Source organism: Bacteroides sp. BFG-637, from assembly GCF_024793605.1.
Lineage (GTDB): Bacteria > Bacteroidota > Bacteroidia > Bacteroidales > Bacteroidaceae > Bacteroides > Bacteroides vicugnae.
In genome coordinates this window covers 5,651,804-5,709,474 of sequence record NZ_JANUPD010000002.1, presented here as the reverse complement: position 1 = coordinate 5,709,474, position 57,671 = coordinate 5,651,804, and the positions used below count along the sequence as shown (strand labels likewise).

The 57,671-nt window shown below is 40.7% G+C and carries 48 protein-coding genes and 6 pseudogenes (2 of these 54 running past the window's edge); 48 read left to right on the top strand and 6 right to left on the bottom strand.

From position 1 onward, the window contains the following. The 15 genes from NXX38_RS22555 to NXX38_RS22490 all read left to right on the top strand — a co-directional run. Positions 1-2,544: the 3' portion of a TonB-dependent receptor gene (locus NXX38_RS22555; RefSeq protein WP_258981222.1), read on the top strand. Its footprint begins 324 nt before the window's first position; the window shows 2,544 of its 2,868 coding nt (coding positions 325-2,868); the start codon falls outside the window, past its left edge; its stop codon occupies positions 2,542-2,544. Between the two features lie 32 nt (positions 2,545-2,576). Beyond that, positions 2,577-4,130, top strand: coding sequence for a RagB/SusD family nutrient uptake outer membrane protein (locus NXX38_RS22550; protein WP_122135917.1), 1,554 nt, complete (start codon positions 2,577-2,579; stop codon positions 4,128-4,130). 34 nt (positions 4,131-4,164) lie between these two features. Then, positions 4,165-5,583: a DUF5121 domain-containing protein gene (locus NXX38_RS22545; RefSeq protein WP_258981219.1), complete on the top strand. Its 1,419-nt coding sequence runs from the start codon at positions 4,165-4,167 to the stop codon at positions 5,581-5,583. Between the two features lie 31 nt (positions 5,584-5,614). Continuing rightward, positions 5,615-5,941: a glycosyl hydrolase 2 galactose-binding domain-containing protein gene (locus NXX38_RS22540; RefSeq protein WP_258981217.1), complete on the top strand. Its 327-nt coding sequence runs from the start codon at positions 5,615-5,617 to the stop codon at positions 5,939-5,941. After that, positions 5,847-8,183, top strand: coding sequence for a glycoside hydrolase family 2 protein (locus NXX38_RS22535; protein ID WP_258981216.1), 2,337 nt, complete (start codon positions 5,847-5,849; stop codon positions 8,181-8,183). Before NXX38_RS22540 ends, NXX38_RS22535 begins: the two co-directional genes overlap by 95 nt. Positions 8,184-8,228: 45 nt before the next feature. After that, a complete protein-coding gene (locus tag NXX38_RS22530) occupies positions 8,229-10,322 on the top strand; it encodes a hypothetical protein (protein ID WP_258981214.1) in 2,094 nt (697 codons plus the stop codon). 73 nt (positions 10,323-10,395) lie between these two features. Continuing rightward, complete coding sequence (locus NXX38_RS22525) at positions 10,396-11,352, top strand: hypothetical protein (protein ID WP_148364921.1); 957 nt, start codon at positions 10,396-10,398, stop codon at positions 11,350-11,352. 72 nt (positions 11,353-11,424) lie between these two features. Continuing rightward, complete coding sequence (locus tag NXX38_RS26840) at positions 11,425-11,739, top strand: hypothetical protein (RefSeq protein WP_148364922.1); 315 nt, start codon at positions 11,425-11,427, stop codon at positions 11,737-11,739. A gap of 87 nt (positions 11,740-11,826) precedes the next feature. After that, positions 11,827-13,986, top strand: coding sequence for a TonB-dependent receptor (locus NXX38_RS22520; protein WP_258981210.1), 2,160 nt, complete (start codon positions 11,827-11,829; stop codon positions 13,984-13,986). Next, complete coding sequence (locus NXX38_RS22515) at positions 13,983-14,474, top strand: DUF4625 domain-containing protein (RefSeq protein WP_004309723.1); 492 nt, start codon at positions 13,983-13,985, stop codon at positions 14,472-14,474. The genes NXX38_RS22520 and NXX38_RS22515 overlap by 4 nt, the downstream gene beginning before the upstream one ends. Positions 14,475-14,630: 156 nt before the next feature. Then, positions 14,631-15,230 (top strand): cytochrome c nitrite reductase small subunit, encoded by a 600-nt coding sequence (gene nrfH / locus NXX38_RS22510; protein WP_148364925.1) that lies wholly within the window; start codon positions 14,631-14,633, stop codon positions 15,228-15,230. Between the two features lie 39 nt (positions 15,231-15,269). Beyond that, positions 15,270-16,751: an ammonia-forming cytochrome c nitrite reductase gene (gene nrfA / locus NXX38_RS22505; protein ID WP_004304071.1), complete on the top strand. Its 1,482-nt coding sequence runs from the start codon at positions 15,270-15,272 to the stop codon at positions 16,749-16,751. Between the two features lie 12 nt (positions 16,752-16,763). Next, complete coding sequence (locus NXX38_RS22500) at positions 16,764-17,999, top strand: cytochrome c biogenesis protein ResB (protein ID WP_148364927.1); 1,236 nt, start codon at positions 16,764-16,766, stop codon at positions 17,997-17,999. After that, positions 17,996-18,787, top strand: a complete 792-nt coding sequence (locus NXX38_RS22495; protein WP_074557958.1) for a cytochrome c biogenesis protein — start codon at positions 17,996-17,998, stop codon at positions 18,785-18,787. The genes NXX38_RS22500 and NXX38_RS22495 overlap by 4 nt, the downstream gene beginning before the upstream one ends. Positions 18,788-18,816: 29 nt before the next feature. After that, positions 18,817-20,097: an alginate export family protein gene (locus NXX38_RS22490; RefSeq protein WP_258981207.1), complete on the top strand. Its 1,281-nt coding sequence runs from the start codon at positions 18,817-18,819 to the stop codon at positions 20,095-20,097. A 151-nt stretch (positions 20,098-20,248) separates the two neighbouring features. Here the strand turns inward: NXX38_RS22490 and NXX38_RS22485 are convergent, their stop codons facing one another. Continuing rightward, complete coding sequence (locus NXX38_RS22485) at positions 20,249-20,938, bottom strand: Crp/Fnr family transcriptional regulator (RefSeq protein ID WP_258981205.1); 690 nt, start codon at positions 20,936-20,938, stop codon at positions 20,249-20,251. A gap of 244 nt (positions 20,939-21,182) precedes the next feature. Between NXX38_RS22485 and NXX38_RS22480 the strand changes: the two are divergent. The 18 genes and pseudogenes from NXX38_RS22480 to NXX38_RS22395 form a co-directional block, all read left to right on the top strand. After that, a pseudogene (locus NXX38_RS22480) lies at positions 21,183-21,614 on the top strand (site-specific integrase); the annotation flags it as partial. A 137-nt stretch (positions 21,615-21,751) separates the two neighbouring features. Then, positions 21,752-22,492 (top strand): TetR/AcrR family transcriptional regulator, encoded by a 741-nt coding sequence (locus NXX38_RS22475; RefSeq protein ID WP_143259632.1) that lies wholly within the window; start codon positions 21,752-21,754, stop codon positions 22,490-22,492. A 371-nt stretch (positions 22,493-22,863) separates the two neighbouring features. Beyond that, positions 22,864-23,928, top strand: a complete 1,065-nt coding sequence (locus NXX38_RS22470; protein WP_143259633.1) for a toxin-antitoxin system YwqK family antitoxin — start codon at positions 22,864-22,866, stop codon at positions 23,926-23,928. A gap of 120 nt (positions 23,929-24,048) precedes the next feature. Then, entirely contained in the window at positions 24,049-24,945 is an 897-nt protein-coding gene (locus NXX38_RS22465; protein ID WP_258981201.1) for a hypothetical protein, read from the top strand. Positions 24,946-25,703: 758 nt separating this feature from the next. Further along, on the top strand, positions 25,704-26,297 hold the full coding sequence (locus NXX38_RS22460) for a hypothetical protein (protein WP_258981199.1): 594 nt from the start codon (positions 25,704-25,706) through the stop codon (positions 26,295-26,297). A 129-nt stretch (positions 26,298-26,426) separates the two neighbouring features. Next, positions 26,427-26,723 (top strand): hypothetical protein, encoded by a 297-nt coding sequence (locus tag NXX38_RS22455; RefSeq protein WP_258981197.1) that lies wholly within the window; start codon positions 26,427-26,429, stop codon positions 26,721-26,723. A gap of 16 nt (positions 26,724-26,739) precedes the next feature. Then, positions 26,740-28,020: a hypothetical protein gene (locus NXX38_RS22450; RefSeq protein ID WP_258981196.1), complete on the top strand. Its 1,281-nt coding sequence runs from the start codon at positions 26,740-26,742 to the stop codon at positions 28,018-28,020. Positions 28,021-28,057: 37 nt separating this feature from the next. Beyond that, a complete protein-coding gene (locus tag NXX38_RS22445) occupies positions 28,058-28,546 on the top strand; it encodes a hypothetical protein (protein ID WP_229128681.1) in 489 nt (162 codons plus the stop codon). Between the two features lie 44 nt (positions 28,547-28,590). Beyond that, the gene (locus NXX38_RS22440; RefSeq protein ID WP_195650334.1) at positions 28,591-29,403 is read left to right on the top strand and encodes a hypothetical protein; all 813 of its coding nucleotides are present in this window, start codon (positions 28,591-28,593) and stop codon (positions 29,401-29,403) included. A gap of 100 nt (positions 29,404-29,503) precedes the next feature. Continuing rightward, on the top strand, positions 29,504-29,656 hold the full coding sequence (locus tag NXX38_RS22435) for a hypothetical protein (protein ID WP_195650365.1): 153 nt from the start codon (positions 29,504-29,506) through the stop codon (positions 29,654-29,656). Positions 29,657-29,690: 34 nt separating this feature from the next. Next, positions 29,691-30,734 (top strand): hypothetical protein, encoded by a 1,044-nt coding sequence (locus NXX38_RS22430; RefSeq protein ID WP_258981194.1) that lies wholly within the window; start codon positions 29,691-29,693, stop codon positions 30,732-30,734. 29 nt (positions 30,735-30,763) lie between these two features. Next, on the top strand, positions 30,764-31,204 hold the full coding sequence (locus NXX38_RS22425; protein WP_258981193.1) for a hypothetical protein: 441 nt from the start codon (positions 30,764-30,766) through the stop codon (positions 31,202-31,204). A gap of 58 nt (positions 31,205-31,262) precedes the next feature. Beyond that, entirely contained in the window at positions 31,263-32,219 is a 957-nt protein-coding gene (locus NXX38_RS22420) for a hypothetical protein (RefSeq protein WP_258981192.1), read from the top strand. A gap of 121 nt (positions 32,220-32,340) precedes the next feature. After that, positions 32,341-33,498, top strand: coding sequence for a hypothetical protein (locus NXX38_RS22415; RefSeq protein WP_258981191.1), 1,158 nt, complete (start codon positions 32,341-32,343; stop codon positions 33,496-33,498). Between the two features lie 9 nt (positions 33,499-33,507). Next, positions 33,508-33,717, top strand: a complete 210-nt coding sequence (locus tag NXX38_RS22410; protein WP_195650341.1) for a hypothetical protein — start codon at positions 33,508-33,510, stop codon at positions 33,715-33,717. A gap of 144 nt (positions 33,718-33,861) precedes the next feature. Next, entirely contained in the window at positions 33,862-34,401 is a 540-nt protein-coding gene (locus NXX38_RS22405) for a flavodoxin family protein (RefSeq protein WP_217721057.1), read from the top strand. Between the two features lie 148 nt (positions 34,402-34,549). Beyond that, positions 34,550-35,371, top strand: coding sequence for an MBL fold metallo-hydrolase (locus NXX38_RS22400; protein WP_195650342.1), 822 nt, complete (start codon positions 34,550-34,552; stop codon positions 35,369-35,371). Positions 35,372-35,388: 17 nt separating this feature from the next. Further along, a pseudogene (locus tag NXX38_RS22395) lies at positions 35,389-38,641 on the top strand (S41 family peptidase). Positions 38,642-38,750: 109 nt separating this feature from the next. Here NXX38_RS22395 and NXX38_RS22390 read toward each other — a convergent pair. Beyond that, complete coding sequence (locus NXX38_RS22390) at positions 38,751-39,422, bottom strand: YitT family protein (RefSeq protein WP_009000000.1); 672 nt, start codon at positions 39,420-39,422, stop codon at positions 38,751-38,753. 154 nt (positions 39,423-39,576) lie between these two features. Between NXX38_RS22390 and NXX38_RS22385 the strand changes: the two genes are divergently transcribed. Further along, complete coding sequence (locus NXX38_RS22385) at positions 39,577-40,482, top strand: AraC family transcriptional regulator (RefSeq protein WP_258981188.1); 906 nt, start codon at positions 39,577-39,579, stop codon at positions 40,480-40,482. A 67-nt stretch (positions 40,483-40,549) separates the two neighbouring features. Here the strand turns inward: NXX38_RS22385 and NXX38_RS22380 are convergent, their stop codons facing one another. Both NXX38_RS22380 and NXX38_RS22375 read right to left on the bottom strand, forming a co-directional pair. Beyond that, on the bottom strand, positions 40,550-42,307 hold the full coding sequence (locus tag NXX38_RS22380; RefSeq protein WP_258981187.1) for a 1-deoxy-D-xylulose-5-phosphate synthase: 1,758 nt from the start codon (positions 42,305-42,307) through the stop codon (positions 40,550-40,552). A gap of 142 nt (positions 42,308-42,449) precedes the next feature. Further along, a complete protein-coding gene (locus NXX38_RS22375) occupies positions 42,450-43,355 on the bottom strand; it encodes an AraC family transcriptional regulator (protein WP_195650346.1) in 906 nt (301 codons plus the stop codon). A 362-nt stretch (positions 43,356-43,717) separates the two neighbouring features. Between NXX38_RS22375 and NXX38_RS22370 the strand changes: the two genes are divergently transcribed. The 3 genes and pseudogenes from NXX38_RS22370 to NXX38_RS22360 all read left to right on the top strand — a co-directional run bounded on the left by NXX38_RS22370 (position 43,718) and on the right by NXX38_RS22360 (position 45,049). After that, positions 43,718-43,966, top strand: a complete 249-nt coding sequence (locus NXX38_RS22370; protein WP_195650347.1) for an aldo/keto reductase — start codon at positions 43,718-43,720, stop codon at positions 43,964-43,966. A gap of 43 nt (positions 43,967-44,009) precedes the next feature. Next, a complete protein-coding gene (locus NXX38_RS22365) occupies positions 44,010-44,543 on the top strand; it encodes a cyclophilin-like fold protein (RefSeq protein ID WP_258981186.1) in 534 nt (177 codons plus the stop codon). Positions 44,544-44,704: 161 nt separating this feature from the next. Then, positions 44,705-45,049: pseudogene (locus NXX38_RS22360) on the top strand (HigA family addiction module antitoxin). A gap of 187 nt (positions 45,050-45,236) precedes the next feature. Here the strand turns inward: NXX38_RS22360 and NXX38_RS22355 are convergent. Beyond that, a pseudogene (locus NXX38_RS22355) lies at positions 45,237-45,458 on the bottom strand (hypothetical protein); the annotation flags it as partial. A 487-nt stretch (positions 45,459-45,945) separates the two neighbouring features. On the opposite strand from NXX38_RS22355, the gene NXX38_RS22350 reads away from it, so the two are divergent. From NXX38_RS22350 to NXX38_RS22335, 4 genes and pseudogenes are all read left to right on the top strand, one after another. Further along, on the top strand, positions 45,946-46,977 hold the full coding sequence (locus NXX38_RS22350; RefSeq protein ID WP_195650350.1) for an alpha/beta hydrolase: 1,032 nt from the start codon (positions 45,946-45,948) through the stop codon (positions 46,975-46,977). A gap of 17 nt (positions 46,978-46,994) precedes the next feature. Next, complete coding sequence (locus tag NXX38_RS22345; protein WP_258981184.1) at positions 46,995-47,540, top strand: cyclophilin-like fold protein; 546 nt, start codon at positions 46,995-46,997, stop codon at positions 47,538-47,540. Between the two features lie 11 nt (positions 47,541-47,551). Next, the gene (locus NXX38_RS22340; RefSeq protein WP_258982021.1) at positions 47,552-48,415 is read left to right on the top strand and encodes a DUF3737 family protein; all 864 of its coding nucleotides are present in this window, start codon (positions 47,552-47,554) and stop codon (positions 48,413-48,415) included. 3 nt (positions 48,416-48,418) lie between these two features. After that, positions 48,419-49,578, top strand: a pseudogene (locus NXX38_RS22335) (MalY/PatB family protein). A 12-nt stretch (positions 49,579-49,590) separates the two neighbouring features. Here NXX38_RS22335 and NXX38_RS27015 read toward each other — a convergent pair. After that, positions 49,591-49,679: pseudogene (locus NXX38_RS27015) on the bottom strand (anaerobic ribonucleoside-triphosphate reductase activating protein); the annotation flags it as partial. Positions 49,680-49,871: 192 nt separating this feature from the next. Here NXX38_RS27015 and NXX38_RS22330 point away from each other — a divergent pair. From NXX38_RS22330 to NXX38_RS22300, 7 genes are all read left to right on the top strand, one after another. Further along, positions 49,872-51,008: an OmpA family protein gene (locus NXX38_RS22330; RefSeq protein ID WP_195650353.1), complete on the top strand. Its 1,137-nt coding sequence runs from the start codon at positions 49,872-49,874 to the stop codon at positions 51,006-51,008. A 201-nt stretch (positions 51,009-51,209) separates the two neighbouring features. Further along, complete coding sequence (locus tag NXX38_RS22325; RefSeq protein ID WP_258981182.1) at positions 51,210-52,283, top strand: STM4015 family protein; 1,074 nt, start codon at positions 51,210-51,212, stop codon at positions 52,281-52,283. A 3-nt stretch (positions 52,284-52,286) separates the two neighbouring features. Further along, positions 52,287-53,297, top strand: coding sequence for an STM4014 family protein (locus tag NXX38_RS22320; protein WP_258981181.1), 1,011 nt, complete (start codon positions 52,287-52,289; stop codon positions 53,295-53,297). Next, the gene (locus NXX38_RS22315) at positions 53,284-54,138 is read left to right on the top strand and encodes an STM4013/SEN3800 family hydrolase (protein WP_258981178.1); all 855 of its coding nucleotides are present in this window, start codon (positions 53,284-53,286) and stop codon (positions 54,136-54,138) included. Before NXX38_RS22320 ends, NXX38_RS22315 begins: the two co-directional genes overlap by 14 nt. Next, positions 54,135-55,412 (top strand): STM4012 family radical SAM protein, encoded by a 1,278-nt coding sequence (locus tag NXX38_RS22310; protein ID WP_258981176.1) that lies wholly within the window; start codon positions 54,135-54,137, stop codon positions 55,410-55,412. The genes NXX38_RS22315 and NXX38_RS22310 overlap by 4 nt, the downstream gene beginning before the upstream one ends. A 12-nt stretch (positions 55,413-55,424) precedes the next feature. Next, positions 55,425-56,990, top strand: coding sequence for an STM4011 family radical SAM protein (locus NXX38_RS22305; protein WP_258981175.1), 1,566 nt, complete (start codon positions 55,425-55,427; stop codon positions 56,988-56,990). Between the two features lie 237 nt (positions 56,991-57,227). Beyond that, a protein-coding gene (locus NXX38_RS22300) for an MATE family efflux transporter (protein WP_258981174.1) crosses the window boundary here: on the top strand, positions 57,228-57,671 show its 5' end (the start). The gene runs 921 nt beyond the window's last position; 444 of the gene's 1,365 nt are visible here — the first part of the coding sequence; the start codon lies at positions 57,228-57,230; its stop codon lies beyond the right edge, outside the window.

The following is a 57,671-nucleotide window of genomic DNA, read 5'->3' as shown; positions in this document are numbered from 1 at the left end:
CCCGTGAATGATTTCGGTTCGGCACTTGCCGGACGTTCTCCGGGAGTACAAGTTATCACCCCTTCGGGAAAGCCGAATGAAGGTTTCTCTATCCGTGTCCGGGGAGCTACGTCTATCAATGCAGGAAACGAACCTTTGTATGTGGTGGATGGAGTGCCGACCAGTGACACAAAAACGATCAACCCTTCCGAAATAGAAAGTATTACGGTATTGAAAGACGCTTCTTCTGCTGCAATCTACGGAAATGCAGGTGCAAATGGGGTAGTACTGATTACCACCAAAAGAGGCCGGAAAGGTGAAGCGCAAATTGAGTTGAATGCTTACTATGGCTTTTCGGAACGTGCCAAGAGAATAGATGTCTTGAATAAAGATGAATATCAGGATTTACTTTCCGATTTGGGATATCCGGCCATGGATACATCCGTGTATAATGCCAATATCGACTGGCAGGATGAAATGTTTCGCAATGCGGCCATGCAGAATTATCAGTTATCCATTTCCGGTGGAAACGAAAAATCCCTTTATTACATTTCAGCCGGATTTATCAAACAGGATGGTATTGTCAAACCATCTTCGTTTGAACGTATGAATTTTAAGATCAATCTGGAGCAGGAATTGAAAAAATGGGTAAAGATCGGAACGAACCTAAGTTACAGTAAGATCAATGATGTCGATGTTTCGGATGGAAATTCCGAGACCGTTATTCTGCAAGCCATCACCACTCCATCTGTGGTAGGTAAATATAATGCGGACGGAACATTTCCTACGCTACCGTTTCTGTCTTCTTTGGAGAATCCTTTAAGTGCGGTAGAGTCATATACTCGTGATTATGTATATCATAAATTGTTGGGTAATCTCTATGCGGAGATTTCTTTTACCCCGGATCTGAAGTTAAAAACAAGTATGGGTATCGAAATGGGTGCTTCCCGGTACAAGGAATTTCTGGACCCGTTCAGTTCAGCTTGGGGACGTAACCAGCAGGGACAAGCGAGTTATAACACTTCGTTAAATTACAAATGGATCAACGAAGAAATTCTGACTTATAGCAAGAAGATAGGCGATCACAGTTTCTCGGCTTTGGCAGGGTTTGTAGCTTCCCGTTATGTGGGAGAATCGGCAAACAGTTCTATACGTGGATTCTCTGATAATAAAATACATTCAATGAACGCCGGAACTGTATTAAACAAGCCCAGTGAAGATTATGGTGCATCTACCAATGCTTCTGTATTAGGGAGAGTGACCTATGACTACCAGAATAAGTACCTCGCCACTGTCAATTTCCGTGCCGACGGTTCTTCCAAGTTTGGTGTGAACAACCGTTGGGGATATTTCCCTTCCTTCTCTTTGGGATGGAGACTGACTGGGGAGGAATTTATGAAACCATTGGATTGGTTGAGTGATTTGAAACTGCGTGTCGGCTGGGGACAGGTTGGTAATGACCAGGTGGGTTATTATAGTTCCTATGGAATTTATGGAATAGGAGCGAATTATAATATGGATGGCGTTATTCTACCGGGATATTATCAGAGCCAGATAGGTAATGATAAGCTACGTTGGGAGAGGACTACCCAGACAAATGTGGGACTCGACTTTTCTTTCCTTAATGGAAGAATAACGCTGACTGCCGATGCATACTATAAGAAAACAACCGATTTGTTACTAATGGTAAAACTGCCTCAAACTTCCGGATTTGATTCGGGTATGCAGAATGTAGGTAGCGTGGTTAATAAAGGACTGGAGTTCCAACTGACTACCCGTAACCTGACCGGAGAGCTGAAATGGACAACAGATTTCAATATCTCTACTAATAAGAATGAGGTGACAGATATGGCAGGAAGTCCTGCTATCTTTACCGGATCACTTGATAAGAAAATCTCCGGAAATGTGTCTATCATTCAGAAAGGACAGGCTTTAGGTTCTTTTTATGGTTTTCAGGCAGCAGGAGTAAACCCGCAAAACGGACGTATGATGTACGAAAAGGCTAACGGAATGTTAGTGTATGAAGAAGATTTGAGTGCAGATGAAGACCGCCGGATCTTAGGTTGTGCACAGCCGAAATTTCTGTATGGCATCAACAATGTCTTTTCATATAAGAATTTTGACCTGTCTTTCTTCTTCCAGGGCTCATACGGGAATGATATTTATAATGCCACCCGTATGTTTACCGAAGGAATGTTCGACTCCCGCAACCAGTCCGACCGTGTCCTGATGCGTTGGCGTAATCCGGGAGACTACACTACTGTTCCCCGTGCGGAGAAAGATAAATATCCGGCTATTTCTTCCCGTTTTGTAGAAGACGGATCTTACTTTAAACTGAAAAATGTGAAACTGTCATATACCTTGCCGCGTTCGTTGACCCGGAAGGCGTTGATGGACAGAGTGACGGTCTATATATCAGGAGATAACCTGGTGACTTTTACCAATTACAGAGGTTATGATCCTGAGGTGAATATCGGTGGGGGCAGTTCTTCGGCTATGGGAATCGACCAAGGTGTCTTCCCCCATGCGAGAACTTATATTCTGGGAGCTACTATTGTATTTTGAGCATTGTTCAACTCATTAAATCTAAAAAAGACATGAAACAGATATATTCTATATTTATATCCGCAGCTTTGCTGCTCAATGTAGGGCTGACCTCCTGTGATAGTTTCCTGACAGAAACACCACAGGGAGAACTGACCGAAGCCAATGCTTTTACTTCCATAAAAGATGCGGAAGCACTGATTATCAGTTGCTATGACGGAATACAGAAAGGGCATGAAGAATATTATATGTGGTATTACATGATTCTTGCAGACTGTTTTGCGGATAATGCATACAGTGGCGGTGATGATGTGGATATCAATAATGTGTTCTTGCGCGACCTGACTCCCCGTAATGCGGTTGTTATGAAATCATGGAAGTCACTTTACGGAAGTATTATGCGTTGTAATGTAGCTTTGAAATATATACCTCAAATTAATGATCCGTTATTGGACGCAGAAGCTTTTACCGGAGTGAGTAAACGTGAAGAAATGCTTGGAGAAGCTTCCTTCTTGCGGGCGTTGCATTATTTTAATTTAGTAAAGACTTGGGGATGTGTACCTGTTGTGACTACTACGGGAAGCACTGCTCCGGCTGATGTGCAAGTGCCTCGTGCCGATTCGGAAGAGGAAGTTTATGCACGTATCATTGAAGATTTGGAATTTGCGTTGACCCGTTTACCGGACAAGCGTGCTACGGAAGCTGAAACCAGGGGATTTGCCAGTAAAGGGGCGGTTAACGCTTTGTTTGCAAAAGTGTATGCAACGAAAGGTGCACCCGGCAATGTAGAATGGGATAAGGTGAAGACCTATTCGGAAGCAGTGATGAATTCGCCGGTATACCGATTGGTGGATACGTATGACCATCTGTTTGACGATGAACATCGTAATAATAGTGAGACGATTCTGGCTGTACAGTATATTGCCAACAGTACGGAAAATAATTACGTACCTGTTCTTCTATTGCCTCCTTCCATGACAGAGCAGAATTGGCGTAAATATCTGACACCTTCCCAAAGTTTGCTGAAAGCTTTTGATGACGAAGGAGATCAGGTTCGTAAAAACTCTACGGTCATCTTTGAGGACATTAATAATATTTGGTTCGACCAGTATTATGCGCAACTGAAGAATGGACAATGGGAAACCCGTACATTGCCTTTCCCTTACAAGTGCAGGGCAAAGAATCGGGTAGGATGGGATTGCGGAGACTTGATCTATATTTTCCGTCTGGCTGATATTGTTCTGTTGCATGCAGAAGCAGTCAATGCTTTGTCCGGTCCGGCAACTGCAATAGCGGAACCTAATTTGCAAAAGATTCGTACTCGTGTCGGACTTCAGGAATTGAATGCCAGTTCAAGAGAAGAACTGACCCGGCTCCTTTTGAAAGAAAGACGCTTGGAACTGGCTTACGAAGGAGAGCGATTCTTTGATTTGAAACGTTATGGAATTGCTCAAAGCACCCTGTCAAGTCTGACGTGGTCGGAAATTGTGGATGGAGAGCAAACGACTGTTACGGGTAAATTTCCCGCACACATGTTGCTGATGCCTATTCCACAGGAAGAAAGGGATCGTAATCCGAACCTAACTCAAAATCCGGGGTATAATTAATCCTCTTCCTTTATTAATCTTTAAATGAAGAAATATGAAAACGAATTTATATAAGCTTGTTTCATTCTATATATTTATCGGGTTACTGGCTGTTTCTTGCCAGAATCAGGATGAAATGTTTTTCGATCCGTCTGCCGAAGCACCTGTCATTGGAAAGTTATCCTTGAATCAGGAACAGTTGCAATATGGTGGGTCGGTAAAATTAAACGTGGAGGTGACGGATGCAGATGCCTTGTCGCATGTAGAAATACGTTTGGTTGCCAATCAGGCGGTGCTTTATTCCAAAACTCTTCCGGGAAATAATCAAAAGACATTGAAAGTGGAAGAAGAAATCGAAGTGCCGTTCGGACGTTTGTGTGGCGAGCAACTTGCTTCTCTGGAGGTTGTGGCTACAAATAAAAATGTGAAAACAGCAGAACAATCTTACGAGATTCCATTGGAAAGGCCGGATTTTGCACAATTATATGTAGTGGTTGGTGAAACAGGGGAAGAAATTGTGCTGCAAAGGGATGAAAGTAATCCGTTAACTCCTTATTTATATAAGGCTACTGTAGACTTGCCGAATAATACAAATGTGTTTATATATAGCGAGCCGGAAAAGAAAGGAATGGTATGGGGATTTGATGCCAGTACGAATACTTGTGAGTTGGCTTCGTCGCGTCCGGTTTCCCTTTGTGATTCACAGAGTACGGAAGAGAAAGTGAGAGAGGTGGTATTCGATGCTTTTTCTTTTGAGATTTCACCTCTGAAAAAGGAAATGACGGTAAATGATGTTGTCTTCATGCTGTATAAGAAGAATGCGGCGGATAATGATTTTGTAAATAATACACTTCGTGCCCAGAATGTTTCTTTGACAAACGGTGAAGAAGTGAGGACAGAATTGATTGATCTCAATGCGTTGAAGTTTGATCCGGATTTCTTTAAACTGGAAGGAGATAAGTTGATGTATATCGGGCAGACAGGTAATGTGACGTTATATATGAATACGATGTTCAACTTTGTTTTTGTAGAGAGTGCGGAAAATCCGTTGACTACTAATGTTTCCTATCCGGAAGTTTTGTTTGTGAATGGTTGGGGAATCGGTCGCCCGGAATTGTGGAGCTATAATCCGGATTGGGATTTTAATAATGCGGTTATTTTCCGTAAGGTTTCGGAAGATGCTACCCAAACAGTTTACTCGCAGACTGTCATTGTCAGTAAATGGGTTCAATTCAAATTCTATAATCAAAAAGACTGGGGAGGTGAGTTCTCTTGTCCGAATATAACGTTTGAAGATGACAACTTTAAAGCCGTAGAAGAAAGCGGTAAACCGGGAAATTATAATATATCACCTTCGTTGGGCGATGATACGAGTTATAAATCAGCGGTTGCCAAGATTACATTTATTGTTCCGAAATCGGGAAATACAACTCATTTCCGGAGTACTATTCTGGTAGAAAGTGACCTGGATTGAGCAATCACTTATCATTAAACTAATTTGTATTATGCATAAAAAGATTCAATATATATTATTGCTTATGTTATTTACCTGTTTGATACCTGTTACGGCGAAAAACAAAAGCCGGATCAGTCTGAATGATGAATGGCAGTTCAAGCAATCTATATCTCAAAATTGGCTCCCGGCACAAGTGCCCGGAGCCGTACATACCGATTTGATGAATAATCGTATGATAAAGGACCCGTTTTACGGAGTGAATGAGAAATCCCTGCAATGGATTGGAGAAAAGGACTGGGAATATAAAAAAGACTTTCACTGTAGACGAGGCTCTGCTTCAAGCGCCCAACGTACAGCTTGTTTTTGCCGGACTTGATACGTATGCCGATATTTATATCAATGATTATATGGTGATGAAGTGTGACAATATGTTTCGTACATGGACTTTGAATCCTCTTCCTTATTTGAAGAAAGGGGAGAACACTATCCGCATCTATTTCCATTCTATATTTAAGGTGGATATGCCTAAGTACCTGGCATCTCCTTTCCAGTTGCAGGCATGGCCTAATAATGATCAGTCAGATATTATGTTAAGCCTTTATGCCCGCAAAGCCGGATATAATTATGGGTGGGACTGGGGTCCTCGTTTGATTACTACCGGTATTTGGAGAGATGTTTATCTGGAATACTGGGATGATATCCATATTGATGGGACTCAAATTATTACCCGGAAACTGGAATCGGGAAAAGCGAAGATGGAGGCTGTTTGTACGGTGATGAGTGATGAAGATACGAAGGCAACGTTTACGGTGGAATATGATAAGAAAGAGGCTGTTCGTAAACAAGTAGCATTGACTAAAGGGATGAACACGGTACGAGTAGACTTCGAAGTGAAGAATCCTGAATTATGGTGGACTAACGGATTAGGCAATCCCCGGATGTATGATTTTGATATTGTATTAGATAAAGAAGGACATAAGGTGACAGACCGTGTAAAGACGGGTATCCGTACATTGGAAATAGTTCGTGAAAAAGATGAACAGGGGCAGTCGATGTTTGTGAAACTGAATGGAAAAGCGGTCTTTATGAAAGGAGCCAATTATATTCCTTTGGATAATTTTCCGAACAGGGTGCCTGAAAGTTGGTACGAATATATCATAAAGTCGGCAGCTGATGTGAATATGAATATGTTGCGTATTTGGGGCGGAGGTATTTATGAGATGGATGCGTTTTATGAGATGTGTGACAAATACGGTATTCTTGTCTGGCAGGATATGATGTTTGCCTGTGGCATGTTCCCCGCTGACGAGCATTATTTGAATAGTGTGGCCGAGGAAGTGAAGGACAATGTGAAACGTTTGCGTAATCATCCTTGTATTGCACTCTGGAATGGAAACAATGAAAATGAGATTTCATATTTTGGATGGGGATGGAAAGATCGTTATACGCCCGAAGAAGACAGAATTTATCAGAGTAATCTGCATAAACTCTTTTATGGCGTAATTCCGGAAGCGATACAGGCTGTGGATGAAACGAGGTATTATCACCCGACATCTCCTGTGACCGGTTATAATAATATAGATTATAATATGGGAGATGTACATTTCTGGTCTGTCTGGAAAGGAGGATGGCTTGAAGAATATACGGAAGCTAAAAACATAGGTCGCTTTATGAGTGAGTATGGTTTCCAGTCTTATCCGGAGATGCGCACCATCCGTCGTTTTGCAAGTGAACATGATTTGCGTTTGGATTCGGAAGTTATGTTGTCTCATCAGCGTGCCCGCAATGACCAGACCCGTGATCCGAATTTCGGGAATAATATGATGAAGATGTATATGGAGAAATATTTTAAAGTTCCTGATGATTTTAGTGAATTTGTTTATATGAGCCAGTATTTGCAGGCGGAGGCGGTGAAGATCGGAATTGAAGCTCATCGTCGTGCAAAACCCTACTGTATGGGAACACTTTATTGGCAGATTAATGATTGCTGGCCGGTAGCTTCGTGGTCGAGCATTGATTATTATGGCAGATGGAAGGCTTTACAGTATTATGCCCGTGATGCTTATGCTGAGGTATTGGTTTCTCCTTATGCTTCCGGAAAACAAGTTGTGTTCAAAGTCATTTCCGATCGTTTGCAAAAGATGAAAGGAGAGTTGGAGATAACGACTCTGACCTTGGAGGGACAGACGGTGTTCTCAAAGAGAGTTTCACTTGAATTGGGTGCTAATGGGTGTGAAGATGTGGCTTCGATAACAACTACGGAACTTTATGGAGGTAAGAAAGAGAACGAAGTTTTCACTTATGTGACGTTGAATGAAAATGGTAAAACGGTTTCTTCGAACATCTATTATCCGGTCTATTCCAATCAATATGCTTATTCAAAGGTAGCTCCTGTTATAACGGTGGAGAAGACCAATGAAGGAGTTGATTTGCGGCTTCGTTCTTCTGCATTGATCAGAGGACTCTATCTTTTCGTTGATGATGATGAAAGTTTCTTTGAGCAGAATTACGTAACGCTGATACCGGGAAAAGAGGAAGTGGTTCGGGTGAAGACTCATCTTTCAGCGGCAGCATTTGAGAAGCAATTGAAATGTCTCTCGGTAAATCAAGTCAATTGATTGTGAAATGTATATCTCAATCGGACCTATTAATACATAATAAAAATGAAGAAGATAATGAATAATATATTGGCAGCTTGTCTGCTTTCCAGCCTGATAGCTTGCACTTTGGATGATCCCTATATGCCGGTTAATCCAGAAGAAAAACCGGCTCCTCCTGTGGTTACGGAATATCAGCCTATTGCTTTAACGGTAGGGGCTAATGGTCATTTTGATATTTCCGGTTCCTCTGTAAAAATAGGGTTGAACGGGAAGAACTCTACTTATGGTGTTTGTCTGCCACAGATTGCGCAGGGACATTTTATTGCGGAGGTAACAGCTGATAAAACAACTAACTTTGGCTTGGCTATTGTCCGGGAGAAGAACGGGAAACCGGATTTCAATAATTATACTTCGGTGAGTGTGTGTACAGAATCCGGTGTGTCGACCGTACGGGTATTGGATCGTCAGGACGGAATAGATAACGTTTTGGATAATACGAAGAAGATAAATAAAAACGATTATTCTTTCCGTTATTCCATACCTCTCAATAATAGCTGTTTTTCTGTTCCTTTTACAGCTTCTACAGGTAAGGCGCGTATCATCAGGAATAAGATATCCGGTTTCTTTCATTTTTATGTGAGCGTTGGGAAAGAAATAGACGGGGAGTTTCATGAAAACTGGATTGAACTTGCTCAATCGAAAGATTGGGGAGGACAGGGGCAGAACTATTTTATTTGTCCGATTGTCAGGAATGGTAATGAAAATTCGACCGAGGTGAATTATTCTGATATCCGTTTTGAAGAGTTTCCGGCAGAAGATGTTGTAGAGGCGTCACCGGACTTTGATGTAAAGCAGCGTAACTTCACGTGGGCAGGTTTTCCGGGTGATGCAACGGTAATCAGTTTCAATCCGAAACATTGTCCGGCTGCTGCACAAAACAGGCAATTTGTATTTTGGTCGGAAGCGAATTTCGTACCTGCCTGGCACATGAGCAATGAATTGCTTTATTGCTATGAGTTTGCTGAAACATGGTCGGATTTGAATAAAGGATGTTTTGAGCCGATGTCGGATCGTTTGTTAGCGTATGCAAAAGTAGATATCATAGAGAATAACAAAGTACGGAAAGTGGTTAAGTATCATTATGCATTGGTAAATCCGGATTATAAAGCTCCTTATCCTGATGCGATATATCCGGAAGTAGACGAGTACTATACTTTTTATGCTGACGGAGTAGGCGTGAGGCGTATCGAGTATATTCAGAAGCAGGCGGGACAGGCTTATTATCGCTATCATGAGTTGAGTGAACCCATGGTTATTTCCGGTAGTTCATCCATTCCGTCAGATCATGTGAAACAGCCGGCTTTTAGTATTTCTAATCTTTCAGGCAACCGGTATGATCTTTATCCGGCTAAACCTTTTGATGAAGTCAACCAGAATGTGAAAAACTGGAAAGAGCAAATCTATACTGCTCATTTAAATAATGCTCCTGATGCTTTTTCTGTATTCTCTTACACTCCCGAACGTCCGGAAGTCTCTCCGTTGCCGATTGAGAATGACTTGACCTGGCATGATATAAATTATCAGATGTCTCATTGGCCGGTAGATAAACAACCCTATTTAAATGCCCGTTATGGGGATTATGATAAGTCGACGGCTACCTGGCCGTCACAGGTTTCCCATTCTTCATTGATTGGTGTGGAGGCTAAAGGAGATGTTTCTTGGAATACTGCTTATCAGGTTAATTCGGATGGAAATAAATATAGGGTCTATTTGATGCTGTTGGGTATTAATCAACCTGATGCGGCTTCTGACATAGATGCATATACAAGAGGATGGCTGTATATGGGAAGTCCGACGAATCTGAACGGAGTTTCTTATAATCCGGATGTAACAGGGTATTCCAAACGGGAGATGGTTTTGATGAAAACGGCAGGTACGGAAAGTTGCCAGTTTACTTGTAACCCTACCGGTGCAGTGAAAAATCCTGTATTTAGAATTGATAATTGGATCGGAAGCGGAAATGTAACGGTCAAGGTTGATGGAAAGGCATTGGTGTCTGATAGTGACTATTTGAGTGATACAGTAGGAGGAAGCCTCGTAATCTGGCTTAATAAAACAATATCTTCTACATTCTCTGTCGAAATTATTCCGGTATAATATGATCCTTTGGAGAGGACTTTTCAAATCCTCTCCAAAGGATTTTAAATGAATCAAGAGAGGTTGTTTTTTTATGAGATATATACTATTCATTCTTTTGTTTTTTCTCTGTTTATCCTGTTCACATCATCCGGTTCAGGAGGTTGATACAGTTTCTTACAGAGGGTGGGAGAACTGTCTTAAGCTATCTAACAGGGTTGTTTCCGTTATTGTTAATCCGACGTATGGCGGACAAATTCTATATTTCGGCTTAGAGAGTCGTGGAGATAATATATTGTGGAGTGATTCTGTTATCAACGGCTGGACTGTAGAGAACTATATACGAACAAGACGAAGTCCTGATGCCGGTAGATTTGATATCGGTAATGAACGTAAAACGGAGAATATCCATGATTCAATTTGGGCAGGACCTTATCAAACCTTTGTTGAGGAAGATAAATTGCGCTTGGTCAGCCATCCATCACAGGCGATGGGTATTCAGGTGGAGCGGATTTACTTTTTGGAAGAGAACCAGCCGGTTCTGCATATTAAACAGCGAATGTCTAATATATCAAATGGGGAGGTTGAATATTGTTTTTGGACACGTACATTACTGCCTGCCGGTGGTATTTACTATTGTGAAGCGATTCCAAATTCACAATATCCATTGGGATTTAGTGAGATTTCATTGTCAGCAGATACATTAATTCCCTCTCATCATTTGCAGGAACGTATTCATGTAGAGAATCGTTATTTTACAGCCTTTCCCGGAGGAGACGAGCAAAAGAAATATGGGATAAATACTACAAACGGTATGTATTTTTATCAGTTCAATGATTATTTGTATATCAAACAAAATAAGTATGTTCCGCAGGGGAAATATGATAATAATTTGCGGGTGTGCTTTCCTAACATGATTTATTTTAATGATGAATTTTTGGAAATGGAACCGAACAGTCCTATGGTCAAGCTAAAGCCGGGAGAGGCTTATGAATATGAGGAGATTTGGACATTAAGGGAGTTGAACTCTATTACTGATAACACATATTAAGACTGATTATTTGCTGGTTCTTTTTCATACCGGTATATTTGTCCCGCTATTCTATTAATCAATAGAGAGAGAATGTATCAAAAGAAAAATATAAGGGTATATATAGCATGGATGTTATTCATGACATTCATTCCTTTCTTTGTAGTGAAGACCTTTCACTATCATGGAAGTGAGGATGAAAAGTCGTGTTCCCATGCAAAGCATTCCCATAATTCTTCCGATGATTGTGCGATATGTAAATACTCTCTTTCTCTTTTCACGGAACCTCAATTAATAGAATATCATACTATACTGACGCTCGTGCCCTACGAGCCGGTTATTTACCAGGATAAGGTTGTTTGCAAACCAACTTATTCGCATCATTTACGCGGACCTCCGTTCGCATGATTACATACTCATATTTTCAATGGAGATAGATTGGCTTTCAATCTATCCTCACATTCATTTTACACATTAAATAAAAGATTGTAATTGATGCGTATCGGAATTATTTCGGGCGTAATAGGGTTATTTGTAACCTTATCCGTCCATGCACAGAAATCCGATTCAATCAAGAGCATGCTTTTGCCTGATGTTGTGGTAACCGAAACGTACCAGCAACGTCAAGTAAAAAAGTCTGCCCTTACGGTTGATGTAGCCGATCAGGATTTTTTGCGCAAACATTTTACAGGAAATTTCATGCAGGCGATGGAGAACATTCCCGGAGTACAGGCAATGGATATTGGTTCGGGCTTCTCCAAACCGATGATTCGCGGAATGGGATTCAACCGGATTGCTGTATTGGAAAACGGAATCAAACAGGAAGGACAACAATGGGGAGCTGATCACGGACTGGAACTGGATGCTTTCAATATCGGAGCAGTCAATGTATTGAAAGGACCCTCCTCACTGCTCTATGGCAGTGATGCAATGGGAGGAGTGATTGATGTTGTTCCACCGGCTGTTCCTGCTGATAATCGTGTGTTCGGAGATGTCACACTGCTGGGTAAATCAGTCAATGGAACCATCGGAGGATCACTGATGCTGGGAATCAGGAAGAATGCCTGGTACTCCCATATCCGTTATTCGGAACAACATTTCGGTGACTATCGTATTCCGACGGACTCTATTGTCTACCTGACACAAAGAATTCCCATATATGGGCGTAAACTCAAGAATACAGCAGGCATTGAACGCAATATCGGACTTTTTACCCAATATCAACGAAGAGCCTATAAAGCGAATTATGCTGTGAGTAATGTATATCAAAAGACGGGATTCTTCCCGGGGGCACATGGCATACCCGATGCGTCACGTGTGGAAGATGATGGAGACAGCCGTAATATTGAATTGCCATTCAGTAAAGTGAATCACCTGAAAGTGACCACCCACCAGCAATATGCATGGGAGAAACTGATCTTGTCAGGCGATTTAGGTTTCCAGAACAATCACCGTGAAGAGTGGAGTGCTTTCCATACTCACTATGGTTCGCAACCCGCACCGGAGAAAGACCCCGACAAGGAACTTGCTTTTAATCTGAACACTTTCAGTGCTTCGGTGAAAGCTCGTTTTATTGGTTCTTCTTCGTGGGAACATACATTGGGGTGGGATGGACAACATCAACGGAACGACATTTCCGGCTATTCGTTTTTACTGCCTGAATATCGCCGTTCCACTACCGGAATGCTTTGGCTTACGACATACAGACCCAACAATGTGTTTTCTGTCAGCGGAGGAGTGCGATATGACTACGGATATATGAATATCTCTTCGCATGAAGATGCTTACCTTGCCGATTATCTTCGGAAACAGGGCTATGATCCGGAACAGATAGACTTCTACAAGTGGAACAGTCACTCTGTGAATAAGCACTACGGTGATTATTCTCTTTCTCTGGGACTGGTATGGACTCCCTCCGACAAGCATCTGGTAAAGGTGAATATCGGGCGTAGTTTCCGCCTGCCCGGTGCGAATGAGTTGGCTGCCAACGGTGTACATCACGGCACTTTCCGCCATGAACAGGGAGATGCAAACCTAAAGTCCGAACAAGGCTGGCAACTGGATGCTTCTTATCATCTGAAGTACCGGGGAATTTCTTTCTCCGTCTCTCCATTTGTCAGTTGGTTCAGCAATTACATCTTTCTGCGTCCTACCGGAGAGTGGTCTGTATTGCCTCATGCCGGACAAATCTATCGCTATACCGGAGCGGAAGCGCTATTTGCAGGAACTGAAGCTACCGTAGATGTTGATTTTCTGCGCAACTTCAATTATCGGATTTCCGCTGAATACGTTTACACCTATAATTGTGATGAACATATTCCATTGAGTTTCTCGCCACCTCCTGTCATGCGCAATACATTAACCTGGCAAAAGAATCGGTATATGTTGTATGCAGAATGGCAGAGCATTGCCCGGCAAAATAGAGTGGACCGTAACGAAGACCGTACAGCCGGAGCAAACCTCTTTCATCTGGGTGGTTCATTGAATATTCCGATAGGTGGAAACAACGAGATTGAAATCACCCTGACCGCCCGGAATATATTCAATACCCGATATTACAATCATCTTAGTTTTTACAGGAAAGTTGAGATCCCCGAACCGGGACGTAACTTCCAGATATTAATCAAAGTTCCATTTAAAAAATTACTGAAATGAAAAATAAATTCTATCTCCCAATGATTAGCCTTTTGGCAACAGTTACTTTCATGTTTTCCTCTTGTGATAATGATGACTCCAGCGATACGACCAAACCTCTGATTGAACTTCACGAACCGGAAGAAGGTCAGGCTTTGGAGATCGGAAACGAACATGGGGTTCATTTTGAAATGGATTTGTCGGATGATGTCATGCTGAAATCCTATAAGATTGAAATTCATAGTAATTTCGACCACCATTCACACGGAGGTAATAGCAGGGCTGCACAGGAAACAGTAGATTTTAGTTTCAACAGATCCTACGATGTGTCCGGACAGAAAACCGCCCATATTCATCATCACGATATTGTAATACCGGCCAATGCTACTGCAGGAGATTATCATTTGATGGTTTATTGCACGGATGCCGCAGGTAACGAATCTTATATCGCGCGCAATATTAAATTGAGTAATGAGGTGGAAGACGAAGACCATCACCATGATGAATAAGATAGATTGCAATACATAAGGAAGAAATGTCTACTATCCATAGGACGATAGATAGACTGTTTTTTTGTAATGAGTATTTTTTCTTTTGAAAGGTGTAATATCTATTACACCTTTTTTGTTTCCAATCCTTTACTTTTGTGAAAAATACTTTTTCATATGATGAAGTTTCCAATAATAAATCGACTCTTTCCTTCTTATAAATGGAAGGTAGCGGCTGTCATCATTGGCGGTGTTATTGTGGGTGGAGGAGCACTGTTTATGTATATGCTCCGGGCGCATACCTATCTTGGGGATGACCCGGCTGCGTGCGTGAATTGCCACATTATGACTCCTTACTATGCAACTTGGTTTCATAGTTCGCATGCCCGGAATGCCACCTGCAATGATTGTCATGTGCCGCATGAAAATGCTGTGAAGAAATGGACCTTTAAAGGTATGGACGGTATGAAACACGTGGCTGCATTTCTTACCAAAAGTGAGCCGCAGGTCATTCAGGCTCATGAAGCCAGTTCCGAAGTGATTATGGATAATTGTATCCGTTGTCATACACAACTCAATACGGAATTTGTGAAGACGGGGAAGATCGATTATATGATGTCACAAGTAGGAGAGGGGAAGGCTTGCTGGGATTGCCATCGTGATGTTCCTCATGGTGGAAAGAATTCTCTGTCCGCTACTCCGGGAGCGATTGTTCCTCTTCCGGAATCGCCTGTTCCCGAATGGCTCCGGAAGATGGTGAATCAGAAAGATAAATAAGAAATGAAATACGTAATAAAATAATAAAACCGATATACAATGGAAAAGAAATTAAAATCATGGCAAGGATGGCTGTTGTTCGGAGGTTCAATGGTCGTTGTATTTGTTTTGGGATTATGCGTTTCTGCGTTGATGGAACGGAGGGCGGAAGTTGCCAGCATTTTCAATAACCGTAAAAACGTTATCAAAGGGATTGAAGCACGGAATGAACTGTTTAAGGATGACTTTCCCCGTGAATACCAGACTTGGACGGAGACTGCAAAGACTGACTTTGAGAGTGAATTTAATGGGAATATTGCTGTAGATGCTTTGGAAAAACGTCCTGAAATGGTGATTCTATGGGCGGGATATGCTTTCTCAAAAGATTATTCCACTCCACGGGGACACATGCATGCCATTGAGGATATTACGGCATCTTTGCGTACCGGTTCGCCCATGAGCCCGACCGAAGGTCCTCAACCGTCTACCTGTTGGACTTGTAAGAGTCCGGATGTTCCCCGTATGATGGAGGCATTGGGTGTCGATTCTTTCTATAACAATAAATGGGGGGCTATGGGCGCTGAAATTGTGAATCCTATCGGATGCTCCGATTGCCATGATCCCGAAACAATGAATCTTCATATCAGTCGTCCCGCTTTGATAGAGGCTTTCCAACGTCAGGGTAAAGACATCACTAAAGCTACTCCGCAGGAGATGCGTTCATTGGTATGTGCACAATGTCATGTGGAATATTATTTCAAAGGGGATGGCAAATACCTGACTTTCCCTTGGGACAAAGGTTTTACGGTAGAAGATATGGAGGCTTATTATGATGAGGCCGGTTTCTATGATTATATTCATAAATTGAGCCGTACTCCGATTCTGAAAGCGCAGCATCCTGACTATGAGATTTGTCAGATGGGTATCCACGGACAGAGAGGTGTCTCTTGTGCCGATTGCCACATGCCGTATAAGAGTGAAGGTGGTGTGAAATTCAGCGATCACCATATCCAAAGCCCGTTGGCTATGATTGACCGCACCTGTCAGGTTTGTCACCGTGAAAGTGAAGAGACTTTGCGTAATAATGTGTACGAACGCCAGCGTAAAGCGAATGAAATCCGTAACCGTCTGGAACAGGAATTGGCAAAAGCACATATCGAAGCTAAATTTGCCTGGGACAAGGGTGCCACAGAAACACAGATGAAAGATGTACTCGCGCTGATTCGTCAGGCACAATGGCGTTGGGATTTCGGAGTAGCTTCACACGGAGGTTCTTTCCATGCACCGCAGGAAATTCAGAGAATTCTTTCTCATGGATTGGATCGTGCCATGCAAGCCCGTCTGGCTGTATCCAAAGTATTGGCGAAGAACGGATATACGGGAGATGTTCCGATGCCGGACATTTCAACAAAGGCAAAAGCACAGGAATATATCGGCTTGGATATGGATGCTGAAAGAGCGGCTAAGGAGAAATTCCTGAAAACAACTGTTCCGGCATGGTTGGAGAAAGCGAAAGAAAACGGTCGTCTGGCACAGAAATAAGAGAGTTTATATATGTGGAGCAAACCATGGAGTTATAAAGAAGGGCTGGTGATTGGCGCAGGATTACTGGTGATAGGGTTATTGCTGCAAATGACAGTGGGAGCCATTCATTGGGATCTGTTTGCCTGTCCGGTCAATGTGATTGTGTTAGTGGTTTATATCATTGCTTTGCTAGCCATGCACCTTCTTCGCAAACGTATCTATTTATTCGGATGGTTGAGTCATTATTCCGCTGCTGTCTCGTCTCTATTGTGGGTGGTCGGCATGACGGTAGTGATGGGACTGATCCGGCAGACTCCTTCCGGTCATGCTCCGGCTGATCTGCTGGGATTTTCGCAGATGATTTCTTCCTGGCCTTTTGTCTTGCTCTACTTTTGGATGGTCACCGCCTTGGGGCTGACAATCCTTCGCACCGGTTTCTCTTTGAAGATCAGCAGAATTTCTTTCCTACTGAATCATATCGGATTGTTTATTGCACTGATAACAGCCACTTTGGGAAATGCCGATATGCAAAGGTTGAAAATGACAACCCGGATGGGAAGTGCCGAATGGCGGGCTACGGATGATAAAGGCCAACTGATTGAACTTCCGTTGGCTATCGAACTGAAGGATTTCACTATCGACGAATATCCTCCGAAACTGATGTTGATTGATAATGAAACCGGCCGTACGCTTCCCGACAAATCTCCTGTACATGTATTGTTGGAAGAGGGAGTGACAAATGGCAGCTTGCAGGATTGGCAGCTAACTATCGAGCAATCTATTCCGATGGCTGCTTCTGTGGCTACCGAAGATACCTTGAAGTTTACAAAATTCTATTCGATGGGAGCGACTTATGCTGTCTATCTGAAAGCAGTCAATCAGAAGAATCAAACAACCAAAGAGGGATGGGTAAGCTGTGGTAGTTTTCTTTTTCCCTATAAGGCAATCCGGCTGGATTCTTTAACCAGTATTGTAATGCCGGAACGGGAACCGCAGCGATTTGCATCGGAAGTGAAGATTTACACACAAGAAGGAACGACCACGGAAGGAACCATTGAAGTGAACCGTCCGATGGAGATAGAAGGTTGGAAAATTTATCAACTTAGTTACGATGAAACAAAGGGACGATGGAGCGATGTCAGTGTTTTCGAGTTGGTTCGCGATCCGTGGTTGCCGGTTGTTTACACAGGAATTATAATGATGATGGCAGGAGCCATCTGTCTGTTTGTCAGCGCACAAAAGAGGAAAGAGGAGGACAAAGCATGAGTTGGGAATACTTTATACTATTTGCAATAGCTGCACTGGTTTGTTGGGCTTTGGGAGCTTTTGCTGCCTGGAAAGGTACAAAACCGGGATGGGCTTATGGATTTACTTTCTTAGGTCTGGCTATTTTCTTCAGCTTCATTATCGGAATGTGGATTTCATTAGAACGTCCTCCGATGCGGACAATGGGAGAGACACGGCTGTGGTATTCTTTCTTCCTTCCGTTGGCGGGATTGATAACCTATGCACGCTGGAAGTATAAATGGATTTTAAGTTTCAGTTGCATCCTTTCATTGGTCTTTATCTGTATCAATATCTTCAAACCGGAGATTCACAATAAGACGTTAATGCCTGCTTTGCAAAGTCCGTGGTTTGCCCCTCATGTCATTGTGTATATGTTTGCTTATGCTATGTTGGGAGCGGCGACGGTGATGGCCGTCTATCTGCTTTGGTTCAAAAAGAAGGAGATTGAACGGAAAGAAATGGATTTGTGTGACAACCTCACCTATGTAGGTCTGGCATTTATGACATTAGGTATGCTTACCGGAGCTATCTGGGCAAAAGAAGCCTGGGGACATTACTGGGCTTGGGACCCGAAAGAGACTTGGGCGGCAGCTACCTGGTTCGCTTATCTGGTGTATATCCATTTCAGATTAGGCAAGCCATTGAAGGCACGTCCTGCGTTGATTATTCTGTTAGTATCATTTGTCCTGTTGCAAATGTGCTGGTATGGAATCAATTACCTTCCGGCCGCGCAAGGAGTCAGTGTGCATACTTATAATTTAAATTGAAATATCGTATCACTAAAACTTCAATATCAATGAAAACATTTTATTGGTCATTCTTGCTTATGCTATTGCCAAGCATGGCATATACACAAAACACGGAGAAAGAGAATGAATTTACGATGTCTATGCAAATCAGACCTCGTGCGGAGTATCGGAATGGTGCACTGACTCCACGGGATGAAGGGGTAGCTCCTACCTCTTTCATCAATAACCGTGCACGCCTCTCGATGGATTATAAACGTTCGGATTTGGAACTAAAGATGTCGGCACAGCATGTCGGTGTTTGGGGACAAGACCCGCAGATTGAGAAGAATGGGCGTTTTATGTTGAATGAGGCTTGGGCGAAACTGAACTTTGGTGAAGGGTTCTTTGCTCAACTGGGACGTCAGTCATTGATTTATGATGATGAACGTATTTTGGGAGGACTGGATTGGAATGTAGCGGGTCGTTACCACGATGCATTGAAGCTGGGATATGTTAACAAAAATAATGAAGTGCATCTGATTCTTGCTTTTAACCAAAATAATGACAATAGAACAAGTGGAGGTACTTACTATGATTCTTCTACCGGACAGCCTTATAAGAATATGCAAACCGTCTGGTATCATTATAAAGCGGATAATGTTCCGTTCGGAGCTTCTTTATTGTTTATGAATCTGGGATTGGAAACGGGTGATAAAGCCACGGATGATTCTCATACCCGCTATTTACAAACAATGGGTACTTACCTCACTTATAAGAATAGTAACTGGAATCTGGATGGTGCTTTCTACTATCAGATGGGTAAGAATAAAGCTGCGGAGAAAGTTTCAGCTTTGATGGGAAGCATACAAGCCGCCTATACCTTTAATCAGACATGGGGAGCCGTGGCTAGTTTTGATTATTTAAGCGGTGATAAAGGAAATGGCGGTAAGTATAAGGCTTTTGATCCTCTTTATGGAACCCATCATAAATTCTATGGAGCAATGGATTATTTTTATGCTTCTACATTTGCGAACGGTTATGCACCGGGATTGATGGATGCTCGTATCGGAGGTCGTTTCCGTCTATCTGACAAGGTGGATATGGAACTCAATTACCATTACTTTAGTACAGCAGTTAAAGTTCAGGATTTAAAGAAATCATTAGGTTCGGAAGTTGATTATCAGATTAACTGGTCAATCATGAAAGATGTGAAACTCTCTGCCGGATATTCTTTTATGCGTGGCACGAAGACAATGGATATTGTGAAAACAGGCAATCATAAAAGCTGGCAGGACTGGGGTTGGGTATCATTGAATATCAATCCGAAAATATTGTTTGTAAAATGGTAAATCCAAGGAAATAATAAGAATTAAATAGAGAGAGAATTTTTGAAAAGTTTTGAGTTTATAAAATCATCCTTACTACACATATTGCAGTAAGGATGATTTTTTGTTTTAGAGACTTCCCTGATAATTATCTTTATTGTTATGGAATAGATTATTACAGATATTTCTCTAAAGTTATTTGATCTAAAATCACTATTCGTTTTCCTTCCATAGTGACAAGCCCTTCTTTAATCATCTTATTGATTTCCTTAGATAGGGCGGGACGTGATACATTTAAGTATTCGGCAAGTTGGGATTGAGTATGCATGATATTTACCACCAATGAATCTTTTTTCTTATGTTCATATAGATAAACAATGAATCTTTCCCGTACGGTTTTGCGTGAAAGAGGTTTCAGGCGGGATACGGTACAGATATTGCAATTTCCTGCTATGCAAAGAAAATTATGTAATACTTGTGGATCCTGACTGATTACTTTGAAAGTTGACTCTTTTGTTGCCATGAGTAATATGCTGTCTTCCAAGGCTGTGAATGTAGCTGGCAATGTGTTGTTTGTATTGAATAGGTGAGGAGTAGCAAAAGTTCGTGGAGCGATGATATATTCAATCATTACTTCGTTTCCAAGTCCGTCTATAATGTCTGTGCGTAGTTTTCCTTCTAATAATACATATAATTTATTGCATGGGGTACCTTGGGTTACAACAATCTCTTTTTTTTCTGCTGCATAGATAACAAATTCAAGTTTCTCAAGCAAAGAAAGTTTGATATTCAGAGGTAAATCCCGAAAAAGAGGGATTTGAAACAGCTTATCTTTATGAGAGTCAGTCAGTAGTATTTTCTTCATTGTATTATATTGTTCGTATCCTGAACAAAGATATGAATTAAAATTGAGACTTAGCGCAAAGCGTAGTAATAAGGCTGACAAATAGCGATTTAGGCGAGAGAAAGAACAGAACAGAACGCCATCCGAAACCAACAAAAAGCCAAGTGAGGACAAAGTTACATTACTATCCCGTTACTTTCTTTTGGCAGGCAGATGATTGCAATATAGTTTTCAAAGTGCTGAGTTACATGGATTTCAAATGCTAAATAACAGTTGGCTACAGTGTGATCCGTTCTACGGGTACAGCATCACAAAAGAAGAAACCAAACGGGGCTTTCTGACAAAAGAGGAAATCACACTGCTTATCAACGGCACGTTCAAGAAGAAAAGCTATGAATTGATTCGTGACTTGTTCATTTTCTGCACATTCACAGGGTTAAGCTGGACGGACATGTATCACTTGACGAAAGAGAATCTGGAAATATCCTTTGACGGTCATCTGTGGATTAAGACCAAACGCCAGAAAACGGGTACGGAAAGTAACATCCGTCTGTTGGAAGTTGCCAAACATATCATAGAGAAATACGAGGGTATGGCGAAAGACGGCAAACTGCTGCCCGTTCCTTGCTATCCCAACTGCAAAAACGAATACCATAATACAAGTATGATTGAAGGGATAAATAAGCAAATTAATTAGTCTATTATCTAAATATCAAGCCACCATTGGCGTTATCTTTATCACCAATATATTGCTTGTAAAGTGTAAAACACCTATATTTGCAATAAAACCATCTATAGAAAAGCAGATATAGCCAGTATAAATACAATATAAGAATGAAGCAGGAAGAGAAAAAAACTCGAAACAGACGGACTAATGAACAATTAGACAGGGATGTAATGTCCGAACTCGAAAAACTCGTGGCGGAACAGGGTTTCGGCAATGTCAATCTAAGCACCTTGACGAAAGCCGCAGGGGTGGAAGCCAACGTATTCTATAGAAGATACGGTTCGATGGATAATCTCTATGACAAACTTGCCAAGCAATATGACTTCTGGATAAACAATGCCATCGATATTTCCAACTTGAATGTATTGGGACCTAAAAAGTTCTTCGCTGAAACACTCAAGATACTCTTCAAGAACTTGTCAGATAATCCCGTTATGCAAAAGCTGTTGCTTTACGAAATGTCAGTTGTCAATGATACCACAAAAAGAACGGCGGAAACGCGAGACGTCATGAACCTTAATTTGATTACATATTACGAAACGCTGTTTAAACCTGCAAAAGTAAATATTAAAAGTATCGCTGCAATCCTAGTCGGAGGAATTTACTATTTGATACTTCATAAGGAGTGTGCCCAAATCTGCACGATAGACTTTAATACCCCGGAAGGAGAAAAAGCCTTTTCAGAGGGAATAGACTTTTTGACTGATACCATTTTCAATAGATTGGAAGCGTATGAAAGAGACAGAAACGCAGTCCGGCAAATGCTGGCTGACGGCATAAGCGAGCTAAAGGTATGCAAATACATGGGCATCAGCAAGAATGACTTGAAAATGTTGCTCTCAAAGTAACCACGGTACAACTTTTTATATAGCCATATCAAATATGGCTATATTTCTTTTTCGTACAATGCGATTGGGATAATCATGTTTCCATTTTCAAAAGGATTCAGGTGAAATAATATTCGGCTATAAATCAATAGATTGAGGGTCGTTTAGTTATGTACTCATCCGAATCACAGGCATATTAATTTAGCTCAAATCCTATAATAATTAAAATATATATTATATTTATAAGCAAAATATTTTTCTTATAATTTATTTGTATTACTTTTGTCGGTTGAGTATTAGCCCGTCATAGCAACCAAGAATTGCAGGTTGCCTGGACGGGCAAAAGACCTATACACTAATTAAATGAAACTCAAGTAATACAATAAAAAAATATGAAAAAAATTATGTTACTGCTCCTTTTCGGAGTAATGGTACTTACGAGTACGGCACAGGAAAAAGTTTACCAAATAGAAGAAATCACTGTTATCAACTATGGGGATGGTCGGATGCTCTTTCGCTTGAATAATGAAGAAAAGACCCCGCTCAACGGCTCTCACCGCCTGATTGACGGCTACCACTCGGAGTACATTCTCGCTGACTTTAAGGATGGCATGTATCATGGTAATTACCGACATTTCAAAGGGAACAAACTACTTGAAGAGTGCCGTTACAAAGAGGGAAACAGGGATGGATTATACAAGCGCTATTATGGTGACGGACAGACCGTGCAAAGTGAGCGAACGTTTATAGACGGCAAAGTGGATGGCGTGAGCAGGACATATCACTCGAACGGCAAAGTTGAAACAGAAAAAGTATATAAGTTAGGGATTGAAGATGGTTATGACCGCCGATACGACAGCGACGGCACTCTGACGCTCGACGAATGTTATAAAGACGGTAAACGCGATGGCAAATGGACTGAACATTTGTCGGGCAACGTAGGTGATGTGACTCGCATCAGTTTCTATAAGAACGGCTTGCCCGATGGTCAGTGGAGCGAAACGTGGAAAGACGGCAAGCCCCGTAGCAAAAGTAGCTATAAAGACGGCAAAAAAGAGGGTGTCTGGATTAGATATGGTAAAGGCGGCAAGCCTGAAAAGTCCACCACTTACAGAAACGATGAAAAGAATGGAGAAGAGATTACTTATTTCACTGACGGCACTCCTGAAAAGTCGTCAAACTACCTCAATGGCAAATTGAACGGAGTAACAAAGGAATTTTATTTTGGATCAGGCCAATGTAAATCGGAATATACTTTCAAGAACGGTAAGCGTGAAGGAGCATATAAACGTTACTTTGATACCGGAAAGTTGCGGGAAGAGGGCCGTTGTGAAGCTGATAGCGAGGTCTATCGCAAGGAGTATTACGCTAACGGCAAGCTCAAATCGGTTGCCGAGCGTAAGGGCGGAGGCTGGAATACCATTGAAAGATATGATTCGGATGGTAACAAAGAGTAAATATTATAATATCCCTATTCCAAGCAGGTAATATTTTGGCAATTTTACCATTTTTGATAAATATCAAATTGAATAATTGGTTGGCTTTAGCTGTATATATATGACAAGAAAACAGATGAAATGAAGCAACGGAAAAAAAAGAGCAACAAGCAATCGAGGCGTGAAATCATAGCCGATGTCAAGCGTAGAGAGGCTGAGTGGAGAAAGAAAAAGAGAAAGAGAAAGGAAAGGTGGCGTATATGCAAATCCCATATCATGTTGTGGGGCACATTTATATCTTTCTTCCCATTACTTATATTCGTCACGCTGTCAGATATACGTAATACCTTCACCAACGTCATGCTTGGATTGATAGCCATTAACGGTGGAATTTACCTGTTTATGTACATCCTGTTTAAAGAAGCCCGGAATCTGGCTATCCGGATACCTCTGAAAAATGGCGAAAGTACGGGAAATACGCAATGTTTGCCGGATTCTTCGGAAACTTTGGTAGAGCCTGAATATTTAAGCCGGTGTGATGACAAACAGATTGTCATTGATAATGATGACGTATTGGCGAGGATTTTTCTGTTTTTGCTCCTTTTTATTATCTTTTTAGCCCTGGTCTATTTTGCAGATGCCACTCCTTCAAAACTTACAACTGAAGATTATGGAAGTACATTACTGCTTCTTGAGTTGTACTTGCTCATCCTGACACTAGGAATAAGTGCCATTCTACAGCCTTGGCGGCGGATTGTTTTTGATCGTGTTTCCAGGACCGTAACTATACCAGGACGACTTCTGCTGCATAAAAAAGAAACGATACCTTATAGTCAGGCTGAACTCACGATTCGTTATTACATGGGGCCTGGTTCGCTGGGGTGTGTGTCAAGTATAATAATTTCCAATTCCAATTCACCCAGTCTGTTAAGTGGAGTTTTCTTGATGGACGGTGATATGGATAAAGCCAGACGTTTTGCCCGCTTCCATACAACTATACATGGAGGAAGAGGAATTGCCGGATATGCCGGAATTTGAGAAATACAGGAATAAGAAGGAGCAGGAACATGTTGAAATTGAGAAAGAAATCCCTATATGGAAGAGATGAATGTACCTTTAGATGCAAGAAGGCTTCTTTATCACGAAGCAAAGACTGTATTAGAACAAGTATTTATATCTCCGGACAGTAAAGATGTGTGGGATTTTTGAAAAAATAGGAAACAGGTATGGAAATGGAAACAGATAGGAAACCGTCCCTCTACAATCAGAATAATATTTGGCATCATTGTATTGCTATGCGGAATTCCGGTATTTTTGGTTTGTTGTAATGGAATGTGGCGCTTTACCAATTGGCCTTATGAGGAGCTATGGATTTTTGAGTATGTATGGGGTAAGCTATTAATACTTTTCGTATCCGGAATGATATTTTTGATGTCAATAGGACTGATTTTGGTAGGTGTATTAATCGCAACAAAGATATGGATGGGGAAAAGCAGAATGATGGAGCATATTATATATCCCTTTCCAACTGTATTAACGGCTGAGCTTGCCGATAGCATGAATGTAGAAAGAGCTGATGATAAATTTTTCGTCTTCAATCCGAGTTCCTTAATCCGGAGTACTTTGATAGTCATCGGGGGGATTCTTTCATGCGTAGGAATAATCGTCATTTATCGAGAAATAAATGATCCATCTAGTGATCTTTATTCACCTCCCATAAGTGGAGGAATAGTAGCCTCTTTTTTCTGCTTTTAAACGGATTACTTGCTCCTTCCCGTCGTTTTGTACTAGACAGAATGAAGGGTACTGTGACTTTTCCCCGCCATTTGTTTTTTCCACGTTGTACCATTCCCTTTTCAAAAGTAATTCCGGGGTATTCTAACGGAAACTTAGGTTTTGCACATCCTTACAGTGGAATTGTCATTCCTGTCCTTGGTGCGTATGATTCCGGCTGGTGGTCATTTTATGTCCTCTATATGGATAAAAATCGTCCGTTACCTCAAGGGGACACTTTCGATCCTTACAGGGAGAAAGACTTTTTACGCCGGAAGGCAGAAGGATTCCCTAAACCGATATATCCTAATACCATACTTGTTACAGATGCTTATATGGGTTATATATATGGTACGGATGAGTTTAAGCAGAGATTATCTAAAATAAAACACAGAATAGTATATTATTATGACAGAGTGTCATGGTATTGTCAGAAGCATGAAATAGAAATACCGAATGATAACGATTTGGTCTTAATCGGCATCTGGAAAAAACAATTTGTATTTAAGTTGTTCGCTCCTGAAAATGTGGAATATATCATACTTCCCGACGACACCGTATTGACCGACTGTTTTCTTTGTGATAGTAACACAGCGGAGGTAAAATATATCAAATAACCTGATATCTTTATGATAGCGTTAGATTATTATCAAGGATACAATAATTGGAGATGGAAATTTTAATTAAGTGCAAACATTATCAGGGAGATGAATATTAATACGGAATTTTAATTTGACATATCAGTTATGAGACTAAAGACAGTTATAATCACGGGAGTAACAAGTCTTTTCGGCTTGGTTGGTTGCACAAAGGCACAGGTAGGGAAACCGGTTTTCAACTTAGACAATCCGGACTACGGCCTAAACGTAGCCGCTATGATGTCTTCCCTCTTAGATACCACACAGCAGAAGATTGAAGCGCGGTACAAAGTAGATACCCTTAAATTTTACAACACGGAAACGGATGAACTGTTTCCGCCTTTGGTGGCTTACAGAAACAAGGGAGGCAGTAAAAGAACGGAAGCCACTTTCCGGGGGATTTGACTTTACAGACCTCGGCATGGTAACAACAGAACAAGGCGAATTAGTGCAGGTAAAAGGCAAGAGGGAAACAGACGAAGAAGGTTTCGCCAAGTTGGTGAAAGCAGCCACAAAGAAATATGGAAAACCACATTTTGAGGAGGGAACCGATTTTGAAGGACGACCCGGGAAACTGTACCGCTGGGAAACAAAGAAAGAATATATCCAGTTATATGCCAAAAGTAACAGCAGTAAAGACACACTTGTCATTGCGGCGGCAGGCAATGAAAACGGGCTTGTCAACATGGAAAACGACAAGCCGCGTCTGGACGTAACACTATGGCGATGGAAAAAAGAATATCACGATTGGCTCGTCTTCGAACTGGACTATTGCGTGCTTGGAGAGGAAGCGCCAAAACTATCCAGCTTGTCTAATATTCAAAGTGCAGAGATGTATACACCGGAATGGGTGAAACCGTTCCTTATTACTGCACATAATCTGGATGCTTTGGAAAACTCGGGTGATGTATGGGGTAAAATCGAAGCCAGTTTCTATTATCGTATTCCGAACGGTAAAGTAATCGATGAAACCGGTATAACAGATTCTGTAGAAATCAACCGGGAGGCTTGCCTTCCTTGCTGGGACTTTGAAGAGTTTAAGAGCAATTTCAAAGACGGACTTAGCACCACAGCATATATGGCTCGCCAAATGGAAAAAGGCATGAAGTTTACGGAACTGATGGAAGACAAAGAGCTGTGCCCCAATATTACGTATTATGGTGAAGCGAGATGGAGGGAAAAAGTGACAAAATCCGTTATTGTGACGTTTCATTCGAATGGGAATATAGAATGGGAGGAGAGATACCTGACGGAAGATGAAGAACAGCTCCCCCTTGTTGCCGGTGAAACGAGATTGCGGAGAACAAAAAGACTATCCGGTATTGTGGAGTTTGAACGGAATGAAAAAGGAGATATGACACTGAGAAGTCCTGATGCAGATGAATATGACATATGCGATATGTGCCTTATTATTGATGACAATGTACAAGAACGACTGCATGGAAGGTGGTATATTATGGAGGATAAAATAGCATACATGATAGAAATACAAGAAGAATTGCGGAAAAGCGGTTTGGATTTGGAGCATACAACAGCACGTCTGGTGAGAATGCCGGCAATTCCTTTCGCTTTTTTCACTGACGGGAAAAAGGATATGTTTATGAATATCGACAAACAAGGCTCCAGTATCTATACTCCTAATGGCCGTGAATGGAAAGCAGGCAAAGTTTACCGGCTTTATGATTATCTGATAAGTTGGTGATTAATCATGGAATCGCATTATATGAAGTGAGGGATTAATGTCAAATGAAAAGATAAGCAAAGCAGTTTTTGTATTTGTGTTATCCCTGTTTGTTTGCGTGCAAATGGGATGTACACATCATCGTTGTGTTCCATTCAACCGGAAAGGTTGGGACGAATGGGGCGGTCATTATTATTCCAGAAAGTTTATGATTGACGATTTGATAAATAACCGTTTGAAGACAGGGATGACCTACCGGGAAATACTGGACCTATTGGGAGAATCCTATTTTGTGAATGAAGAGGATTCAATGCCCGGCATCCGTTACGAAATAGACGTTGAGTATCAATTCCTCGACATCGACTTCTACAAAGGAAAAGACCTATTCATAAAATTTGATAAAGACTCCTTAGTGGTCAGCTATAAACTTATTGATAGTAAAAGAGTGTATTGGGATTATTATGGCGATGGATCGTATAGTATAAACGGAATAGATAATATATTTACTTCAGCACCTAATAATTACAAATATGTTTATTCTGAATAATATCATTTAATTAACCGATATGTATAACTGTAAAAATTGATAAGATGAATAGAAATTATTTCGCATTAATAACTTTCGTGTTATTATTAAGTTGTTCTGGAGCAGCAAACAGAAAATCCACTTTAACACCCACAAACGATACTATTGTTACAAACATAGCGTCTGATACACTGAATAGTATGAATAATGTCTCAATAGATAAGAAAACCGCTCTTGATAGTGTTAAGATGTTACTTCCGGGAGGAAGATATACGATAGGTAAAGAATCCCAAATTATAAATAACAGTTGGAAAGAATTTTATCGTGATACTATTACTGGGAATTATTGTATAGATAGAGCAAAATATACAGTAAGCACTTATACAGACGAATGCCTTGGGATGGAGTGTGAATACATTAAAAGCGGTAGAAACAGTCTGTTCTTTATTAATATGCCTACTTTAAAGAATGGTATTGTAGATAGTATCCCTATAGGAACGGGATATATTGCACCTAAAACGCCTATGGTTATAAACTTTAATTCTTCTAAGTATACTATCAGTGTTTTTGCAGAACTTTCGGATGAAAATAAAGAAGAATACGAACCTAATAAAGAGTATTCATATTGGTGTAATTATAAAATGACTCTCTGTAAAGACAATTCACAAGAAGTGGAGTTATTTAATATCGATAAGTTTTATGATTCAGTACTGCGTCTTTTATTTGCCGGTGACATAGATGGAGATGGGAAACTGGATTTAATATTTGACTCACATATAAACTACGAAGAAGAATCAATCACATTGTTTTTATCATCTTTAGCCGGTAATGGTATAATTACTCGTGTCGCAAAGGCTTCTATTTCCTATGATTGTTAATAAACGTCTATAGGAAAGTCCTGCGTGGAGTAACTCCCAGACCTATCTGCTCTACCCGATACAGAGATTATTTTGACAAAACCTTTAAATGGGAGATACAATGAATGATTTTCATTTTAACGATTATTTCCCGGAAGAAGGAGATGAAATATCCGGTTTCATAAAAGGTCTGTTCATGAGAAAAAAACAAGAATATAAACGATTAACGATGCGGGATTTGCAAGAGGGAATTATTAAAGAAAAAATCTATTGATTTGCCGACGCTATCCTGCCCTAAAATTAAGTATATGAAAATAAAATTATTGCTTTTGGTCGCCGTTTTGTATGCTTGTGGAACTAAAACTGTTTCGGAAGAGGAAACTTATGACCGCATAACCGTGACGACTTATGAAAACAAGTACGATGAAAAGAATCGTTTGTCAGAGGTGCAATGGACCAGAACATCTCGTATGTATGAAAAAGATGCTGAAACAATGGAGGTGACTGAAAATAAGAGTACGGATTATTATACGTATACGGACGATGAAAAATTTACCGTAGAAAGAAAATCGAAGACGTCGGGCAATATTGAGATGATGAGATACGCTCCCCAAAGTGAGGAATCGTTAACATTGAATGCCCAAGGGGATACCGTTGATTATTCGTTGCGGAAATATTACGACAAACGCAAGCGCAAACCGGTATACGTCAGAAACATAAACAATGACTACGTATTGCTTGAAGACAACGACTATGAGGAAAAGAATGAATACGACGGAGGTGGTAATCTGAGAAAAAGTGTGCAATGCTATTTTGACACGGGGAAAAAGAGAACCACTTACTTCTTTCGGGGACTATCTTATGAAGAAGCCCAAAAAAGGATTCCCCGTACAGACGGGGACTATGACATCGTGTGCAATATAGAGAAAATATCAGGAGACACTCTTATCAGAGAAAGTATAAAGAATGGTATTGTCAGTCATATCAAAAAGACGATTATCGAAAAAAACGGAAAGAAGGAATTTAGATTCGATGCTGACATGAAGCTCACAGGCAGTTTCACGGAACTTAAGTCGGATGGTTTTGATATTCACGTTGATTGTATCGGGAGCGATTTCATTGATAGCACTTATTATAAGAATGGGAAAGAGGTAAGATGTGTTTATCTTTCGGATACATCCAAAGATATTGTACTTTTTAAATATGACAAACAGGGAAATATTGTAGAAAGGGTGGAAAAGACAAAGTATTTTGATACACGCAATGAAGAGGATTTAATCAATGAAATGCTGCAGGTAGTGAAAGAGAATGAGAAGAAGAAAGAAAATAGAAAGCGATTGAAAATAAAATAGGTTATGGGAAGTAAATATTTAATCGGGATATGAAGGGATTTGACAAGTTCTTAGACAGAATGACCATTATTGTTACGATAATCTTCACGATATTCGTGATTATCAAAATCGGAAACTTGTGGATCGGGCTCCATAGCCTCATCATCTCACCCATGACTGGGCTTTTTGTGCTTGCCACCTATGAGAACTGTGCCGCCGGATACAGGAGATCGATGGAACAATACAGGAAGGTGCTGGAATCCGACAGGGAGATGCTGGAACGAGCGAGAAGACAGAAATTGAAAAAATCATATCATGATTTTAAAAAAAGAGTTGAGAAAATCCGTTCAAAAGAGTTAAGAGAAATCCGTTGGAAATATATATATTGTGTCATCATGGTAATAATGTGGAATATAACCGAATTCATAATAATGGCACTCCTTATGGACGAACCTCGGTATTCTTTTTTTGAGGCATTCCGGGAATTTTAAAAGAAAATATGGATTTGTCATTTAAATAAAATTATAATATGACAAGGAAACAGATGAAATGAAGAAACAGAAAAAAAAGAGTAACAAGCAATGGCGTCGTGAAATCATAGCTGATGTCAATCGGAGAGAAGCCGAGAAGAGAAAGGAAAAGTGGCATGTAAGGATATGTTGGATATCAATATTTGCAGTGGGTTTGGTTCCGGGTTCGGTTACGGCTTTAATTGGAGTATTAAATTGGGACAATAATACAGTAACCTTCACAAATATTTCACTAGGCTTAATTACGATTACGGGTAGCACTTGTCTAGCTGGAATAATTGGATTGTATGCTATCTGGAAATTATTTCCCAATATATCATTGAAGAATGATGGCAGTTTAAAAGACGTACCATTGCCGGAATATTTAATACCTCCTACTGGAGAACATTCATTCAAGAGGATTGATGATAAGCAGATTATTATCGTCAATGATGGTATTCCTGTTAGAATTATTGGATTCTTTATTTTCTTTATCCTATTCATTGTTTTGGTTACATATGTAGGCATTACTCCTCAGAATGTTGTGTCAGAAGGCTACTCAAGAGCCTTGATTCTTCTTCAACTGGATGTTGCTATGTTATTAGGTGTGATAGGTATTTGCCTCAAACCATGGCGTCGAGTCGTTTTTGACCGTACTACTAAAACGATAACTATTCCTGCCCGATTTCGCTTTCAGAGGAAAGAGACTATTCCTTATGAACAAGCAGTGGTTACCATGTCTTTTAATTCAGAAGCGAAGACATTCAGTGGGAAAGGTGAAGAACAACTTGTAATAGCCAATCCGTCCCGTTTTTTGGGTGGAATCACTTTAAATATGTATGGTGGTATGAATGCTGCATTACGCTTTGCCCGCTTCATACAAGTATACATGGAGGAAGAGGAATTGCCGGACATGCCGGAATTTGAGAAATACAGGAATAAGAAGGAGCAGGAACATGTTGAAATTGAGAAAGAAGTCCCTATATGGAAGAGATGAATGTACCTTTAGATTCAAGAAGGCTTCTTTATCACGAAGCAAAGACTATATTAGAACAAGTATTTATATCTCCGGACAGTAAAGATGTGTGGAATTTTTAAAGAAAGAAACAGTTATGATAATGGAAACAGATAGAAATCGCCCCTCTACAATCAGAATTATAGCCGGAATCATGGCATTGCTATGTGGATTTCCGGTATTTGGGGTTTGTTGTTATGGAATGTGGCATTTTATAAATTGGCGTTATGAGGAGCTATGGTTTTTTGAGTATATATGGGGCAAGCTATTGATACTTTTTGTATCCGGAATGATATTTTTGATGTCGATAGGACTGATTTTGGTAGGTGTATTAATTGCAACAAAAATATGGATGGGGAAAAGCAGAATGATGGAGCATATTATACATCCCTTTCCAATTGTATTAACGACTGAGCTTGCCGATAGCATGAATGTAGAAAGAGCTGATGATGAATTTCTTATTTTCAATCCGAGTTCCTTAATCCGGAGTACTTTGATAGTCATCGGGGGTATTCTTTCATGCGTAGGAATAATCCTCATTTGTATAGAAATAAATATTCCGTTTAGTAAACTTTATTGGCCTCCCATGAGCGGAGGAATATTGGCTTCTTTTTTTCTGCTTTTAAACGGATTACTTGCTCCTTCCCGTCGTTTTGTACTGGACAGGGTGAAAGGTACTGTGACTTTTCCTCGCCATTTGTTTTTTTTACGTTGTACAATTCCCTTTTCAAAAGTAATTCCGGGGTATTCTAACGGAAACTTAGGTTTTGCACATCCTTACAGTGGAATTGTCATTCCTGTTCTTGGGGCGTATGATTCCGGGTGGTGGTCATTTTATGTCCTCTATATGGATAAAAATCGTCCGTTACCTCAAGGGGACACTTTCGATCCTTACAGGGAGAAAGACTTTTTACGCCGGAAGGCAGAAGGATTCCCTAAACCGATATATCCTAATACCATACTTGTTACAGATGCTTATATGGGTTATATATATGGTACGGATGAGTTTAAGCAGAGATTATCCAAAATAAAACACAGAATAGTATATTATTACGACAGGGTGTCATGGTATTGTAAGAAGCATGAAATAGAAATACCGAATGATAACGATTTGGTCTTAATCGGCATCTGGAAAAAACAATTTGTATTTAAGTTGTTCGCTCCTGAAAATGTGGAATATATCGTACTTCCCGACGACACCGTATTGACCGACTGTTTTCTTTGTGATAGTAACACAGCGGAGGTAAAATATATCAAATAACCTGATAGCATGAAAGTACAGAAACCTATGACTAATTTGAAAGCACTGTCTTTAATGATATTGCTTATAGCATTTGTGGGGCATAGCAATACCCAAGTGGAAACAAAAATAGGTATGAAACAGCAAATAGCAAAAATGGAAGAACTGATAAAACAAGAGTTCCAAATGGTAAAGACTTATCCCGAAAAGCCGGCTTACTATGTACAAGAGATTGGGTAAAATTACCAGTAAAATATGAAAACTGTAATTTAGGTATCTTTCTCTGTAATTTGTCTACATTCGATCTGCTTTTATTTCTCTACTTTTGCAAAGTGAATCGTTGACAGAAAGAATTCTGAAAATAAAAAGTAATAAAGTAAAGTTATGGCTAAAAAGGTTTTGATAATTTCATCCAGTCCACGTAAAGGTGGTAATTCTGATTTATTATGTGATGAATTTATGAAAGGTGCTCTCGAAGCAGGTAATGAAGTGGAGAAGATTTTCCTGAAAGACAAAACAGTTCATCCTTGTACGGGATGCAGTGTTTGCAGTATGTACGGTAAACCTTGTCCGCAGAAGGATGATGCAGCGGAAATTGTAGAGAAGATGATTGCTGCAGATGTGATTGTGATGGCAACTCCAGTCTATTTTTATACCATGTGCGGACAGATGAAGATTATGATCGACCGCTGCTGTGCACGCTATACGGAAATAACCAATAAGGAATTTTATTTCATTATTGCGGCTGCGGAAAACGATAAAGCAATGATGGAACGTACCATTGATGGTTTCCGTGGCTTCCTCGATTGCCTGGAAGGACCGCAGGAAAAGGGAACGGTTTATGGAATTGGTGCATGGAAGGTAGGGGAAATTAAGGATACTCCCTATATGCAGGAAGCTTACAAGATGGGAAAAATGGTATAACCTTTTGAAGGATAAAAATAAGGATTCAATCAGAAAGATTGAAAAGTCAAGAATTTTAATTGATTAGATTGCTTGTTCTGCCACAGAATTATTATAATTTTGTGGCAGAACTTTTTATTTTACATTATTTGTTTGATAACTAAATGTCATGAGCTATAAAATAACGACTCTTGTGGAGAATTGTGTCTATGGACGTAAATTGCAGGCCGAGCATGGTCTTTCTCTCTATATTGAGATCCAAGGGAATAGAATTCTTTTCGATACGGGAGCATCTGACTTGTTTATCCGTAATGCCCGTCTGTTGCACATTGATTTACAAAAAGTTGATTATTTAATATTATCCCACGGTCACAGTGACCATACGGGGGGACTGCGTTATTTTCTGGAATTGAATACACAGGCAACCGTTGTCTGTAAACGTGAAATCTTTTCTCCTAAATTCAAGGATGAACGCGAGAATGGAATGAAGCATACGCAAAATCTTGATCTTTCCCGTTTCCGCTTTATCACAGAGCAGACCGAACTGCTTCCCGGAGTCTTTCTTTTTCCATCTATTGATATTATCAATCAGGAGGATACCCATTTTGAACGCTTCTGGGTTCAGAAAGAAGATGGTTGCAAAATACCGGATACCTTTCAGGATGAATTGGCAATGGTGTTAGTGGAACCGGAAGGAGTTTCTGTGTTGAGCGCCTGTTCTCACCGGGGGATCACCAATATCTTGCGTACTGTTCGGGCTGCATTTCCTGAATCTCCCTGCAAGTTACTTCTCGGAGGTTTTCACATTCATAATGCGGAAAAACAAAAATATCAGATCATTGCAGATTATTTGCAGGAATACCTTCCCCGGCAAATTGGCGTTTGTCATTGTACGGGAGTGGATAAATACGCCTTCTTTTTCAAAGATTTTGGTGACAAAGCATTCTATAATTACACGGGAAAACTAATTCAAACTGATTTTTCAGAATAAATATATAATAAATTGATATGAAGAAACTAATAACTTCGTTAGCACTGGTATTATCAGCATTATCCAGCTATGCAATTACTCCTTTGTGGATGCGTGATGCACGTATTTCACCGGATGGGACCGAGATTGTCTTCTGTTATAAAGGAGATATTTATAAAGTTCCCGCACAAGGAGGAACTGCCGTTCAACTTACCACACAAGCCTCTTATGAAGCCAATCCCGTCTGGTCTCCCGACGGAAAACAAATCGCATTTGCCAGTGACCGGAATGGAAATTTCGACCTGTTCATCATGCCTGCCGACGGAGGTGTTGCCCGGAGACTGACTTACCATTCCGCATCGGAAATTCCCTCGGCTTTTACACCGGATGGAAAGTATGTCCTTTTCTCCGCTTCCATACAAGATCCTGCAAACAGCGCCTTGTTTCCTACGGGAGCAATGACAGAATTATACAAAGTTTCTGTAGACGGAGGACGCACCGAACAAGTATTGGCAACTCCCGCCGAACTCGTTTGTTTTGATAAAGCAGGAAAGAACTTTCTTTATCAGGACCGCAAAGGTTTTGAGGATGAATGGAGAAAACATCACACTTCATCCATTACGAGAGATATTTGGTTATACAATACCCAAACCGGAAAACATACGAACCTGACAAACTGGGGAGGGGAGGACCGTAATCCTGTATATGCACCTGATGGTAATACAGTCTATTTTTTGAGTGAACGTAATGGAGGTTCTTTTAATGTGTATACTTTCCCATTGAATACTCCACAAGAAGTAAAGGCTGTCACTACTTTTAAAACTCATCCGGTACGTTTCTTGTCTGTCAGCGATAAAGGAACTTTGTGTTATGCCTATGACGGTGAGCTTTATACCCAGAAACCCGGTGCCCGTCCGGAAAAAGTAAAAGTAGAGCTTGTCCGTGATGATGAAGAGCAGGTTGCTGCACTTAAATTCTCACAGGGAGCCACTTCCGCTTCCGTATCTCCGGATGGCAAACAGGTTGCTTTTATTGTGCGTGGTGACATTTTTGTAACTTCAACTGACTATGCTACAACCAAGCAAATCACAAATACTCCTGCAAAAGAGGCTTCCGTCTCTTTTGCTCCGGACAACCGGACGCTGGTTTATGCCAGTGAACGCACCGGTAATTGGCAACTTTACACTGCAAAAATAAGCCGTAAGGAAGACCCTAATTTCCCTAATGCCACTCTTATTGAGGAGGAAGTTTTATTACCGTCCAAAACGGTAGAACGTGCCTATCCGCAATATTCGCCGGATGGTAAAGAGCTGGCTTTTATCGAAGACCGCAATCGTTTGATGGTACTCGATTTGAAAACGAAGAAAGTACGTCAGGTGACGGACGGTTCTACATGGTATAACACCGGAGGTGGATTTGACTACGAGTGGTCGCCGGATGGCAAATGGTTTACTCTTGAATTTATCGGCAACCGTCACGATCCTTATTCGGATATAGGTATTGTCAGTGCACAGGGAGGAGCGATAACCAATCTGACTAATAGCGGATATATCAGCGGTTCTCCGCGTTGGGTACTCGATGGAAATGCCATTCTTTTCCAGACCGAACGTTATGGTATGCGTGCACATGCTTCTTGGGGATCGCAACAGGATGTTATGTTGGTATTCCTCAATCAGGATGCTTATGATCGTTACCGCTTGAGTAAGGAAGATTTCGAATTGCTCAAGGAACTTGAAAAGGAACAAAAGAAAGCAAAGGAGAAAGATGATAACAAGAAGAAAGACGGTGATAAGGAGAAGGCGGATGAGGAAAAAAGTAGACCAGAAAGATATAGTAGTCGAGCTTAACGGTATTGAAGACCGTATCGTACGTCTGACTCCCAACTCTTCTGACTTAGGCAGTGCCATACTATCCAAAGATGGGGAGGATCTCTACTATTTCTCTGCTTTCGAAGATGGATATGACCTTTGGAAAATGAATCTCCGTGAGAAAGAGACAAAACGTCTGCATAAACTCAATACCGGATGGGCATCGCTGATGCTGGATAAAAAAGGAGATATCTTCTTATTGGGAAGCCGCAATATGCAAAAGATGGATGCCAAGTCGGATGCTTTGAAATCAATCAGTTATCAGGCTGAAATGAAAATGGATTTGGCAGCTGAACGTGAAGCGATGTTTGACCATGTGTACAAACAACATCAGAAACGTTTTTATAATGTCAATATGCACGGGGTAAACTGGGATGCCATGACTAATGCTTATCGCAAGTTCCTGCCTCACATTGATAACAATTATGACTTTGCAGAACTGTTGAGTGAATGGTTGGGCGAGTTGAATGTTTCACATACCGGAGGACGCTATTCTCCCAAAGGTAAAGGTGATGTTACTTCCAATCTGGGACTTCTGTTCGACTGGGATTATCAGGGAAAAGGGATGCAGATTGCCGAAATTATCGAGAAAGGTCCGTTCGACCATTCGCGTACCAAAGTAAAAGCGGGATGTATCATTGAAAAGATTAACGGTGAGGAAATAACTCCCGATCATGACATCACTTGTCTGTTGAATAATAAAGCAGGGAAGAAGACCTTGATTTCAATCTACAATCCGCAAAATAAAGAACGTTGGGAAGAAGTTGTGATGCCGGTTACGAGCGGCCAACTGAATGGGTTGTTATACAAACGTTGGGTGAAACAGCGGGCGGCAGATGTTGAGAAATGGTCGAAAGGACGTTTGGGATATGTTCATATTCAATCCATGGGAGATGACAGTTTCCGTACCGTTTACTCGGATATTCTGGGAAAATATAACAACTGTGATGGAATTGTGATTGATACTCGGTTCAACGGTGGTGGTCGTTTGCATGAAGATATTGAAATACTGTTCAGTGGTCAGAAATACTTCACTCAAGTAGTCCGCGGACGTGAAGCGTGTGACATGCCAAGCCGTCGTTGGAACAAGCCGTCTATTATGCTGCAATGTGAAGCCAACTATTCGAATGCACATGGAACTCCATGGGTATATAAACATCAAAATATAGGAAAACTTGTCGGTATGCCTGTTCCGGGTACAATGACGAGCGTGTCTTGGGAAACTTTACAAGATCCTTCACTCGTCTTTGGTATTCCTATCATTGGCTATCGTTTGCCTGATGGCAGTTATTTGGAAAACACCCAGTTGGAACCGGATGTGAAGGTTGCTAATGATCCGGAGACGGTTGTTAAGGGAGAGGATACCCAATTAAAAGTGGCTGTCGATGAACTTCTGAAAGAAATAGATAAGCAGAAGAAGTAAATGCAAGTATAACTATAGATGAAATAAGAAGTCGCTTCTTTGAAAAGAATTTGAATCTTTCAAAGAAGCGACTTTTTTATAAGGTGTTTATCTAAAACTGACGCAGGATTTACTTCCAGACTGGTAATAATTTATGGAGGGTCTTTCTCGTCATTATCTTTTGATTCAGGAAACTTACAATATATCCGGTTATGCAGGCTGCAATGAGCGACCCCTCACGTACTCCTTGAATACCTTGTGTCAGTAAGAGGGAGAGAATTACGGCCAACGTCACCAAAGTAATATCAAAATAGACTTTGAACTTTCCGAACTCCTTGTTATAATGGCGGGACGCATATTTCACGAATGCTTCTGCACTCATCATGGCTACTCTCGGTTTTAGTTCGAGAACTACTCCGATAGATTGCACCATGCATCCTGTAAGTAATAAAGCGATTGACATGCCATAATTGGCGGGATGCAGTTCACTTGTCAGCATCATATTAAAATCAATGAATGCCGAAAAGATAAAAGAGAACGGCATTTGAAGAAGAATTTCAATAATATCCTGCCGGGTTCTGTTTTTTCGGATTAACCAGAATTGTCCCAAGATAAGAACCATATTGATGATGAAGGTGCAAGTACCTAATGACAAAGGACTATTCAAGCTTAATACATAATTGATGCTCGATATGGGAGTAGTCCCTAGTGCCGAGCGTATAATCAATACAATGCCTGCCGCTAAAAAATAAAGTCCGATAACAAATACTAAATACCTCTTGAAAACATCTTTCATTTCCATTCCTTTTTGACCTCCTTTATTTATTTTCCTTTCATGTATTGAAAAGGATATGCAAAGGTCCCGTTTTTTACTCTGAAATAGATTATCTAATTCCGTACACTTTTTGTCATATCCGAAACAAATCGTATTTTTACGTCATAAAAAGAAGATGTAAATGGTAAAATCTCGTATATTTGATAATACACAGCTGTTGAAGGAGCATCCGGAACTTCCTCATTATAAAGAGGAGGTAGTCTGTTTTAGGAGTGAATATAAAGACAGAAGTTATCCGGCAAATGAATGTTATTTCAATCGGGAACTTTATATGATATTCGTTCTTGAAGGTCGTTCGGAGATTTTGCTGAATGGAGAGTTTATTGCGATAGAGCCGAATATGCTGCTTATTCATGGAGCTAATTATCTCACGGAGCATCTTTACTCAAGCCGTGATATTCAGTTTATTACTCTTGCCCTTTCCGAATCCATGCGGACAGACGACTCTTATTTGACACAAATAACGGCTATCTTATTGGCGACAATGAGGCAGAATAAACAATATACGATACAGTTGACAGAGTACGAAGCCCAAATCATCCGTAAGGAACTGGAAGTGTTGATGCGCCTGCTGAATATTGAACATCATTTTCTTTTCCGGCGCATACAGGCAGCGTGCAATGCTTTATTTCTTGATATAGCTGATTTTCTTTCCCGAAAGACAATTATTAAAAAAGAGGTCAGCCGTAAAGACCACGTTTTACAGGAGTTTCATGCATTGGTTACCCGGAATTTCAGGGAAGAACATTTTGTGAGCTTTTATGCGGATAAACTGGCTATCAGTGAGCAGTACCTGGCCCGTATTGTACGCGCCGGAACAGGTAAGACTATCAATAGTATTATAAACGAACTGTTGGTTATGGAAGCGCGTACCTTGTTGAGTTCTACAAAATCTACGGTTGGTGAGATTGCTTCCAAGTTAGGGTTTAGTGATGCGGCAGCTTTTTGTAAGTTCTTCAAAAGGAATGCAGGACAGACTCCATTGAATTATCGAAAAGGATTGTTACTTCATATCGAAATGAGATAGGTTGATGTAATTGTCTTAACCGACAATATACATCAACCTGTTGAATATATAGTGAATGGGGTTGATTTTAACCGATAAGTGTTGTGATATCTTCTACAATCTGCTCATCTGTCAAGTGATTGGCACGGAGAAACTCCTGCAAATCAAAACGATCTACAAATTCTTTTTTAGCTCCATAGTTCAGGACTTTCATGTCTGTAGCACCATAGTAGCGGGCAATTTTTTCACCGAAACCGCCATCCAATACACCGTCTTCCAATGTTATCACTAACTCGTGATCTGCTTTCAGCTCATCCATCAGTTCGTTGTCTACACCGGTGATGTAACGCGGATTGATGAGTGTTGCGTCGACATTGGCTTTTTCTTTCAGAAGTGATGCAACCGACTGTCCTAATCCATAGAATGAACCCAAAGCCACAATGGCCACTTTCGAACCGCGATGAGTAACTTTGTAACGATTGAGAATGCTGTAATTGGAATCTACCGGTTCTCCGCTACTGATTACATCTGTTGCCGGCACGCGGATAGCAACCGGGTGTTCATTCTGGCGGATACTCCATTCCAGCATGGCAATATATTCTTCCTTACAAGTCGGAGCCAGATAAACCATATTAGGAATATTGCTGATAAGCGGAATATCGAAGAAACAGAGATGAGTCACATCATTCATTCCGGATAACGTACCCCAGAAGACCAACAAAACAGCCGGATTGTTATTGATACAAAGGTCTTGTGAAAGTTGATCGTAGGAGCGTTGGATGAATGTACTATATACTCCGTAAACGGGTTTCCCACCATTGGCTGCGATACCCGAAGCAAGAGCTACTGCGTGTTCCTCGGCAATGCCTACATCTACGAATTGCTTGCCTGCTTCCTGACGACGGTCCGGAGTAAATCCCAGAACGGTGGGAGTACCAGAAGTGATTGTTACCACACGCGGGTCCTCCTTCATCTTTTTCAGCAGGTATTGGGCGGTTACCTCGCTGTAATCTTCTTCTTCATCACTCACTTTTGCTTCTCCGGTTTCTACATTGAATGGAGTACGCCAGTGGTAAGTCTCTTTATCTTGCTCGGCACGTGCATAACCCTTACCTTTTAATGTATTGATGTGTACTACTATCGGATGCTGAATATCTTTCACTTTAGAGAAAGCTTCAATCAATGCCTGTACGTTATTACCATCATTTACATACATATAATCCAGTCCCATTGCCTTGAAGAAGTTGCATTCGCACTGACCGTTACTGTCACGTAATTCTTTCAGATTCTTGTACAATCCTCCGTGGTTCTCGGCAATAGACATCTGGTTGTCATTAACGATAATAATCATGTTAGTACCAAGTTCTGCTACATAATCCAATCCCTCGAAAGCTTCACCTCCGCTTAAAGAACCATCCCCTATGACGGCTATGATATTTTCATTGCCGCCTGTAAGGTCGCGTCCCTTTGCCAATCCGCTGGCCAGGCTGACAGAAGTAGAAGTATGTCCGATGATGAAGAAATCATGTTCACTTTCTTGCGGTTCGGTATAACCTGATACGTTATCGTATTTTTCCGGATGAAGGAACGCATCTTTACGACCGGTCAGCATCTTGTGTACATAACTCTGGTGCGATACGTCAAATACAATTTTGTCTTTGGGTGAATTGAATACATAATGTAAAGCAATCGTTGCTTCCACCATTCCGAAATTAGGTCCGAAATGCCCGCCATGTTCACTTAATTTTTGCAGGAGTGCTGCACGGATTTCTCCACCTAACTCGTTTAGCTCTTTTTCCGACAGTTTCTTAACATCTGCAGGAGAATAAATATTTTCTAAATACATATCAAACAGTTTTTCTAAATAATGTTTTTACTTATTTCTTTATGACACCGCAAAGATACTGCAGGATTTGAAATCTGTTTGTATATGAATTACGGATTAATTTACCCATATTACAGTTCCCCTTCAATAAGGGTACTAATCTTTAAGCTAAAGCCTGACTTCTGTATTCATTGGGCGTGCAACCGACACGCTTTTTGAATAGTCTGCAAAGGTGTTGCGGATATTGGAATCCCAGGCTATAGGCTATCTGGCTCACAGTTTCCTCTGTATCAGCAATGCGCTCTTTGGCCAATTCGATCACCTTAGACTGAATATGTTCTTGTGGAGTTTTCCCTGTTTCCTTTTTCACCATATCACCGAAATAATTGGGAGAGAGATAGACTTTATCAGCAAAATATTTCACCGAGGGTAAGCCCTCCTGTATAGGTAATTTACTTTGGAAATACTCATCCAACAATTGTTCGAATTTTGTAAGCGCATCTTTGTTGGCACTGTTCCGGGTGATAAATTGTCGTTCATAAAAACGCATACAATAGTTCAGTAACAGTTCGATATTCATAGCGATTAATGCTTTGCTATGTTTATCAATGCCATGTTCAAGCTCGATGCTGATTTTCTTCAGACAATCCTTCACTATTTCCTTTTCCTGCTCCGAAAGATGCAAGGCCTCATTTACGGCATAAGAGAAGAAGGTATATTTCTTTATTTCTTTTCCCAGTGAGGTACCACGTATCAGGTCCGGGTGGAAAATGATGCCATAGACCGCCGGACTGATTTCATCTTCAAAAGTGCTGACACTGGCTGTCTGACCGGGGCCGAAACAGACGATAGTTCCCTCCTGGTAATCATAATACTGGCGACCGTATTTTATGTCACAGCTTTTCTCTTCTTTAAGAAAAAGCGCATAAAGACCATAATTCATTTGGATATGATTGACTGATTGGGTTGCTTTGGTCAAATCGACGACACTGACCAAGGGATGCAGTGTTTCCAGTCCGTACAATTCGTTATACTGATTGACATTCTCTAGTTTTATAACTTTATCCATGGCTTTTGGTGTTTTGAATCGGTAACAAAGATACAGATAAATGTCTGATTTTCATACGAGGGGAATGATGAATCTGTAATTGGGGTCATGAATTCTGTAATTTGTATACTGAATTTGTATGATGTATTTATGGTTTATGAGATGGCGTCCGGATGCCATATATATAATGAGTAGCTCTCAATAAAAGAATCAGTAATTGGGGTTGTCATACCCGTAATATGTCTACAGGGATTCTTCTCCTTTTTCCAGAACTTTGCAGTATGCAAATAAATGAATTGTTTTATGGAATATGCAACATTAGACAATGGAGAAAGAATACCTCTTCTGGGATTTGGTGTTTTTCAGGTGGAAGACCCTGCTGAATGGCTGGAAAATATAATAAGACTGTTGCTCAAGTTGAGTTACGCTGGTTGACACAACGAGGGATTATCGTTATTCCTAAATCAGTACATAAAAACCGAATAGAAGAAAATTTCAATTCGTTGGATTTTAGATTGTCGGATGAAGATATGGAGTTACTCGCTGCTTGTGATACAGGAAAACCTGTTGTCGGTGACTTTGATAACCCGGATTTTGTGTATGATTTGTGTACACGGAAATATGACTTTTAAACTTCAGAGTAATGGTTGTGTAATCAAGTAAATAAATAAGAGCATGAATGTAAATAGAAAGATTTGGCTATTAATAATCAGCTTGAAACGATTTTCGATATATTCTTTTGTCATTTTGCTGGCTTCCGTTTGGATAGCATGTAGCGAGCATCCTGATAATACAGAGTATCCGGAGACAGGAAGAACAGAGATAAATAATAGAGATGAAGAACCTAATACAGAAAGTATGAAAATAAAAATAACAGTAGGGCAGCGTGTTGTAACTGCAATCATGGCTGATAATGCGGCAGCACAGGATTTTGTTTCCCGTTTGCCGTTGGAAGTGACACTCAACGATTATAATAATACCGAGAAAATATTTTATCCATTACCTAAACTGTCAATAGAAGGAGTGAAACGGGGATGTGCGCCTGCTCCCGGGGATATTACGATTTATGTGCCTTGGGGAAATGTGGCCATTTTTTATAAAAAATGGTCGCAAAGCAGTGATTTGATTCTGATTGGTAGCATTGATGGAGATGGTATCAGGGCTTTAAATGTGCCGGGAGATCTGACGGTGAGGTTTGAAAGGGAATAGAGAAAAGCTATGCTATTTTTTATTGCAAAGAAAATATTCGCAAATATGTGAGTATGTATTGAGGCGAAAATATTATCTTTACAGTAGCAGAAATACAAGGTGATATTGTAACTACCATTTGTAATATAATTGAATTGTCTAATCATTATAAATAATAAGTTATGATTAAAATAGATGGCATAGACCCTAAAATGATAGCTAATAACTTAACCTCTTTTGAGCCAATGCATCCAGGAGAAATACTAAAGGATGAAATAGAATTTAGAGGAGTCTCTCAAAAGAAACTGGCTAAAGAAATGGGAGTATCTTATACAGTATTAAATGAGATATTGAATGCAAAGCGTCCGTTAAGTACAGAGTATGCTATGCTCATAGAGGCCGTATTAGATTTAGATGCTTAACCATTGCTTTGGATGCAAACATGCTATAATTTGCAGATGGCAAAGCGGGATAACAAGTTTATGGAAAAGCTTAACAAAGTACGAAAAATAGCAGCGATATTGTGATAGGTTTTTAGGAACTAAATAATTTTTAATTATATACTAAAACTTGGGCAACGCATAGCAGGAAATTATTAATAGAATAAATAGAGTCTGATGGCACATCTGTTTTGACGTGCCATCAGAATTTCAAGTATTGACTTTTCTCTATCGAGAAAAACGAGAAATCTTACTAAGCATTTTCTTTCGTAATCTACCTCCATCTCTGAAATGCTCTCATCAAGCTTTCCTCTTCTACTAACTCCATCATATTATAATGTATAACGAATAACTCCATCGATCTTTTATACATAATCCCATTCTTGAATTTATTTTCCAGTAAAAACGAATGAAGCGCTGCTCTCATTCCCACTTCGATCTCCTTTTCTATAATATAGATGCTGTCTTGTCCAAAGTAGTTATATACTTCCGGGTTGTAACAATGAGAATGTCTTTTTAATGTTTAAATTTATGATATACCGAATGCAGCCTTTAACAGCACTTTCCGTCTCGTTTGTTGAATAAAATCCCATGGTTTACGGGGACGGAAATACAGTTTTGTAAGAAGTTGAAATTCAGCTGGTTACATCTGTAGGCTTTGGTTTAGAACCAACGAGCCGTTCCTTTAAAAGAAACGACCCATTCGACACCGAGGAACGCCCTCTTCCTTTTAAAGGAACGGGTGGCTCCTTAAAATCCACGTAGCAAAGCTATGCTTAATGTTAGAAAATATCAAAGTGGTATCTTTGGCTCATAATATGAATATGTAATTAAAAATAACGCCAACACCGACATACGGAATATAATCTGTAATTGGGGTTATTATGTCAGTAATTCGTCTACAAACGGTCTCTTTCTTTCATCGTACTTTTGCAATGTTGAAAATAGGTAATCAATTTATTAATTATTAAAGCGCAAGAGATATGAAACGGATTTTATTATTAACGGTTGTATTTATGATGATGCTCGGAACCAGTTTTTCCTCAGCACAGACAAATGCTGATAATTTTTATAAAAGTGATTGGGTAAATGTAGAAAAAGTCTCTTTTTCTAACCAATATAAGATGAAAGTAGTGGGTAATCTTTTTCTGCCCGAGAGTATGAAAGAAGGGGAAAAATATCCTGCAATCATTGTAGGACATCCGATGGGGGCTGTTAAGGAGCAGAGTGCGAATCTCTATGCAACGAAAATGGCGGAAAGGGGATTTGTTACACTGTCCATCGATTTGTCTTTCTGGGGTGAGAGTGAAGGCGAGCCGCGTAATGCTGTTTTGCCGGAGGTTTATTCGGAGGACTTTAGCGCCGCGGTTGATTTTTTAGGTACGCGTCCGTTCGTCGACCGGAATCTTATTGGGGTAATTGGAATTTGTGGGAGTGGAAGTTTTGCTATCAGTGCAGCGAAAATAGACCCTCGTCTCAAGGCCATTGCAACAATCAGTATGTATAATATGGGGGCGGCCAACCGTAATGGATTAAATCACTCATTAACGTTGGAACAGAGAAAGCAAATAATGGCTGAAGCGGCGGAACAGCGTTATACAGAATTTTTGGGTGGGGAAACTAAATATACCAGTGGCACTGTACATCAGTTGACAGAAACGTCCAATCCGATCGAACGGGAGTTTTATGAATTCTACCGTACGCAGAGAGGAGAATTTACTCCTGACGGAGCAACTCCTATGACCACTACACACCCTACGCTCTCAAGCAATGTGAAATTTATGAATTTCTATCCTTTCGAAGATATTGAAACTATTTCACCCCGGCCTATGCTTTTCATCACCGGAGAGAATGCCCATTCACGTGAATTTAGTGAAGACGCCTATCGATTGGCTGCCGAACCTAAAGAACTGTATATAGTACCCGGTGCCGGACATGTAGATCTTTACGACCGTGTGGGTCTTATCCCGTTTAGTAAGCTGGAATCTTTCTTTAAGGAGTATCTGAAGAAATAAGTTTCAATACTATAAATATGAGATACTATATAATAACAATTCTTGCTATACTGACATTATCAGTCGGTTCCGCATCATGTAGTGAAGATGAACCTATACAGGGAACAGGGCAACAGGTAATTCCGGGTAATGGCTCTAGTGATAATGGCAGTAATAATAGTGGTAATAACACTGGTGATAATGACGATAACAATGATGATAATCCTGTGAGTAATAATCTTAAAGTAACAATCGGGACTGTTTCATTCAATGCTACATTGGAAAATAATGAGACAGCAAAAGCATTTAAGAGATTGCTTCCTATGACAGTGAATATGTCCGAATTGAACAATAATGAAAAGTATTATTATCTACAAAACGGTTTACCAACAACCCCATCCAGCCCAGGTACGATTCGGACAGATGATTTGATGCTTTACGGATCCACTTGTGTGGTACTTTTTTATGAAACTTTTTCCACTTCATACAGCTATACCCGTTTAGGGCGTATAACTAATCCTTCAGGGCTGCTTTCTGCCCTTGGAGCGGGAAGTGTAAATGTGATTTTTGAAATAACAGACTAAAAAATAAAATGATGCAACAAATAAGAAATAAAGAATATGGAGGCGAACGCCCTCTATTTGCAACCCATGACATTCAGTTGGAAGATGTAACGATTCATGCCGGTGAATCGGCACTGAAAGAATGTAGTAATATCATAGCGATAAACTGCCGTTTTGAAGGGAAATATCCTTTCTGGCACACCAATGGATTCATTGTGAAGAATTGTCTTTTTACAGAAGGAGCTCGTGCCGCCCTGTGGTATTCTCAAAGTCTACAAATGGCGGATACCTTGGTGGAAGCACCGAAGATGTTCCGTGAAATGGATGGGATAAAACTCGAAAATGTGCAGTTGCCCAATGCCTTGGAAACGTTTTGGTATTGTCGTAATATAGAACTGAAGAACGTACAGATTGATAAAGCAGATTATCTTTTTATACATAGCGAGAATATCCATATACAAAATTACGCTCAAAATGGAAACTATTCGTTTCAATATTGCAAGAATGTAGAAATCCATAATGCAGTCATCAACTCCAAAGATGCTTTTTGGAATACGGAAAATGTAACTGTCTATGATTCGGAACTGAACGGAGAATATCTGGGATGGCATTCTAAAAATCTGCGTTTGGTAAATTGTAAAATTTCGGGTACTCAACCTCTTTGTTACGCACATGATCTGGTGATGGAAAATTGTACGATGGCGGAGGATGCTGACCTTGCTTTTGAACATAGTAGCGTGCAGGCAACGATTAAAAGCCCGCTTCATAGTGTGAAAAATCCTCGTACAGGGAGTATTGTTGCCGAAAGCTTCGGCACAATTATTTTGGATGAAAATCTGAAAGCACCGGGAAATTGTGAATTGAAACTCTGGGACGACCTAACCTGTTTTGATTGAAATATGAAGTATAATTTCGATGAAATTATTTCACGCAGAGGTACGAATTCTTATAAATGGGACTCGTCCGCAGATGCGGATGTCTTGCCGATGTGGGTGGCTGATATGGATTTCCGTACGGCTCCCCCGTCGTGGAGGCATTGAAGAAGCGGGTGGAACATGGGATTTTCGGATATGTACGCGTACCTGACGCATACTACGAAGCGATAACCAACTGGTTTGCACGACGACATGCCTGGCGGATAGAAAAAGAATGGATTATTTATACTACCGGAGTTGTGCCGGCAATATCTGCTGCAATTAAAGCACTGACAGTACCCGGCGATAAAGTGATGGTGCAGACGCCTGTATACAATTGTTTTTTCTCCTCTATCCGTAATAACGGGTGCGAGATGATTGCCAATCCTTTAGTATATAGAAACAAAGGGTATCAGATTGACTTTGATGATTTGGAGAGGAAAGCTTCCGATCCGAAGATAAAACTCTTGTTGTTATGTAACCCGCATAATCCTGTCGGAAGAGTATGGAGTAAGCAGGAATTAAGGCGGATAGGTGAGATTTGTATTCGGAATAATGTGTTTGTGATCGCTGATGAAATTCATTGTGAATTGGTTTTTCTGGAACATGAATATACTCCTTTCGCTTCTATATCAGAAGAGTTTCTTATGAATTCGGTAACCTTTGTTTCGCCTAGCAAGGCTTTCAATCTGGCAGGGCTTCAGATAGCCAATATTATTTCTGCAGATGCAAATGTACGGGTGAGAATAGATAAAGCGATTAATATAAATGAAGTATGTGATGTGAATCCTTTCGGAGTGGAGGCGTTGATGGCTGCTTACAATGAGGGTGAAGAATGGCTGGAAGAACTTAAAATCTATTTATTTGCGAATTACATCTATTTAAAAGGTTATTTTGATGAATATCTTCCGGAATTTCCCGTAATGATGTTGGAAGGTACGTATCTGGTTTGGGTAGATTGCTCGGTCTTGAATCAAACGTCAGCAGAAATAGTAAAAGACTTGTTGAAGAAAGAAAAGCTTTGGGTGAACGAAGGCAGTCTGTATGGAGAGACTGGTGAAGGATTTATCCGTATCAATATTGCATGTCCGCGACAGCGGTTGATAGAAGGATTAAACAGATTGAAGCGGGTACTGAAATCATAAATACGAATGAAAAGCTAATTGTTCCATTTCTGCAGGTGAAGCATCACCCCCATGAAACAGACACAGGTAATCGCTTTTCCATATTTACCAAGCAGGATAGAAAACCTTCTTCATATTTTAGATTTTCCGAAAGCATAATAGATGTTAATAGGGCTCATAGCTTGCGAACTAATTTTTGGTATGATATGTTGTCTAAAGTGAATAACGAATTAAAAAATGAACTAGAAAGTTAGACATGAACATACAATACATTTCTAATGATTTAGCAGATAAAACATTACATTTAAAAACTTATGAATATGAGAAAATCTATTATTTTATTAGCTTTTATATTGGGTGGCTTTACAGCAGCAAATGCCCAATCAGTTGTAGAAGGTACCAAACTTACAGATAATTGGTCTGTCGGAGTAAATGCCGGTGGAGTCACTCCCCTTACTCACAGTGCTTTCTTTAAAGGTATGCGTCCCGCTTTTGGAGTGGGAGTCTCAAAGCAATTAACTCCTATCTTCGGTTTGGGATTCCAAGGAATGGGATATATCAATACCACATCCAGTAAAACGGCTTTCGATGCTTCGGATGTCAGCGTATTGGGTAAAGTCAATCTGATGAATCTATTTGCAAGTTACACGGGCGAACCTCGTTTGTTTGAAGTGGAAGCTGTGGCCGGAATAGGTTGGTTACATTATTATGTGAATGGCGATGGCGATCAGAACTCCTGGTCTACGCGTTTGGGATTGAATTTCAATTTCAACTTGGGTGAAAGTAAAGCATGGACATTGGGAATCAAACCTGCCATTGTGTATGATATGCAAGGTACTTACCCTGAAACAAAGAGCCGTTTCAATGCTAATAACGCAGGTTTTGAGTTGACAGCCGGATTGACATACCACTTTAAGACAAGTAACGGAACACATCATTTTGCCAAAGTGAGAGTATATAATCAAGCCGAAATTGACGGACTGAACTCTTCAATCAATGCACTTCGTGCAGATGTAAACAACAAAGATGGTGAGATCAGCAATGCAAACCGACGTATCAACGGATTGCAGGAAGAACTTGAAGCATGCCGCACAAAAGTGGTTCCGGTGGAGACTGTAGTAAAAACCGCCCGTGTACCCGAATCTATCATTACTTTCAGACAAGGTAAATCGTCAGTTGACGCTTCACAACTTCCTAATGTAGAACGTGTAGCTGCCTACATGAAGAAATATGCTGATTCAAAAGTGGTTATTAAGGGATACGCTTCTCCGGAAGGTAGTGTTGAGGTGAATGCCAGAATTGCTGCAGCACGTGCAGAAGCTGTAAAAACGATCTTGGTCAACAAGTATAAAATCAGTGCATCTCGTATCACTGCCGAAGGTCAGGGTGTAGGCGATATGTTTACTGAACCGGATTGGAACCGTGTAAGTATATGTACTATTGAAGATTAAACTGATGTATTACAGAAATAGAATAATGAAGGCTGCCCCCAAAGGCAGCCTTTGTTGTATATCTTGGGTTGTATTTTTGAATACTCTGAAAGTTTAGTAAACAGATTTCTTTGTACATTACATAAAATGGTTATTTTTGCAGGTATTGTTCATGCGCGTTCTGTGTTGAGTGTGCAAATATCAACCATTAAAAACTGTATTATGAAGAGAGTATTCGTTTTTCAAGATTTTAAATCGCAGAAATTCTGGAGTATAGATGTAGTCGGAACAGATGTTACTGTAAATTATGGTAAGTTGGGGACCGACGGACAAACACAAGTGAAAAACTACGCAACGACTGAAGAGGCTGAAAAAGCAGCCGGCAAACTGATTGCGGAAAAGACCAAAAAAGGATATGTAGAAACTGCTGAAGAAACTGCACGTGAAATGAAAGTGGAAGCCAAGAAATATACTTTGAGTTACGATGAGTATGAAAACAATGTGAATCTTCTGGATAAGATATTGAAAGATAAACATCTCTCTGAATATAAACAAATAACAATCGGTTGTTGGGATTATGAGGGTGGCGACTGTTCTGCCTTATTACAGGGAATGATTGAAAATAAGGAGAAGTTCGCACAAATAGAAGGCTTGTTCTGGGGAGATATTGAGCAGGAAGAACAGGAGATTTCATGGATTGAACAAGCTGATATTAGTCCGCTACTCGATGCCATGCCTAAATTGAAGGATCTGAAAATCAAAGGAACTAATAATCTGCGTTTGGGAAAGACTTCACGACCGGAGTTGCGGTCACTGGAAATTATCAGTGGTGGCCTGCCTACTGAAGTGGTAGAAGATATTCTTGGTTCTGATTTCCCCAATCTGGAAAAACTGATTCTATATGTTGGTGTGGAAGATTATGGATTTGAAGCTGATATTGAGATATTCCGTCCGTTGTTCTCTAAAGAGCGTTTCCCGAAGCTGACTTATCTGGGGATTGTCAACTCTGAAGAACAGGACAAGATTGTAGAAATGTTCCTGGAGTCGGATATTCTTCCCCAACTTGAAACAATGGATGTTTCGGCCGGTACTCTCAAAGATGAAGGTGCCCAATTATTGCTGGATAATATGGATAAGATCGCTCATTTGAAGTTTGTCAATATGCGCTACAATTATTTGAGCAAGGATATGAAGAAACAGCTGCAGAATCTTCCTATGAAAATAGATATTGCTGAAACTGAAGAAGCGGATGAATATGATGGTGAATTGTGGTATTACCCGATGATTACAGAATAGGAGATGCAGATAATCGTTGTCAGCAACTCTCTGTCCAAACGTATAGAATACTTTATTGAAGCAGGTAAATACTTGCAGACGGAAGTTCGTTTTATGACTTACGGGGAACTTTTTAATTGCTTGCCGCAATTACGGCAGGCAGTTATCAAGCTGGAACCTTGTGTAAGCAATGAAACGGATTTCCTGAAATATGCGCTGTTGAATCAGGCATATAAGGAAACACTGCAACGTTTAGGCGAGATGAGGCTATCTGATGACGTGCACTTTTTGAACACTCCCCATGCTTTGTTGCGTGCTCTTGACAAAAAGGAGACTAAACAAGTGCTGGTGGACAGAGGTTTGAGAGTGACTCCGATGTTATCTTCTCCCCATTCTTTTGATGAGTTGAGAGAGCTTCTTGCCGATTGCGGTAGAGGATGCTTTTTGAAACCCCGTTACGGTTCGGGGGCGGGAGGCATTATGGCTGTTCGCTATCAACCCAACCGGAATAAATGGGTAGTCTATACTACCTTGCAACAAGTGGATGGAGTCATTCATAACACCAAACGTATCCACCGTTTGAGTACGGAAAAAGAGATGATCCCGTTGGCGGAAGCGGTGATGCAAACAGAAGCTATTTTAGAAGAATGGATTCCTAAAGAGCAGTTGCAGGGAGAGAATTATGATCTCCGGGTAGTGTGCCGGGAATCTGAAATCGATTATATCGTTGTGAGATGCAGTAAAGGAAGCATAACCAATCTGCATCTGAACAATAAGGCACATTGGTGGAACGAGTTGGCTTTGCCGGACATAGTACGACAACAAATCTATTATCAGTGTCAGGAAGCGGTCCAATCCTTGGATTTGCAGTATGCCGGAGTGGATGTCCTGATGGAGAGAGGAACAGATATACCTTATATAATAGAAGTCAACGGACAGGGAGATCATGTGTATCAGGATATGTTTGCTCATAATTCTATTTATATTCAACAGATAAAAAACATAAAAAAGAGATATAACCATGCAAATAGATGAACTGCCGGCTGGCGAACAGACCCAAAATCCGGATCTGGATATGAATCAGGTGGTGGGTACTCATGATATATTGATGCTTTGCTTTGATACCTTGCGTTATGATGTCAGCAAGGAGGAAGAAGCGGCGGGAAGAACACCGGTACTGAATAGTCACGGAGGAGAATGGGAAAAAAGACATGCGCCGGGAAATTTTACTTACCCGTCTCATTTTGCCATCTTTGCAGGATTTCTGCCTTCTCCGGCGGAACCTCATTCGCTACGCAGCCGTAAGTGGTTGTTTTTCCCTGTGCAAGCTGGTACGGGACGTATTCCGCCTGCGGGAAGTTATCCGTTTACGGAAGCGACTTTTGTGCAAAGCCTTGCCAATGTAGGTTATGAAACGATTTGTATAGGAGGGGTGAACTTCTTCAGCAAGCGTAATGAACTGGGGCGTGTGTTTCCCGGTTACTTTACTAAAAGTTATTGGCTGCCGACTTTTGGATGCACGGCACCCGATAGTGCTGAAAAACAAATTGATTTTGCGTTGAAGAAACTCGAAAACTACCCGGAGGACAAACGGATTTTTATGTATATCAATTTTTCTGCTATTCATTATCCGAACTGTCATTATGTGGAAGGCAAAATGAAGGATGATAAGGAATCACACGCTGCCGCGCTGCAATATGTCGACAGTCAGCTGCCCCGTTTGTTCCAGGCCTTTCAGAAGCGGGGAAATACGCTGGTGATTGCTCTTTCCGATCATGGCACTTGCTATGGAGAGGATGGATATGAATATCATTGCATATCCCACGAAACGGTTTATACAGTCCCTTACAAACACTTTATTTTAACGAAAAAATGAATCAACCGCTACCACGATATGTAGACTATATGTATAGTTATCCACATAAAACTGCTTATCGTTCTTTTCCGTCCCCGGTTTCGCTGGTTCCTTACCTGAAACAGGTGGAAGGACAGAAAGCATCGCTTTATTTCCATATTCCTTTTTGTAGTCATAAATGTGGATATTGCAACCTGTTTTCTCTGCAAACAAATCGTGCGGATTATATCGCAACTTACTTGGAAACTCTTCACAAGCAGGCGCAACAGTTGTCTCCACTCACCACCGGGCTGGCATTTGATAGTTTCGCCATTGGAGGAGGCACACCGTTGCTCCTCACTGTTCCTCAACTGGAATACCTATTGGATACAGCTGCCTTATTCGGAGTGCATCCTTCACATACCTTTACTTCCGTAGAAACATCGCCGGAATATGCCGATCCTGCCCGTTTGGACTTGTTGAAGCAAGCAGGAGTGGCTCGTGTGAGTATTGGCGTACAGAGTTTCCTTGACGAAGAATTAACAGCTTTAAAAAGACGCCCCCGGCAAGACACGATTAATCAGGCGCTGGAGGCTATCCGGAAGAGGCAATTCCCGTTTTTTAATATTGATTTGATTTACGGAATCAAAGGACAAACTGTAGCCAGTTTTCTTTATTCATTGGAACAAGCTCTTCTGTTTCAGCCTAACGAACTCTTTATCTATCCGCTATATGTACGACCGGGAACGGCTATCACGGAGCGGGAATCCGATGATGTCTGTTTTCAGATGTATTGTGCCGCTTGTGATTTGTTGAAAGACAGAGGTTTTCTACAAACTTCGATGCGGCGTTTTATTCATCATCCGTCTGCTGATGCGGAAATCTCATGTGGGGATGAAGTGATGCTATCGTGTGGCTCCGGGGGACGCAGTTACCTGGGGAATTTGCATTATGCCACCCGGTATACTGTTTGCCAGCGTTGTATTGCCGGAGAGATAGATGATTATATGGGCACTACTGATTTTACAGTGGCTCGTAATGGATTTGTTCTTTCGCAGGAAGAACAGCGACAACGTTTCATCATTAAAAATCTGATGTATTACATGGGGCTTGATAAGGCTGAATATAAGCGTCGCTTTGGAGAATCACCGGATAATGTGCCGTTGTTCCGACAGTTATCTGAACGGCAATGGATAGAAAATACGGATAACGGTCGTATTTGTCTGACTTCCGAAGGAATGGCATACTCCGATTATATTGGCCAGTTGTTCATTACTCCTGAAATAAGAGAACTGATGGAAACTTATTCTTATTGAACGAAATAGGAAATGGAAAACGAAGGCTCTTTACTTTCCTTCAGGCGTATATATTATCGCGGCAAATTGAATAGCTGCAACTATACCTGTTCTTATTGCCCTTTCGGCAAGAAGTCGCATCTGGCAGATACGACCCGGGATGAACAAGTATGGAATCGTTTTATAGCAGCTATTGAACAATGGAAAGGGGAGCCGTTGCAGTTATTTATTATTCCTTACGGTGAAGCATTGATCCATCGTTATTATCGGAAAGGAATGATGCATTTGGCAGCATTGCCACAGGTGGCTGGAATTTCCTGTCAGACTAACCTTTCTTTTCCGGCTAAACACTGGCTTGATGAGATTCGTGTGACTCCCACTATGATAAGTAAGATAAGGCTCTGGGCCAGTTTTCATCCGGAGATGACTTCGGTAGAGAAATTTGCGCATCAGATTCATATACTCCATCATGCGGGAATACAGGTATGTGCCGGAGCGGTAGGAAATCCCTCTGCAAAGGCCGTACTCAATGATTTACGGAATACTCTTTTGCCGGATATTTATTTATTCATTAATGCAATGCAGGGGTTAAGGGCACCATTAAGTCAGGAAGATATTCAGTTTTTCAGTCAACTGGATAATCTTTTTGAGTATGACTTGAAGAATGCTCCGGCACAATGGGAAGTTTGTGCAGGAGGAAGAAACAATTGTTTTATCGATTGGAAAGGGGATATGTATGCTTGTCCCCGAAGCCGGGTGAAGATTGGTAATTTTTATCAAGGTGATGGAGCTGTTCTGCCGCTATCTTGCGAGAGGAAAGTTTGTGATTGCTATCTTGCGTTCAGTAACCTGAACAATCACCCTTTACATCGAATCATGGGAGAAGGGGCGTTCTGGCGAATACCTGACAAGCCACTTATTACGACTGTTTTCTTCGATGTGGATGGAACACTGACTGATTCACAGGGAAAAGTTCCTGAAAGTTATGCTAACGCTTTGCGATATATGGCACAGTCCGTTTCCTTATATCTTGCGACTTCTCTGTCAATGGAGCAGGCGAAGAAAAAGCTGGGAAAGGCTCTTTTCGATTTATTCAGCGGAGGAGTGTTTGCAGATGGAGGTTTATTATCTTATTCCGGCCAGATCAGGTGTTTGCCGGTGAAAGTATATCCGGAGGTATATGGAGAACCGGCAAAAGTCACTATTCATAGTTATGAAGGAGTGGTTTACAAGTATAGCATATTGGTACGTGATAAAGAGCAAAGAGAATCTATTCTTACCCGGTTGAAAGAGAATCCCTGCCAGGTCTTTCATAAAGCTCCGCTGATAACAGTCATTCATCCTGAAGCAAGTAAAAAAGAGGGGGTGCTTCAGTTATGTAAGGCTTTGACTTTATCTTTTGAACAGACTTTAGTTGTAGGAAATTCGTTAAAGGACTGGCCGATGATGTCTGTGGTTTCTCATTCTTGTGCCGTAATGAATGCGGAACCCTTATTAAAAGAACGCGCACGTTATACGCTGAATCCGGATCGGTTGGCAGCTTTCTTTCGTTTTTCTAACGGAGATCCTATAGATCAAACCTCATCTGATAATAGTTGATATATAGCTAGTTACATCTCCATAAGAAAATAAAAACCGGTTAAAACTTGGTAATTATGAAAACAAAGCCCATATTTGCAGCCCTGAAATAGGGACAGGCATAAAAATCCTCATCGGAGGGTGCTATAATAATAATTATAGTGCTGGATAAGATGAATGGTGCAAATCATTCGCTTGTCCGGCACTTTTTTTATGTTGTAACAAAATAAGATAAAGAGGAAAAGTATCGAAGAAACTATGAAAGAGTTAGATTTGACACAAGGAAGCGTACCGAAGGTATTGTTGCTGTTTGCAGTACCTTTTTTAATTGCTAATGTGCTCCAAGCACTTTATGGCGGGGCTGACCTCTTCGTTGTCGGACAATATGATGATTCGGCAAGTGTGGCAGCCGTAGCTATTGGTAGTCAGGTGATGCAGACAATAACAGGTATTATTCTGGGTATTACTACCGGAACAACCGTACTGATTGCTATTGCTACCGGAGCCAAAGACAATCGGAAAGTAGCTTTTACAATCGGGTCTTCCGTATGGTTGTTTTCAATAACCGGCGTAGTGCTAACTTTGGTCATGGTACTTTTCCATGGTCAGATAGCAGAACTGATGCATACTCCCGTCGAAGCTATGACAGATACGAAAAACTATATTTTGGTATGCTCTCTGGGTATTCTGTTTATAGTGGGA

What these genes read in the sequence shown, in the direction of transcription:
- NXX38_RS22450 (WP_258981196.1), top strand. Translation starts at nt 26,740, where the DNA reads ATGGTAACAACAGAACAAGGCGAATTAGTGCAGGTAAAAGGCAAGAGG.
- NXX38_RS22420 (WP_258981192.1), top strand. Translation starts at nt 31,263, where the DNA reads ATGAAGAAACAGAAAAAAAAGAGTAACAAGCAATGGCGTCGTGAAATC.
- nrfA (WP_004304071.1), top strand. Translation starts at nt 15,270, where the DNA reads ATGGAAAAGAAATTAAAATCATGGCAAGGATGGCTGTTGTTCGGAGGT.
- NXX38_RS22485 (WP_258981205.1), bottom strand. Translation starts at nt 20,938, where the DNA reads ATGAAGAAAATACTACTGACTGACTCTCATAAAGATAAGCTGTTTCAA.
- NXX38_RS22350 (WP_195650350.1), top strand. Translation starts at nt 45,946, where the DNA reads ATGAAACGGATTTTATTATTAACGGTTGTATTTATGATGATGCTCGGA.
- NXX38_RS22405 (WP_217721057.1), top strand. Translation starts at nt 33,862, where the DNA reads ATGGCTAAAAAGGTTTTGATAATTTCATCCAGTCCACGTAAAGGTGGT.
- NXX38_RS22415 (WP_258981191.1), top strand. Translation starts at nt 32,341, where the DNA reads ATGGAAACAGATAGAAATCGCCCCTCTACAATCAGAATTATAGCCGGA.
- nrfH (WP_148364925.1), top strand. Translation starts at nt 14,631, where the DNA reads ATGATGAAGTTTCCAATAATAAATCGACTCTTTCCTTCTTATAAATGG.
- NXX38_RS22520 (WP_258981210.1), top strand. Translation starts at nt 11,827, where the DNA reads ATGCGTATCGGAATTATTTCGGGCGTAATAGGGTTATTTGTAACCTTA.
- NXX38_RS22435 (WP_195650365.1), top strand. Translation starts at nt 29,504, where the DNA reads ATGAATGATTTTCATTTTAACGATTATTTCCCGGAAGAAGGAGATGAA.
- NXX38_RS26840 (WP_148364922.1), top strand. Translation starts at nt 11,425, where the DNA reads ATGTATCAAAAGAAAAATATAAGGGTATATATAGCATGGATGTTATTC.
- NXX38_RS22545 (WP_258981219.1), top strand. Translation starts at nt 4,165, where the DNA reads ATGAAAACGAATTTATATAAGCTTGTTTCATTCTATATATTTATCGGG.
- NXX38_RS22525 (WP_148364921.1), top strand. Translation starts at nt 10,396, where the DNA reads ATGAGATATATACTATTCATTCTTTTGTTTTTTCTCTGTTTATCCTGT.
- NXX38_RS22540 (WP_258981217.1), top strand. Translation starts at nt 5,615, where the DNA reads ATGCATAAAAAGATTCAATATATATTATTGCTTATGTTATTTACCTGT.
- NXX38_RS22370 (WP_195650347.1), top strand. Translation starts at nt 43,718, where the DNA reads ATGGCTGGAAAATATAATAAGACTGTTGCTCAAGTTGAGTTACGCTGG.
- NXX38_RS22495 (WP_074557958.1), top strand. Translation starts at nt 17,996, where the DNA reads ATGAGTTGGGAATACTTTATACTATTTGCAATAGCTGCACTGGTTTGT.
- NXX38_RS22340 (WP_258982021.1), top strand. Translation starts at nt 47,552, where the DNA reads ATGCAACAAATAAGAAATAAAGAATATGGAGGCGAACGCCCTCTATTT.
- NXX38_RS22475 (WP_143259632.1), top strand. Translation starts at nt 21,752, where the DNA reads ATGAAGCAGGAAGAGAAAAAAACTCGAAACAGACGGACTAATGAACAA.
- NXX38_RS22320 (WP_258981181.1), top strand. Translation starts at nt 52,287, where the DNA reads ATGCAGATAATCGTTGTCAGCAACTCTCTGTCCAAACGTATAGAATAC.
- NXX38_RS22380 (WP_258981187.1), bottom strand. Translation starts at nt 42,307, where the DNA reads ATGTATTTAGAAAATATTTATTCTCCTGCAGATGTTAAGAAACTGTCG.
- NXX38_RS22460 (WP_258981199.1), top strand. Translation starts at nt 25,704, where the DNA reads ATGAAGGGTACTGTGACTTTTCCCCGCCATTTGTTTTTTCCACGTTGT.
- NXX38_RS22455 (WP_258981197.1), top strand. Translation starts at nt 26,427, where the DNA reads ATGAGACTAAAGACAGTTATAATCACGGGAGTAACAAGTCTTTTCGGC.
- NXX38_RS22315 (WP_258981178.1), top strand. Translation starts at nt 53,284, where the DNA reads ATGCAAATAGATGAACTGCCGGCTGGCGAACAGACCCAAAATCCGGAT.
- NXX38_RS22330 (WP_195650353.1), top strand. Translation starts at nt 49,872, where the DNA reads ATGAATATGAGAAAATCTATTATTTTATTAGCTTTTATATTGGGTGGC.
- NXX38_RS22490 (WP_258981207.1), top strand. Translation starts at nt 18,817, where the DNA reads ATGAAAACATTTTATTGGTCATTCTTGCTTATGCTATTGCCAAGCATG.
- NXX38_RS22345 (WP_258981184.1), top strand. Translation starts at nt 46,995, where the DNA reads ATGAGATACTATATAATAACAATTCTTGCTATACTGACATTATCAGTC.
- NXX38_RS22440 (WP_195650334.1), top strand. Translation starts at nt 28,591, where the DNA reads ATGAATAGAAATTATTTCGCATTAATAACTTTCGTGTTATTATTAAGT.
- NXX38_RS22425 (WP_258981193.1), top strand. Translation starts at nt 30,764, where the DNA reads ATGAAGGGATTTGACAAGTTCTTAGACAGAATGACCATTATTGTTACG.
- NXX38_RS22530 (WP_258981214.1), top strand. Translation starts at nt 8,229, where the DNA reads ATGAAGAAGATAATGAATAATATATTGGCAGCTTGTCTGCTTTCCAGC.
- NXX38_RS22385 (WP_258981188.1), top strand. Translation starts at nt 39,577, where the DNA reads ATGGTAAAATCTCGTATATTTGATAATACACAGCTGTTGAAGGAGCAT.
- NXX38_RS22465 (WP_258981201.1), top strand. Translation starts at nt 24,049, where the DNA reads ATGAAGCAACGGAAAAAAAAGAGCAACAAGCAATCGAGGCGTGAAATC.
- NXX38_RS22375 (WP_195650346.1), bottom strand. Translation starts at nt 43,355, where the DNA reads ATGGATAAAGTTATAAAACTAGAGAATGTCAATCAGTATAACGAATTG.
- NXX38_RS22390 (WP_009000000.1), bottom strand. Translation starts at nt 39,422, where the DNA reads ATGGAAATGAAAGATGTTTTCAAGAGGTATTTAGTATTTGTTATCGGA.
- NXX38_RS22365 (WP_258981186.1), top strand. Translation starts at nt 44,010, where the DNA reads ATGAATGTAAATAGAAAGATTTGGCTATTAATAATCAGCTTGAAACGA.
- NXX38_RS22500 (WP_148364927.1), top strand. Translation starts at nt 16,764, where the DNA reads ATGTGGAGCAAACCATGGAGTTATAAAGAAGGGCTGGTGATTGGCGCA.
- NXX38_RS22550 (WP_122135917.1), top strand. Translation starts at nt 2,577, where the DNA reads ATGAAACAGATATATTCTATATTTATATCCGCAGCTTTGCTGCTCAAT.
- NXX38_RS22445 (WP_229128681.1), top strand. Translation starts at nt 28,058, where the DNA reads ATGTCAAATGAAAAGATAAGCAAAGCAGTTTTTGTATTTGTGTTATCC.
- NXX38_RS22470 (WP_143259633.1), top strand. Translation starts at nt 22,864, where the DNA reads ATGAAAAAAATTATGTTACTGCTCCTTTTCGGAGTAATGGTACTTACG.
- NXX38_RS22325 (WP_258981182.1), top strand. Translation starts at nt 51,210, where the DNA reads ATGAAGAGAGTATTCGTTTTTCAAGATTTTAAATCGCAGAAATTCTGG.
- NXX38_RS22400 (WP_195650342.1), top strand. Translation starts at nt 34,550, where the DNA reads ATGAGCTATAAAATAACGACTCTTGTGGAGAATTGTGTCTATGGACGT.
- NXX38_RS22310 (WP_258981176.1), top strand. Translation starts at nt 54,135, where the DNA reads ATGAATCAACCGCTACCACGATATGTAGACTATATGTATAGTTATCCA.
- NXX38_RS22515 (WP_004309723.1), top strand. Translation starts at nt 13,983, where the DNA reads ATGAAAAATAAATTCTATCTCCCAATGATTAGCCTTTTGGCAACAGTT.
- NXX38_RS22305 (WP_258981175.1), top strand. Translation starts at nt 55,425, where the DNA reads ATGGAAAACGAAGGCTCTTTACTTTCCTTCAGGCGTATATATTATCGC.
- NXX38_RS22430 (WP_258981194.1), top strand. Translation starts at nt 29,691, where the DNA reads ATGAAAATAAAATTATTGCTTTTGGTCGCCGTTTTGTATGCTTGTGGA.
- NXX38_RS22410 (WP_195650341.1), top strand. Translation starts at nt 33,508, where the DNA reads ATGAAAGTACAGAAACCTATGACTAATTTGAAAGCACTGTCTTTAATG.